General features: G+C 54.0%; 49 protein-coding genes and 1 tRNA gene (2 of these 50 cut by a window edge). 32 read left to right on the top strand and 18 right to left on the bottom strand.

Annotation, left to right across the window (positions count from 1 at the left end):
- Together TLL_RS03660 and TLL_RS03665 are read right to left on the bottom strand one after the other, a co-directional pair.
- Positions 1–919 carry the 5' end (the start) of an NAD(P)H-quinone oxidoreductase subunit 5 gene (locus tag TLL_RS03660; RefSeq protein WP_011056567.1) on the bottom strand. 1,052 nt of this gene lie to the left of the window's left edge, so only the first 919 of its 1,971 coding nucleotides appear in the window; its start codon is at positions 917–919; its stop codon lies beyond the left edge, outside the window.
- 100 nt (positions 920–1,019) lie between these two features.
- Positions 1,020–2,015 carry an IS481-like element ISTel1 family transposase gene (locus TLL_RS03665; protein ID WP_165442176.1) on the bottom strand — a complete coding sequence of 332 codons (996 nt, stop codon included), beginning with the start codon at positions 2,013–2,015 and terminating at the stop codon, positions 1,020–1,022.
- A gap of 370 nt (positions 2,016–2,385) precedes the next feature.
- Between TLL_RS03665 and TLL_RS03670 the strand changes: the two genes are divergently transcribed.
- The 8 genes from TLL_RS03670 (at position 2,386) to TLL_RS03705 (ending at position 6,126) form a co-directional block, all read left to right on the top strand.
- Positions 2,386–3,105 carry a lipid-binding SYLF domain-containing protein gene (locus tag TLL_RS03670; protein WP_231833821.1) on the top strand — a complete coding sequence of 240 codons (720 nt, stop codon included), beginning with the start codon at positions 2,386–2,388 and terminating at the stop codon, positions 3,103–3,105.
- A 61-nt stretch (positions 3,106–3,166) separates the two neighbouring features.
- On the top strand, positions 3,167–3,514 hold the full coding sequence (locus TLL_RS03675; RefSeq protein WP_011056570.1) for a YbaB/EbfC family nucleoid-associated protein: 348 nt from the start codon (positions 3,167–3,169) through the stop codon (positions 3,512–3,514).
- Positions 3,515–3,532: 18 nt separating this feature from the next.
- A complete protein-coding gene (locus TLL_RS03680; RefSeq protein WP_011056571.1) occupies positions 3,533–4,162 on the top strand; it encodes a response regulator in 630 nt (209 codons plus the stop codon).
- 68 nt (positions 4,163–4,230) lie between these two features.
- Positions 4,231–4,560 carry an FHA domain-containing protein gene (locus tag TLL_RS03685; RefSeq protein WP_164920744.1) on the top strand — a complete coding sequence of 110 codons (330 nt, stop codon included), beginning with the start codon at positions 4,231–4,233 and terminating at the stop codon, positions 4,558–4,560.
- A gap of 11 nt (positions 4,561–4,571) precedes the next feature.
- The gene (locus TLL_RS03690; protein ID WP_164920745.1) at positions 4,572–4,733 is read left to right on the top strand and encodes a hypothetical protein; all 162 of its coding nucleotides are present in this window, start codon (positions 4,572–4,574) and stop codon (positions 4,731–4,733) included.
- An 18-nt stretch (positions 4,734–4,751) separates the two neighbouring features.
- Positions 4,752–5,048, top strand: coding sequence for a hypothetical protein (locus tag TLL_RS03695; protein WP_011056574.1), 297 nt, complete (start codon positions 4,752–4,754; stop codon positions 5,046–5,048).
- Positions 5,021–5,470, top strand: a complete 450-nt coding sequence (locus TLL_RS03700) for a WD40 repeat domain-containing protein (protein WP_164920746.1) — start codon at positions 5,021–5,023, stop codon at positions 5,468–5,470. The genes TLL_RS03695 and TLL_RS03700 overlap by 28 nt, the downstream gene beginning before the upstream one ends.
- Before the next feature lie 137 nt (positions 5,471–5,607).
- Positions 5,608–6,126 (top strand): DUF4330 domain-containing protein, encoded by a 519-nt coding sequence (locus tag TLL_RS03705; protein WP_164920747.1) that lies wholly within the window; start codon positions 5,608–5,610, stop codon positions 6,124–6,126.
- Here the strand turns inward: TLL_RS03705 and TLL_RS03710 are convergent.
- Positions 6,113–6,511 (bottom strand): RidA family protein, encoded by a 399-nt coding sequence (locus TLL_RS03710; RefSeq protein ID WP_011056577.1) that lies wholly within the window; start codon positions 6,509–6,511, stop codon positions 6,113–6,115. The two genes, TLL_RS03705 and TLL_RS03710, sit on opposite strands and share 14 nt — an antisense overlap.
- A 361-nt stretch (positions 6,512–6,872) precedes the next feature.
- On the opposite strand from TLL_RS03710, the gene psaA reads away from it, so the two are divergent.
- The 3 genes from psaA to TLL_RS03725 all read left to right on the top strand — a co-directional run bounded on the left by psaA (position 6,873) and on the right by TLL_RS03725 (position 13,492).
- Entirely contained in the window at positions 6,873–9,140 is a 2,268-nt protein-coding gene (psaA, locus tag TLL_RS03715) for a photosystem I core protein PsaA (protein WP_164920748.1), read from the top strand.
- Positions 9,141–9,163: 23 nt separating this feature from the next.
- The gene (psaB, locus tag TLL_RS03720) at positions 9,164–11,389 is read left to right on the top strand and encodes a photosystem I core protein PsaB (RefSeq protein ID WP_011056579.1); all 2,226 of its coding nucleotides are present in this window, start codon (positions 9,164–9,166) and stop codon (positions 11,387–11,389) included.
- Positions 11,390–11,830: 441 nt separating this feature from the next.
- Positions 11,831–13,492 (top strand): mechanosensitive ion channel, encoded by a 1,662-nt coding sequence (locus TLL_RS03725; RefSeq protein WP_011056580.1) that lies wholly within the window; start codon positions 11,831–11,833, stop codon positions 13,490–13,492.
- Between the two features lie 103 nt (positions 13,493–13,595).
- On the opposite strand, the gene ftsH2 is transcribed toward TLL_RS03725, so the two are convergent.
- The 3 genes from ftsH2 to TLL_RS03740 all read right to left on the bottom strand — a co-directional run bounded on the left by ftsH2 (position 13,596) and on the right by TLL_RS03740 (position 18,837).
- Positions 13,596–15,491, bottom strand: coding sequence for an ATP-dependent zinc metalloprotease FtsH2 (gene ftsH2, locus TLL_RS03730; RefSeq protein WP_011056581.1), 1,896 nt, complete (start codon positions 15,489–15,491; stop codon positions 13,596–13,598).
- Positions 15,492–15,552: 61 nt separating this feature from the next.
- Positions 15,553–17,967, bottom strand: a complete 2,415-nt coding sequence (gene recG / locus TLL_RS03735; protein ID WP_011056582.1) for an ATP-dependent DNA helicase RecG — start codon at positions 17,965–17,967, stop codon at positions 15,553–15,555.
- A gap of 15 nt (positions 17,968–17,982) precedes the next feature.
- Positions 17,983–18,837 (bottom strand): hypothetical protein, encoded by an 855-nt coding sequence (locus tag TLL_RS03740; RefSeq protein ID WP_011056583.1) that lies wholly within the window; start codon positions 18,835–18,837, stop codon positions 17,983–17,985.
- A gap of 145 nt (positions 18,838–18,982) precedes the next feature.
- On the opposite strand from TLL_RS03740, the gene TLL_RS03745 reads away from it, so the two are divergent.
- From TLL_RS03745 to TLL_RS03775, 7 genes are all read left to right on the top strand, one after another.
- Positions 18,983–19,804: an undecaprenyl-diphosphate phosphatase gene (locus TLL_RS03745; protein WP_011056584.1), complete on the top strand. Its 822-nt coding sequence runs from the start codon at positions 18,983–18,985 to the stop codon at positions 19,802–19,804.
- A gap of 212 nt (positions 19,805–20,016) precedes the next feature.
- A complete protein-coding gene (locus TLL_RS03750) occupies positions 20,017–20,802 on the top strand; it encodes an RNA polymerase sigma factor SigF (protein WP_011056585.1) in 786 nt (261 codons plus the stop codon).
- A 19-nt stretch (positions 20,803–20,821) separates the two neighbouring features.
- Positions 20,822–21,850 carry a circadian clock protein LdpA gene (gene ldpA / locus TLL_RS03755; protein ID WP_011056586.1) on the top strand — a complete coding sequence of 343 codons (1,029 nt, stop codon included), beginning with the start codon at positions 20,822–20,824 and terminating at the stop codon, positions 21,848–21,850.
- The gene (locus TLL_RS03760; RefSeq protein WP_011056587.1) at positions 21,843–23,546 is read left to right on the top strand and encodes a R3H domain-containing nucleic acid-binding protein; all 1,704 of its coding nucleotides are present in this window, start codon (positions 21,843–21,845) and stop codon (positions 23,544–23,546) included. Before ldpA ends, TLL_RS03760 begins: the two co-directional genes overlap by 8 nt.
- A 248-nt stretch (positions 23,547–23,794) precedes the next feature.
- Entirely contained in the window at positions 23,795–24,826 is a 1,032-nt protein-coding gene (gene hemE / locus TLL_RS03765) for a uroporphyrinogen decarboxylase (RefSeq protein ID WP_011056588.1), read from the top strand.
- On the top strand, positions 24,826–25,773 hold the full coding sequence (locus tag TLL_RS03770; RefSeq protein ID WP_011056589.1) for an NAD-dependent epimerase/dehydratase family protein: 948 nt from the start codon (positions 24,826–24,828) through the stop codon (positions 25,771–25,773). The genes hemE and TLL_RS03770 overlap by 1 nt, the downstream gene beginning before the upstream one ends.
- Before the next feature lie 22 nt (positions 25,774–25,795).
- The gene (locus TLL_RS03775; protein ID WP_164920750.1) at positions 25,796–26,263 is read left to right on the top strand and encodes an EVE domain-containing protein; all 468 of its coding nucleotides are present in this window, start codon (positions 25,796–25,798) and stop codon (positions 26,261–26,263) included.
- Here the strand turns inward: TLL_RS03775 and TLL_RS03780 are convergent.
- The 6 genes from TLL_RS03780 to pxcA all read right to left on the bottom strand — a co-directional run bounded on the left by TLL_RS03780 (position 26,260) and on the right by pxcA (position 32,462).
- Entirely contained in the window at positions 26,260–26,802 is a 543-nt protein-coding gene (locus TLL_RS03780) for a hypothetical protein (protein WP_011056591.1), read from the bottom strand. The genes TLL_RS03775 and TLL_RS03780 overlap by 4 nt on opposite strands.
- A gap of 35 nt (positions 26,803–26,837) precedes the next feature.
- Positions 26,838–27,938 (bottom strand): glycine cleavage system aminomethyltransferase GcvT, encoded by a 1,101-nt coding sequence (gcvT, locus tag TLL_RS03785; protein WP_011056592.1) that lies wholly within the window; start codon positions 27,936–27,938, stop codon positions 26,838–26,840.
- Positions 27,922–29,958: a thioredoxin domain-containing protein gene (locus TLL_RS03790; protein WP_164920751.1), complete on the bottom strand. Its 2,037-nt coding sequence runs from the start codon at positions 29,956–29,958 to the stop codon at positions 27,922–27,924. The genes gcvT and TLL_RS03790 overlap by 17 nt, the downstream gene beginning before the upstream one ends.
- Complete coding sequence (gene folB / locus TLL_RS03795; RefSeq protein WP_011056594.1) at positions 29,942–30,331, bottom strand: dihydroneopterin aldolase; 390 nt, start codon at positions 30,329–30,331, stop codon at positions 29,942–29,944. The genes TLL_RS03790 and folB overlap by 17 nt, the downstream gene beginning before the upstream one ends.
- A gap of 192 nt (positions 30,332–30,523) precedes the next feature.
- Positions 30,524–30,604, bottom strand: a tRNA-Leu gene (locus TLL_RS03800).
- Between the two features lie 472 nt (positions 30,605–31,076).
- Complete coding sequence (gene pxcA / locus TLL_RS03805; protein ID WP_011056595.1) at positions 31,077–32,462, bottom strand: proton extrusion protein PcxA; 1,386 nt, start codon at positions 32,460–32,462, stop codon at positions 31,077–31,079.
- Between the two features lie 78 nt (positions 32,463–32,540).
- On the opposite strand from pxcA, the gene TLL_RS03810 reads away from it, so the two are divergent.
- The 9 genes from TLL_RS03810 (at position 32,541) to TLL_RS03850 (ending at position 42,934) form a co-directional block, all read left to right on the top strand.
- Entirely contained in the window at positions 32,541–34,568 is a 2,028-nt protein-coding gene (locus tag TLL_RS03810; RefSeq protein WP_164920752.1) for a recombinase family protein, read from the top strand.
- A gap of 64 nt (positions 34,569–34,632) precedes the next feature.
- Complete coding sequence (metG, locus tag TLL_RS03815; RefSeq protein ID WP_011056597.1) at positions 34,633–36,222, top strand: methionine--tRNA ligase; 1,590 nt, start codon at positions 34,633–34,635, stop codon at positions 36,220–36,222.
- Positions 36,223–36,287: 65 nt separating this feature from the next.
- The gene (locus TLL_RS03820) at positions 36,288–36,971 is read left to right on the top strand and encodes an NYN domain-containing protein (RefSeq protein WP_011056598.1); all 684 of its coding nucleotides are present in this window, start codon (positions 36,288–36,290) and stop codon (positions 36,969–36,971) included.
- Between the two features lie 41 nt (positions 36,972–37,012).
- Positions 37,013–37,779, top strand: a protein-coding gene (locus tag TLL_RS13485; RefSeq protein ID WP_315862510.1) for an IS5-like element ISTel4 family transposase whose coding sequence is annotated in 2 segments (ribosomal slippage) — positions 37,013–37,364 and positions 37,364–37,779 — 768 coding nt in all. Because the reading frame shifts where the segments join, the coding sequence is not laid out codon by codon here.
- A gap of 28 nt (positions 37,780–37,807) precedes the next feature.
- Positions 37,808–39,037 (top strand): LPS export ABC transporter periplasmic protein LptC, encoded by a 1,230-nt coding sequence (gene lptC / locus TLL_RS03830; RefSeq protein WP_011056599.1) that lies wholly within the window; start codon positions 37,808–37,810, stop codon positions 39,035–39,037.
- Between the two features lie 27 nt (positions 39,038–39,064).
- Positions 39,065–39,658, top strand: coding sequence for a prolyl hydroxylase family protein (locus TLL_RS03835; protein ID WP_011056600.1), 594 nt, complete (start codon positions 39,065–39,067; stop codon positions 39,656–39,658).
- Between the two features lie 31 nt (positions 39,659–39,689).
- Entirely contained in the window at positions 39,690–40,220 is a 531-nt protein-coding gene (locus tag TLL_RS03840; protein ID WP_011056601.1) for a hypothetical protein, read from the top strand.
- A 25-nt stretch (positions 40,221–40,245) separates the two neighbouring features.
- A complete protein-coding gene (locus TLL_RS03845) occupies positions 40,246–40,704 on the top strand; it encodes a hypothetical protein (protein ID WP_011056602.1) in 459 nt (152 codons plus the stop codon).
- Positions 40,705–40,840: 136 nt separating this feature from the next.
- Positions 40,841–42,934: an IMS domain-containing protein gene (locus TLL_RS03850; protein WP_164920754.1), complete on the top strand. Its 2,094-nt coding sequence runs from the start codon at positions 40,841–40,843 to the stop codon at positions 42,932–42,934.
- Here TLL_RS03850 and TLL_RS03855 read toward each other — a convergent pair.
- From TLL_RS03855 to glgA, 5 genes are all read right to left on the bottom strand, one after another.
- On the bottom strand, positions 42,927–43,805 hold the full coding sequence (locus tag TLL_RS03855) for a carbohydrate ABC transporter permease (RefSeq protein WP_011056604.1): 879 nt from the start codon (positions 43,803–43,805) through the stop codon (positions 42,927–42,929). The two genes, TLL_RS03850 and TLL_RS03855, sit on opposite strands and share 8 nt — an antisense overlap.
- Positions 43,802–44,950 carry a glutamine-hydrolyzing carbamoyl-phosphate synthase small subunit gene (carA, locus tag TLL_RS03860; RefSeq protein WP_011056605.1) on the bottom strand — a complete coding sequence of 383 codons (1,149 nt, stop codon included), beginning with the start codon at positions 44,948–44,950 and terminating at the stop codon, positions 43,802–43,804. The genes TLL_RS03855 and carA overlap by 4 nt, the downstream gene beginning before the upstream one ends.
- A 696-nt stretch (positions 44,951–45,646) precedes the next feature.
- On the bottom strand, positions 45,647–46,705 hold the full coding sequence (hrcA, locus tag TLL_RS03865; RefSeq protein WP_011056606.1) for a heat-inducible transcriptional repressor HrcA: 1,059 nt from the start codon (positions 46,703–46,705) through the stop codon (positions 45,647–45,649).
- A 116-nt stretch (positions 46,706–46,821) separates the two neighbouring features.
- Entirely contained in the window at positions 46,822–48,135 is a 1,314-nt protein-coding gene (locus TLL_RS03870; protein WP_011056607.1) for a recombinase family protein, read from the bottom strand.
- Between the two features lie 22 nt (positions 48,136–48,157).
- A complete protein-coding gene (gene glgA, locus TLL_RS03875) occupies positions 48,158–49,582 on the bottom strand; it encodes a glycogen synthase GlgA (RefSeq protein ID WP_011056608.1) in 1,425 nt (474 codons plus the stop codon).
- Between the two features lie 135 nt (positions 49,583–49,717).
- Here glgA and TLL_RS03880 point away from each other — a divergent pair, with 135 nt between their 5' ends.
- The 5 genes from TLL_RS03880 to TLL_RS13490 all read left to right on the top strand — a co-directional run bounded on the left by TLL_RS03880 (position 49,718) and on the right by TLL_RS13490 (position 56,128).
- Complete coding sequence (locus tag TLL_RS03880; RefSeq protein WP_165442178.1) at positions 49,718–51,013, top strand: glutamate-5-semialdehyde dehydrogenase; 1,296 nt, start codon at positions 49,718–49,720, stop codon at positions 51,011–51,013.
- A 359-nt stretch (positions 51,014–51,372) separates the two neighbouring features.
- A complete protein-coding gene (gene ppsA / locus TLL_RS03885; RefSeq protein ID WP_011056610.1) occupies positions 51,373–53,811 on the top strand; it encodes a phosphoenolpyruvate synthase in 2,439 nt (812 codons plus the stop codon).
- Positions 53,812–53,913: 102 nt separating this feature from the next.
- A complete protein-coding gene (gene nblB / locus TLL_RS03890; RefSeq protein WP_011056611.1) occupies positions 53,914–54,594 on the top strand; it encodes a phycobilisome degradation protein NblB in 681 nt (226 codons plus the stop codon).
- Between the two features lie 5 nt (positions 54,595–54,599).
- Positions 54,600–55,703: a cobalt-precorrin-5B (C(1))-methyltransferase CbiD gene (cbiD, locus tag TLL_RS03895; protein ID WP_011056612.1), complete on the top strand. Its 1,104-nt coding sequence runs from the start codon at positions 54,600–54,602 to the stop codon at positions 55,701–55,703.
- Between the two features lie 269 nt (positions 55,704–55,972).
- On the top strand, positions 55,973–56,128 hold the full coding sequence (locus tag TLL_RS13490) for an IS630 transposase-related protein (RefSeq protein WP_164920755.1): 156 nt from the start codon (positions 55,973–55,975) through the stop codon (positions 56,126–56,128).
- 103 nt (positions 56,129–56,231) lie between these two features.
- Here TLL_RS13490 and TLL_RS03905 read toward each other — a convergent pair whose 3' ends face one another.
- Positions 56,232–57,671 carry the 3' portion of a CTP synthase gene (locus TLL_RS03905; protein ID WP_011056613.1) on the bottom strand. Its footprint extends 192 nt past the window's final position, so the window shows 1,440 of its 1,632 coding nt (coding positions 193–1,632); its start codon lies beyond the right edge, outside the window; it ends in the stop codon at positions 56,232–56,234.

Here is a 57,671-nt window from a genome sequence, read left to right on the forward strand (position 1 = left end):
TTGCCCCCATAAACGCCGTAAAGGCACCCGTCCAAGCAATGGTCGTCATGACTTGGGGCAATTGCTCAAACACAGGGAACATCCGCGCAATCAGGAAGACCCCCGCTGCCACCATGGTTGCTGCGTGAATCAAGGCGGAAATGGGTGTCGGACCCTCCATGGCATCCGGTAGCCACACGTGCAGGGGAAATTGGGCAGATTTGGCCACTGGTCCTAGAAAGACCAAGATAGCAAGAATGGCGGCAAGACTAGGGGAAAGTAGCCCCGTATTGACCAGTTCCGTCAGGCGATCGCCCATCCCGGCAAAGTCAAATGTGCCGGTTGCCCAAAACAGACCCACCATTCCCAACAGGAGCCCAAAGTCCCCAACTCGGTTGGTGACAAAGGCTTTTTGTGCAGCTTCTGCGGCGCTTTTGCGGTCATACCAGAAGCCAATTAGCAGGTAGGAACACATCCCCACTAGTTCCCAAAAGATGTAAACCTGCACCAAGTTGGGACTGACCACCAACCCCAGCATTGAGGAACCAAACAAGCTCAAGTAGGCAAAAAAGCGCACGTAGCCCGGATCATGGGCCATGTAGCCATCGCTGTAGAGCATGACTAAAAAGGCCACCGTTGTGACGATGACCAACATCAATGCTGCTAAGGGGTCAATCACGTATCCCATGGCAATGTGGAGATTGCCCGCCGCTGCCCATTCAATCATTTGTGTATAGGGGAGATGGCCTTGGACTTGGCTCCAGAAAAGAGTCAGGGAATGCCCCATGGCGATCGCCATCAACGCCATGATGAAAATGGCACTGGGTCGCCGCAGTTTCGAGGTGGTCTCTGAGAAGGCAATCAAGCCAAAGCCAACAATCAGCGCTCCCAAGAGGGGTAAAACGGGAATCAGCCAAGCGTATTGATACAGGGGTTCCATGCGTGCTACCTAACTTTCCATGAGAGCTGCCTGCCTAGAAAACCAAATAGGTATGAATCGCTAGTGCAAGCAAAACCCTCTACATTCTGCCATATCCCTTTTAGTAAGTGTCAAGACCCGTGACATTATCTACCCTTGAAACGAAGAGGTCTGGTCGCTCAGTTTGCCACCATCGCAGTTTCTCAATGGGAGTCATGTGGCCCAAAACGCGTTGGGGAATGCGGTGATTGTACGCCCAAAGGTATCGCGTGAGCGTCTCTTGCAAGTCGGCTGCCGAGACAAAGCGTTCAGCGCGCAGAATCTCCGCAATGCGGCCGTTGAAGCGTTCCACCATCCCGTTGGTTTGCGGATGGCGGGGTTGGATGAGCCGATGGGTGATGCGCTTTTCACGACAGAGCTGATCAAACGGATGGTGTCCCGTGGGTTGGCGTTCGCCTGCGGAGGAGAAACGGTCGGTAAACTCCTTGCCGTTATCAGTCAGCACCGTACGCACCACGAAAGGAGCGTTGGCAAGGACATTTGCAAGAAAGCGCGTTGCCGATTCTGCGCTCTTCTCCTCGTGGATTGCCAAATAGACCCAGCGCGTTGCCCGATCAATCGCGACAAAGAGGTAGCGGCGCTGCTCCTCATCCGGCATTTGTGGCAGGTATTTGACGTCGATGTGGATGAACCCAGGTGCGTACGCTTTGAACTGCCGCGTGGTGCTTTTGGGACTGCCTTCGAGGCTTTCGCGTTCCTTTTGCAGTATCCTGAGGTTCGAGACTCCGTGGCGACGCAGGCAGCGATCCAGCGCTGAGCGGCTCAGATTGGGGTTGAGGAACGTCCGGGCAAGAACGAGAAGGTCATCAAGAGGCAGCAAAAGGAGCTTACGCACCTCAACGATCACAAGCTCTTGCGCTTCCGTAAGCGTCGTTTGCAGGCGGTGCGGGCGGGTGCTTTTGTCTTCAACGGTTGCGCGCTTACGCCATTTCGCTACCGTGTGCCGGTGGATCCCGTAACGTCTGGCAAGCTCGCGATGACTGATCGAAGCCGGTGCTTGTTGGATTTCACGGCGAATTCGGGGTGTCGTTCGGGCGTTGGCATGAATACGTGGCATGGTGATACTCCATCGTTGAACGCTTTCCGACCTTGGAACAAGCACTCAAGGAGCCGGTACGCTTCGAAGAGTTTAGCACGACTTCTGGGAATATAATGATGCGGGACCTGACAAGTAAGCAACGAGGGGTACTAGCTACAGAAAATTAAAAAACGGATGTTCTCTAGCTTTGCCGCCAGACATAATGACAGCCCTTCCCTGAAGCAGGGGGGACACTAACAAAAATGAAATGTTCTGTTGATGAGCGCTGACAGTGGCTTCGACAGCGTTGTGCCTCTTGCCGCCTTGTGAAAAGAGCTGTAGTCATGGAACAAGCAAGAAAGGCTCGCCCGTCTAAGGATACATTGAGGCAGCGATGAGGGAGACCGCGATGGAATTGCGTTTTGTCATGGGACGCTTGCACCGGCTAGGGTCTGTCATTGGGGGGGCGATCGCCCTGATTTTTATCCCCCATACTACCCTTGGCCAAAATGCCCCTGATTCGCGCATGGTGCAGCGGGTCGAAAACGCCACATTTGTCCTCGGCGAGTTTACATTCAATAGCAGCAATCGCATTCCCCCAACAATTGTCCAGCGTGCCCAAGGGATTGCCATTATTCCCAATGTGGTTCAAGCTGGCTTTATCTTTGGTGGTCGGCGTGGTGCCGGCATTCTGCTTGTGCGCAATGAGAAGAACCAATGGAGTCAGCCTGCTTTTATTACAATGACCGGTGGGAGCTTTGGCCTGCAAATCGGCGCCCAAGCCACGGATGTCGTGCTGGCCTTCATGGATAAATCCGTCGTCATGCGCAGCTTGGCGCAGTCCTTTCGCTTAGGGGGCAATGTCTCCGTGGCCGCAGGCCCCGTGGGTGGAGAAGTTGTCAGTCCTACAGACCCTAGTCCCCAAGTCTTTTCCTACACCCGCAGTGCAGGTCTTTTTGCCGGCGTTGCCCTTGAGGGTGCCAAGATTAGTTTTGACCGTAGCGCCAGTACTCGCTTCTATGGCCGCTCCAACCTGACCCCGATGCAAATTTTCGAGAACTCGCCACCCCTCCCTTCCCCTCCCGTCCTCAATGGTCTCTACAATGCCCTTGCCCGTGCAGCTCGCTGATCCCTCATCAAGACAGTGATAAGATAGCAGTCAATAGTCCGCACTGTATAGAGAGAACACTATGGCACAGGGACAGGGTTTTGGCTTCGGCCTTGGCAAAATGAAAGAGCTGGCCGCCGCTATCCAAAAAGCGCAGCAAGTTCAAGAGGGCGCCAAGAAGCTTCAGGAAGACCTTGAAAGAATGGATATTGAGGGTCAAGCCGCGGGGGGTGCCGTGAAAGTGATTATGAGTGGCACCCAAGAACCCCGCCGCGTTGAGATCAGCCCCGATCTCCTGAGTGAAGGGGCTGAAGTGCTCTCCGACTTGGTGACAGCCGCCATGCGCGATGCGTACCAAAAATCTACTGCCACTATGCGGGAACGGATGGAAGAGTTGACAGGTAGCTTGAACGTTCCGGGTCTTGGTTAATGCACTTCTGCGCCCACCATGGCACCCAAGCTGCGGCTCCTGATTGTTGAAGATGACCCAATGATGCAACTCGGGCTAGGACAAGCCCTAGGAGAGCAGTTTGCTGTGGTGGGTTATGCCGAAGATGGCTATGGCGCCATTGATTTGACACGGCAATTACAGCCGCAAGTGATAGTTATGGACATTGGCCTACCCAGGCTAGATGGGATTGCAGCGACCCAACGGCTGAAGCGAGAATTTCCTGACATTCGTGTGGTGATGCTCACCTCTCACCAATCGGCCCTTGAAGCCGTTGCTGCCCTTTCTAGTGGTGCCGACGCCTACTGTATCAAGGGGGAAAGGATTGAGCGATTACTGATGGCGATCGCGGCGGCCCAAGAGGGAGCCACCTATCTTGATCCCCAGATTGCTCGCCACGTCATCCAGCACCTGCATTCTCCCCAACCGACAATGGACTATCACCTTTCACAGCGGGAACTGGATGTCCTGAAGCTAATGGTGGAAGGTTACAGTAATCCTGAAATTGCCGGCAAACTGTTTTTGAGTCCAAATACGGTCAAGACCCATGTGCGCGGTATTTTGAACAAGTTGGCGGTGGATGACCGGGTGCAGGCGGCAGTTGTTGCCCTCCGTAACGGTTTAGTCTAGGTCTGCCACAAGACTAAAGCAGACCTGTTTGGTAAAGGGGAACCGTCAGTGTGGAGAGCCTGTGTCCTATGGCATCCCCTACCAATGAGGCAACGGTTTTAGCCTCGGATCAAGAATCATCCCCTTTGTGGCAAATGAGTAGGCCTGCTTCTGTGGAGGAGTTGCCGCTCCTACAACCTAAGGTGCGGGTAGGGCGATCGCTCCACAATAAGATTGTGATTTCCTATCCGACCATTTCGCGGCGTCACTTTGAAATTGTTAAGACGGATACAGGTTATCGCATCCGTGATTTGGACAGTAAGCTAGGTCTGGTCTATGGCGATCGCCCCATCAAGGAAAAAGACCTCAAGGACAAGGATATCTTCTACATCGGTGCCAACGTCCAGACCCTCCACTAGGGGTGCAACTAGTGAATTTCCTTATCCCCCTAGGACAAACCCAACTCCAAGAAGATGTCACTGCCTTGGCCGGTCGCGATCGCCATCTGTTGGCTGCTTCAGCTACAGGAGAGCTATATCACATTGATCCAGAGGTGGGTGAGCAGCTCATCCTGCAAACGGCGATCGATTAAACCTTAACAATCCTCGCAGTGTCGAGCGATCGCCAATGGTGGGCAGCGGCCGGGCAGCAGGGACGGGTGCTCATTGGTTCCTTAGCTGGCACAGAAAATCCTCAGGTGCTCCACTACGGTTCCCACTGGATTGATCAACTCGCTTGGCATCCAACCTTGCCGTGGGTTGCCTTTAGTCTTGGTCACCACATCCAGGTTTGGGATGTGGCTCAAGCGGATGTCATTGCCACCCTTGATTTTGAAGCCTCCTCAGTTCTGCTTTGGCTTGGCAACCTACGGGTGACGCTTTGGCCGTTGCGGGTTATGGCGGTGTAGGGCTGTGGTCGACTAAGGATTGGGACGCCGATCCCCAAGAATTAGGATTGATGTCAGCGGTGGGCGGCGTAGCTTGGTCAGCCACAGGGGAGTATTGTGCAGCCGGCAACATGGACCACACCCTTTTTGTCTGGCGTTCGGGCGATCAGTATCTGTGGCAGATGCAGGGCTTTCCCAGTAAAGTTCGGAACCTGCATTGGTTAGAGACCACCAACCAAGCCCCCCAGCTCCTCAGTCAAGAGGGGATTATCCTCTGGCACCTCAGTGAAGATAAAAGTATCTGGCAACCCCAAGTGCTCAATCTGCACCGTCGCACTGTGGGTGCTCTCCCTATTCATCCCCACGGTCAGGGCTTTGTTTCTAGTGGCGATGAGGGATGGCTCTATTATTGGCAGCAGACTCAACCGCAGGAGTTACTTTAAGGCGCCCAAGAATACTTCACAACCATCGCCTGGCCGCCCAAGGGAGCAGGGCACCCAAGGGGAACTCTGGCTTGGGCAAGCCAGTGAGGGAGAACCTGTGTGATAGAATCTTGCTGCGGGTTTAAGCGAGAGTGCCGATGAAACTCATTGATCGCTATGGCCGCCTTTTTGGCAAGGTGAGTCTTTTAGACCTGGGGGCAGGGCTGATTCTCCTGTGTGTCTTAGCGGGGTTATTCCTCCTGCCGGGGCGATCGGGCACCTCCTTGGCACAAATGACCGCTGCACAACCCATTGAAGTAGATGTGCTTGTTCTGGGCCTGAGTACCCCCACTCCCCAAGACCTGATTCCCAAGGGCAGTACCGCCAACTTTATTATTCGTAACCAGCCCTACGGCCAAATCACTGTGAAAAATGTCCAGGTGCTGCCGCGCACGGTTACTGTTTCCCAGCCCGATGGGTCGGTTAAAGCCCTGCCAGATCCCCGCCCAGAGATGGCCTTTAGTAGCAACCTGCTCTTGACCCTCGAAGGCCGAGGCCAAATTACTAACAATGGCCCTGTACTAGGGAATACTGCCATCAAGGTAGGGACGCCCGTAGAACTAGAGGGCAAAGAATATAACTTCCGCGCTTCAGTGATTGCTGTTAGACCGTTGTAGGACAGTAGGCAATGCAGTCAATTTCAACCTTGACCCCCTTCGGTAGCCGTGATACCTCCACACAGGCACGGGCAGGCGCGGCCTCAGCATCCATGTACTGAGCATAGATTTCATTCATGGCTCCGAAGTCATTGAGGTCGGCGAGATACACGGTTGTTTTCACCACCTGTGACCAATCGCTGCCAGCGGCCTTGAGAACAGCCCTGAGGTTCTCCATTACTTGGCGGGTTTGCTCCTTGACATCTTCGCCACCGACAATCTCGCCCGTTTTTGGATCAAGGGCAATTTGACCCGCAAGAAAGACCCATTCCCCTTGCCGCACCGCTTGACTATAGGGACCAACGGGCATAGGCGCATCAGTGGTATAAATAATCACTTTTGTCATAAAACTTAAAAACTTAAAAGAATTACATCCAGGGCGCGATCGCCCCAAGTCCTCATTCTACAGGGGATTGAGCCACATCTACCCGTGTCGAATCAATGGATATGATAGCCCCTATATTATGCATTTATACCCCCACAATCATGTCAAGAATTCAAGCATCTTAAATAATGTTAATTATCGGCAAAGTCTGTGCTCCCCTTCTATAATGCTGAATTGAGCATTCGCCTCCTGAACGGTCTTTATTCTTCCATTGTGGGTCTTTAGATTCACGATTCTTCACAATCATTGATCTAAAGATCTTTCTAGATTCTCGAGGTGAGTGCCCTCGTTCCTTCCTTGCCTAAGAGAGAGGAGAGACTCGATGACCATCAGTCCACCGGAGCGAGAGCCAAAGGTCAGAGTCGTGGTTGATAATGACCCGGTGCCCACATCTTTTGAAAAATGGGCAAAACCCGGGCATTTTGACCGCACGTTGGCCAGAGGACCCCAAACCACCACATGGATTTGGAACCTCCATGCTCTTGCCCACGATTTTGATACACACACGAGCGACCTTGAAGATATCTCCCGCAAAATCTTCAGTGCACACTTCGGCCATCTGGCTGTGGTGTTCATCTGGCTGAGTGGGATGTACTTCCACGGTGCAAAATTCTCAAACTATGAGGCTTGGCTGGCCGATCCCACCGGTATCAAGCCCAGTGCTCAAGTGGTCTGGCCCATTGTGGGTCAGGGCATTCTCAATGGTGATGTCGGCGGTGGTTTCCACGGCATCCAAATCACCTCGGGGCTATTCCAACTGTGGCGTGCCTCTGGGATCACCAATGAGTTCCAGCTTTACTGCACCGCAATCGGTGGCTTGGTCATGGCTGGCTTAATGCTCTTTGCAGGCTGGTTCCACTATCACAAGCGCGCTCCTAAGCTGGAATGGTTCCAAAACGTGGAATCGATGCTCAACCACCACCTTGCCGGTTTACTTGGCTTGGGATCTTTGGCTTGGGCAGGTCACCAGATCCACGTCTCACTACCCATCAACAAACTTTTGGATGCAGGGGTCGCTGCTAAGGATATTCCCTTGCCCCACGAGTTTATCCTTAACCCCAGCTTGATGGCCGAGCTATATCCCAAAGTGGATTGGGGTTTCTTTAGTGGTGTTATTCCCTTTTTCACCTTTAATTGGGCTGCCTACTCGGATTTCCTCACCTTTAACGGTGGCTTGAATCCTGTTACCGGTGGCCTGTGGCTGTCGGATACGGCTCACCACCATCTGGCGATCGCCGTCCTCTTCATCATTGCTGGTCATATGTACCGCACCAATTGGGGGATCGGCCACAGCCTAAAAGAAATCCTTGAAGCCCACAAAGGCCCCTTCACAGGTGCTGGCCATAAAGGTCTCTATGAAGTGCTGACCACCTCTTGGCATGCCCAACTGGCGATCAACCTTGCCATGATGGGCTCCCTGAGCATTATTGTGGCACAGCACATGTATGCAATGCCCCCCTATCCCTACTTGGCCACCGACTATCCAACTCAACTGTCGCTGTTTACCCACCACATGTGGATTGGTGGCTTCCTGGTCGTGGGGGGTGCTGCCCATGGTGCCATCTTCATGGTGCGTGACTACGATCCGGCCATGAATCAGAACAACGTTTTGGATCGGGTTCTGCGCCATCGCGATGCCATCATTTCTCACCTGAACTGGGTGTGCATCTTCTTGGGCTTCCACAGCTTCGGTCTGTACGTCCACAACGACACGATGCGGGCCTTCGGTCGTCCCCAAGATATGTTCTCCGATACGGGGATTCAGCTTCAGCCCGTGTTTGCCCAATGGGTGCAAAATTTACATACCCTAGCCCCCGGTGGTACTGCTCCCAATGCAGCAGCGACGGCTAGTGTCGCCTTTGGGGGTGATGTGGTTGCTGTCGGTGGCAAAGTGGCCATGATGCCCATTGTCTTGGGAACTGCCGACTTCATGGTGCATCATATTCACGCTTTCACCATTCATGTGACAGTGCTGATTCTGCTGAAGGGCGTACTCTTTGCCCGCAGCTCTCGCCTGATTCCCGATAAAGCCAACTTAGGCTTCCGCTTCCCCTGCGATGGTCCCGGTCGTGGCGGCACCTGCCAAGTCTCCGGTTGGGATCACGTCTTCTTGGGTCTGTTCTGGATGTACAACTGCATCTCCGTTGTGATTTTCCACTTTAGCTGGAAGATGCAGTCGGATGTCTGGGGTACTGTTGCCCCCGATGGTACGGTATCTCACATCACGGGCGGTAACTTTGCCCAAAGTGCCATCACCATTAATGGCTGGCTACGGGATTTCCTGTGGGCACAAGCTTCTCAGGTGATTGGCTCCTATGGTTCAGCCCTATCCGCCTATGGTTTGTTGTTCTTGGGTGCTCACTTCATTTGGGCCTTCAGCCTCATGTTCCTCTTCAGTGGCCGCGGCTACTGGCAAGAGCTAATTGAGTCCATTGTTTGGGCCCACAACAAACTAAAAGTTGCACCGGCCATTCAGCCCCGTGCCTTGAGTATCATTCAAGGCCGTGCCGTCGGTGTAGCCCATTACCTCCTAGGGGGGATTGCCACTACCTGGGCATTCTTCCTAGCTCGGATTATTTCTGTAGGATAGGGGCGAGGAGGAGATAACCAACTATGGCAACTAAATTTCCGAAGTTTAGCCAAGACCTCGCACAGGATCCGACCACACGCCGGATTTGGTACGCCATCGCCATGGCCCATGACTTTGAAAGCCACGATGGCATGACCGAGGAGAATCTTTACCAAAAGATTTTTGCCTCCCACTTTGGGCATCTGGCCATCATCTTCCTGTGGGTGTCTGGTAGCCTATTCCACGTTGCATGGCAGGGGAACTTTGAGCAATGGGTTCAAGACCCTGTCAACACCCGTCCCATCGCCCATGCGATCTGGGATCCCCAATTTGGTAAAGCGGCCGTGGACGCCTTCACCCAAGCGGGGGCTTCTAACCCTGTGGACATTGCCTACTCTGGTGTCTATCACTGGTGGTACACCATCGGTATGCGCACCAACGGCGACCTGTATCAAGGTGCCATCTTCCTGCTGATTCTGGCGTCGCTGGCTCTCTTTGCTGGCTGGCTGCACTTGCAACCCAAATTCCGTCCTAGCCTCTCTTGGTTTAAAAATGCTGAATCGCGGTTGAACCACCACTTGGCAGGTCTATTTGGGGTTAGCTCCTTAGCTTGGGCAGGCCACCTGATTCACGTAGCCATTCCTGAGTCCCGTGGTCAGCATGTGGGCTGGGATAATTTCCTGAGCACCATGCCCCACCCTGCCGGTCTGGCACCTTTCTTTACGGGGAACTGGGGCGTCTATGCCCAAAACCCTGACACGGCTAGCCACGTCTTTGGCACGGCACAGGGTGCTGGCACTGCGATTCTCACCTTCCTGGGTGGATTCCATCCCCAAACAGAGTCCCTGTGGCTCACGGATATGGCTCACCACCACCTTGCTATTGCTGTGCTCTTTATCGTGGCAGGTCACATGTACCGCACCCAGTTTGGGATTGGCCACAGTATCAAAGAGATGATGGATGCCAAGGATTTCTTTGGCACCAAGGTGGAAGGTCCCTTCAACATGCCTCACCAAGGCATCTATGAAACCTACAACAACTCACTGCACTTCCAACTGGGCTGGCACTTGGCCTGCTTGGGCGTGATCACTTCCTTGGTGGCACAACACATGTACTCGCTGCCACCCTATGCCTTCATTGCCCAAGACCATACCACGATGGCTGCCCTTTACACCCATCACCAGTACATTGCTGGCTTCTTGATGGTGGGTGCCTTTGCCCATGGTGCTATCTTCTTGGTGCGTGACTACGATCCAGCCCAAAATAAAGGTAATGTGTTGGATCGGGTGCTGCAACACAAAGAGGCGATCATTTCCCACTTGAGCTGGGTGTCGCTCTTCTTGGGCTTCCACACCTTGGGTCTCTATGTCCACAACGATGTGGTGGTGGCCTTTGGTACTCCTGAGAAGCAAATCCTGATTGAGCCGGTGTTTGCCCAGTTCATTCAAGCAGCCCACGGAAAACTACTCTATGGGTTTGATACATTGCTGTCGAATCCCGATAGCATTGCCAGCACTGCTTGGCCGAACTATGGCAACGTCTGGCTACCCGGTTGGCTCGATGCCATCAACAGTGGCACGAACTCTCTGTTTTTGACAATTGGTCCTGGGGACTTCTTGGTGCACCACGCCATTGCCCTAGGTCTGCACACCACCACCCTGATTTTGGTCAAGGGTGCATTGGATGCCCGTGGCTCCAAACTGATGCCAGATAAGAAAGACTTCGGCTATGCTTTCCCCTGCGATGGCCCTGGCCGCGGCGGTACCTGCGATATTTCCGCATGGGATGCCTTCTATCTGGCTATGTTCTGGATGCTGAACACCATTGGCTGGGTGACTTTCTACTGGCACTGGAAACACCTCGGTGTCTGGGAAGGCAACGTGGCGCAGTTCAATGAAAGCTCCACCTACCTCATGGGTTGGCTACGGGATTACCTGTGGTTGAATTCATCCCAGCTCATTAATGGCTACAACCCCTTCGGCACCAATAACTTGTCAGTGTGGGCATGGATGTTCCTGTTTGGTCACCTTGTGTGGGCCACTGGCTTCATGTTCCTGATTAGCTGGCGGGGCTACTGGCAAGAGCTAATTGAAACCCTGGTGTGGGCACACGAGCGGACTCCCTTGGCCAACTTGGTGCGCTGGAAAGACAAACCTGTGGCGCTGTCGATTGTTCAGGCCCGTTTGGTCGGTTTGGCACACTTCAGCGTTGGCTATATCTTGACCTATGCTGCCTTCCTAATTGCTTCAACGGCAGCCAAGTTCGGTTGATCGACTTGCGTTAAGTTCTCTTGAGTCCCCCGCCCCCTGGTGGGGGATTTTTTTTCCGATGGCAAAACTGCCTGACTAATTAGGTATGCAAATCCCTTGAGAGACGATAATAAGTGGTTGATTCACAAACAACTCTCCTATCGTGACCTTTAGGCTGTGGCAACAGGCGTGATAAATTCGTTGATCGGATGCGCAACAAAACTGCTTGGGAGACGATTAAATAGGCTGTCACCTTCGCAAGATCAATACAGTTGACTGTAATTTTGTATCCCTTTGTATCTCTTTGTTTAGAAGGGGTTTAGAAGGTTGCTGTGTTGCCCTAAAGGTTATGAACTTGCAACCCCTCTCAATAATTCTAAGAACTGATAACCTATTTTTAACACGCTCACTTTATTGCTGAGCTATGATAGGGTTGAATTGTTCTGTCTGGAGAAAGTAGTAATGCAGGATAGATTCATATTCTCTATTTCTACATTTCCGTACAAAAACTATATTGAACAGTTATTAGCACAAGAAGATGTTGGCGAATTTCCCCAGGTTGTGGGCGAAAATTCAGCCAGTTTCACCTTGGGTCTCAATAATTTGGGTGCACTTTTAGTGCAGGTGGTGATTGCAGTTGCGTTGTTGTTCGTTGGCTGGATTGTTGCAACTGTTTTAGCAAGGGTCACACAATCAATTTTGAAACGGGTGCGCCTCGATGAATGGTTGACCCAGTTTTTGGGGGGGAATGAATCACTACAAGGCCTATCACCAACAGCAATTTTGTCAGGAGCTGTTTTTTGGATTATCTTTCTGCTGGGAGTGGTGGCCTTCTTGGATGCCCTGCGACTCACAACCGTTTCCCAGCCCCTCAATGCTTTTCTGAATCAAATTTTTAGTTTCCTGCCAAAACTAGGGGTAGCTATTCTGCTTTTGGATCTGGCTTGGGTCGTAGCAACGATATCAAAAATGCTCGTGACTCAGTCTGCCCGCTCTCTCAATTTGGATCGCTCACTACCGCTGGAATCTCGCGAAGAGGGCGCTCCCACAATGTCTGTGGCTGAGATGTTGGGAAATACCCTCTACTGGTTTGTGTTCCTCTTCTTCCTGCCCTTGATTTTAGGGGTGCTGAATCTAGAGGGCTCCCTGCAGCCGGTGCAAAATCTCTTGAACGATATTCTAGGGACATTGCCCTTTATCTTTAAGGCAGTGATCATTGCTGTTGTTGGCTGGTTTGTTGCGCGAATTATCCGCAGTTTGGTTATTAACTTGATGACAGCCATGGGAATTCAGCGCATTGGTCAGCGTTTGGGTCTAGGACAAGCCAGTCTGGGTGAATCCTTAGCAACGGTTATTGGTACAATCGTCTATGTCCTCATTTTGATCCCGACGGCGATCGCCAGCCTTGAGGCTCTGCAAATTCAAGCAATTACGGCACCGGCAACGGCGATGCTTAATGAGGTGCTGACGGCATTGCCAAGAATTTTTACAGCCGCAGTTATTCTCATCTTGGCCTATGTCATCGGTCGCTTTGTGGCGGAGGCGGTGCAGAATTTCCTGCAAACCATTGGGTTTGATCAACTGTTGGTCTGGTTGGGTATCGAACCATCCCCTGCAACGGCTACAGAACCTCAAGGCAGTTCCCTTGGGGAGCGTCCTCCTCATTGGCGCCAACCCTCTGAAGTGGTTGGCATTGTTACTTTAGTGGGGGTGATTCTCTTTGGGGCGATCGCTGCCGTGGAGGTGCTCGATATCCCTGCCCTGAGCGCCTTTGTGAGTGCCCTTGTGGTCATTCTCGGTCGGGTACTGGTGGGTATCCTCATCTTGGCAGTGGGTCTATACTTTGCCAATTTGACGTTTCGGATTCTTGCCGGTTCGGGAACCTCCCAAGCCCGTTTTCTCGCTCAAGCGGCTCGGATTGCCATCATGACCTTTGTGGGCGCCATGGCCCTCCAACACATGGGCGTTGCCACCAGTATTGTTAACCTTGCCTTTGGCCTTCTCTTTGGCTCAATTGCAGTGGCGATCGCCCTAGCCTTTGGATTGGGATGTCGCGGGATTGCCGCAGCTCAAGTGGAAGAGTGGATTGCCTTGCTCAAGGGTAGGAATTCAACTCCAGAGTGAGCCATTCTCCTCGCGGGCTTCCCTGAAGTTAGGTTGAGGTGCCCTAGTCGATAAAAAATCCCCCAGGGTAACTGGGGGAGCAGGGATAGAGCTCATGTTTGCCCTACAGTTGGGGCACAAATCGCTCTTTATCGGGAACTACGGTGTACTCAGCAACAATCTGACGGAACTCTTCACCATCAATCGTTTCTTTTTCCACCAATAGATCCACCAAACGGTCAATGACGACGCGGTTTTCGCGAATGATCTTAATGGCCAGTTCGTAGCTGTGCTGCACCAGTTCCCGCACTTGGGCATCAATGCGAGCGGCAATTTCCTCGGAGTATTCAGTTCGAGACACCAAATCCCGCCCTAAGAACACTTCGCCATTTTGGGTTTCTAAAGACAGTGGCCCAAGGTCGGACATCCCAAAGCGGGTCACCATTTGCCGTGCCATTGCCGTCACCTGTTGCAGATCATTGCCTGCGCCAGTGGTGACTTCAGCATCGCCAAAGACAACGTATTCAGCTGCCCGACCGCCAAGAGCACCGGCCATCCGCGCCATGAGTTGCGATCGCGAGATCAGCCCTGAATCCTCTGAGGGCATGAACCAAGTAAGACCACGGGCTTGACCACGGGGCACCAAGGTTACTTTTTGCACCGGATCGTGATCCTTGAGCAGTGTACCGACAATAGCATGGCCCACTTCATGGTAGGCAATAAGGCGTTTGCTCTTGCCATCAATCAGGGGTGTGCCCTCCATACCAGCAACCACCCGATCCACGGCATCGTCAATTTCCAGCATCGTGATCGCCGGCTTGCGACGACGGGCCGTGAGAATTGCTGCTTCATTGAGGAGGTTGGCCAAATCCGCCCCGGTAAAACCGGGAGTACGGCGAGCAATGGCTTCTAAGGACACTTCGGGCGCCAGTTTTTTGTTGCGGGCGTGCACCTTGAGAATTGCCAAACGTCCCTTAATATCAGGGGCATCGACAATGACTTGACGGTCAAAGCGACCGGGACGCAACAGTGCTGCATCAAGAACATCGGGACGGTTTGTTGCAGCAATAACAATGATGCCTGTGTTCCCCTCAAAGCCATCCATTTCTGTGAGGAGTTGGTTGAGGGTTTGCTCCCGCTCATCGTTGCCACCGCCAATCCCGGCACCCCGCTGGCGACCCACGGCATCAATTTCATCGATAAAGATCAAGCAGGGGGCATTTTCTTTCGCTTTGCGGAAGAGATCGCGGACGCGGGAAGCGCCGACGCCAACAAACATCTCGACAAATTCTGAACCCGAGATGGAAAAGAAGGGGACGCCTGCCTCACCCGCGATCGCCTTGGCGAGCATCGTTTTGCCAGTGCCCGGAGGGCCCACCAGCAGAACCCCCTTGGGAATGCGAGCACCGACTGCTGTAAATTTCTCCGGCTTCTTCAGGAAGGTGACCACCTCTTGCAGTTCTTCCTTGGCTTCATCGACACCAGCGACATCGTCAAACATCACGCCGGTTTTGGCCTCCATTTGGAAGCGGGCACGAGATTTGCCGAAGTTGATCGCTTGGCCCGGTCCCCCTGGTACATTGCTGGAGCGGCGGAAGAGGAAAAAGAGTCCCCCCAAAAGCAAGATGGGAAAGAGTAAATTACCCAAGAGACCCCACAGGGCACCATCATTGCGAGCCGGATGCACATCAATTTCTACGTGCTGCTCGCGCAGTTTACTAATGACTTCCGGCGCTGTCCCCGGCATATCTACCCGTACCCGCAGGGGGCGACCGTTAATCAATTCTGGATCAGAGACATCCACAATGGCGGTGCGACCATTATCGAAAATGTCGACTTTACTAATGCGGCCCGCATCCAAATAGCTGAGGAATCGCCCATAGCTCATGCGCGTACTGGCGGTATTCAGGGGAGGCTGGCTTTGATTGAGCATAAAGTTGCTCACCCCCTGCCACAGGAGAATCCCAATGAGCAGTAGGGGGATTGACCAAAGGAGAACAGTTTTCCAAGAGACTTTCATTGGCGGCGCTTTTTATCAGGTTCTTAACTAAATTTAACATATTCCTCCTGAAGGCGGGAGTTTAGTTCATCATCGTCTCGAGGAGGCGATCGCGCCGTTGCTGGAGCACTGCTTGCAGCAGAGGATAGTTCCGTAACTCAGGATCCTGTGCGATCAGTTCACTCGCCGCCGATCGTGCCGCTTCTAGGCAATCTTGATCCTCAACAAGGCTAGCCAGAGCAAAGTCTGGTAATCCCGATTGCCGTGTCCCCAACACCTCCCCTGGACCCCGCAGCCGCAGATCCATCTCCGCAATAAAAAATCCATCCTGAGACTGAGCCAGCACATTCAGCCGTTGCTTGGCAGCATCATTGCGAGCACTATTGAGCAGCAGAAGACAATAGGACTGTTGGGCACCCCGCCCCACCCGTCCCCGCAGTTGATGGAGTTGCGATAGGCCAAAGCGTTCAGCATGTTCAATGAGCATCACCGTAGCATTGGGGACATCTACTCCCACCTCCACCACCGTGGTAGCCACAAGAATATCCAATTCCCCCTGGGCAAAGGCTTGAATCGTTGCATCCTTCTCACTAGATGCCATGCGACCGTGGAGGAGTCCCACCCGAAAATTGGGAAAAATCTCCGTTTGTAATCGCTGGTGCTCGGCAATGGCCGATTTCAAATCCAGTTTTTCCGATTCCTCAACCAAAGGCAGGATAATGTAGGCCTGACGCCCTTGGGCAACTTCACGGCGGATTAAATCGTAGGCACAGCAGCGATCGCCCCGTCCCAGGATGGTTGTTTGAATCGGCCGCCGACCGGGGGGCAACTCATCAATTTGACTAACCTCTAAATCTCCATGGAGAGTCAAAGCAAGAGTGCGGGGAATCGGTGTTGCCGTCATGGTCAGCACATGGGGCAGGACTCCCTTGGCCTGTAGCTTCGCCCGTTGCGCTACCCCAAAGCGGTGCTGTTCATCAATCACCACTAGACCGAGCCGCTGAAACCTCACCCCCTCTTGGATCAGAGCATGGGTCCCCACCAGCACCGGCAATTCCCCCGTTGCCAATTGATCGAGAATCTGGCGTCGCTTGGCCGTGCGTACAGACCCCGTGAGCAGTTCCACCGGCACATGGAGGGGGGTGAGCCACTCAAAGAGCTTGCGATAGTGCTGTTCTGCCAGAACCTCCGTGGGCGCCATCAGTGCCCCTTGGTAGCCGGACTGCACTGCCGCCAATAGGGCAATCACGGCCACAACGGTTTTCCCTGACCCCACATCCCCTTGGAGAAGACGATTCATGGGAATCGGCCGCTCTAAATCCGCCAAAATTTCCGCCACCACCCGCTGCTGTGCCCCTGTGAGCTGAAAGGGCAACCGTTGGTAAAACTGTTCAATGAGTTCCCCTTGGGGCTTGAGGGGGACACTGACCTGCTGTTGCTGCTGTCGCCGCCGTTGGAGTAACCCCAATTGCAGATAAAAGAATTCATCAAAAATCAGCCGCCGCCGTGCCAGACTCAGTTGAGTTTGATCTGGCGGAAAGTGAATGTAACGCAGCGCCGTGTCTAGGGGAATGAGTTGGTGATGCTGGCATAGCGCCTGCGGCAGCGGATCAGGATAGCCCTGCACCAAGGGTAGAACGCGAGCGACCGCACGGCGAATCACATCGGGAGATACCCCCTCCGTCAGGGGATAGATGGGCACAATCCGGCCAATGGTGAGGGAGTCTATTTCTGCCCCAGGATGCTCCAGCACTTCCAACTCTGGCTCCTCAAGGGTGAGGCCGTACTTCGTCTGCTTCACGAGGCCAGAGGCGGCCACAAGGGTCTGGGGGGCATAGAGGCGCTTTTGCTGTTCTTGCCATCCCCGTTGGGCATAGCGGGCACCGGCATAGAAACGAGTCAGGCGAATTTGGCCGGTGCGATCTTGAAGAATAATTTCTAGGATGGTTAGCTTGGCATTGCGGGGACTGGTAAAACACTTGCAGCGGCGGACTTGACCCACAAGGGTGACGGTCTCCCCAGCTTGGAGTTGCCGAATCGGGACTTGGCGGGCATAGTCAATGTGATCGCGAGGAAAGTAATAAATGAGATCCGCAACCGTATAAAGTCCGAGTTTTGCCAATTGGGCCGCAGTGCGATCGCCGACGACGCAGCGGAGCTGTTCGCCAATCCCATGCAGGGTTTTGAGCCCTTGATCGAGGGGACGGGGTCTTGGGGCTGAACGGGTCAGTTGTTGGTGGACATCGTGGAGCAGTTGGCGGGTTGTGACCACGAGGTGTTGGCGTTGGCTAGGGGACAGATCGTCGTAGCGGGCGTAGGCGGCCGCTGTTTCCTGCCAGCGATCGCGCACCTGAGGAGGCAGTTGTTGCAGAGGTGCTTGGGTTAACGCTTGGTGTAAATACTCATTGAACCGATAGGTATTGCCCTGAAGGTTACAAAAACCCCGCTCCGTTTCAATGGCAAGGGCGCGTTGTAGGCGTGGCCAGTCAAGGGACACAGGCGGCCTCCTTACCTAAGGTTCACCATCCATTGCTTCGGGAACACTCGCGGTCCCATTTGCAGCGTCATTGGCTTTCCACGTTTGCCACCATGCTCGACTGGCCTTGAGAACCAAATATTGCCGCTGCTTTTTATGGAGTTGCTTTTGCAACGTGGCCAGCCGCGCTTCCAGTTGGCGAATTTGACTGCGTTGATTGGCGAGGGGGGGGTGCTGAAACTCCAGTTCCTCAAGTTTCAAGTAAATGGCTGCCATGGGGTGGTGGCTGGCGGATTCCCTTGGGGACTCACTCGCATCTTGCTCCTGTTGGCCTTCCTCTTGCAGTTTCTGCTCATCTAACATCATGGTCAACAGGTGGGGAATCCGCCCTAGGGGACGATTTTCCGCCTGACTGGCAATCTCTAAAATTACCGCAATTGGGGCAGGCGGTAAGATAGCCGCCCGTTGCAGCAGATGGTTAATCTTGAGGGAACTTTGATAAAGGACTTGGCTCAATTGCTGCGGTAGGGAGAGGGATTCCTGTGCCTTCGTTGACTCTGCGTCTTCTTCCCCATTCCCCGCCTCTTGGGCTGGAGTTCGCTCGTCTTGGCGGCGCGGCTGTAGGCCGAGGATAGTATTTTCCAGGGCGATCGCCAGTTCAACAATCTGACGCTGCAGTTCCTGCTGCTCTGGAGCCTCAAGGGTCAAAAATTGCTCTGGAAAGACTTGGGTACACACCTGATAACTAACGGTGATCAACTGCTGACGGGCAATGGGGGCAAGCATCTCCAAGTAAACATCATAAAGCTGACGCATTTCCGCCAATGCGGTCAATAGCATCCCCTGCAACCCTAAAATTTCCTGCTCAACGGCTTCCAAGTTACCCGACATACAGGCCTAAACTGGCAAAACGGCAAAACAGTGCTGCTGCGTTTAACGAAGACTGTTTCTACAATCTATTACAAAATCTTGGCGAGGATAGCTTGTTGACCGACTCATGGCAAGATCATGGGGTTGCAAAGGTTGAGACACAAACGTGGATATTATTCTCTGGCTACAAGCAGTCATCCTCGGTTTGGTGCAAGGCATGACAGAGTTTTTACCCATTAGCAGTACCGCTCACCTGATTCTCTTTAGTGACCTGTTGGGCTGGAAAAGCATCTGGCATAAAACGGCCCTAGATGCAATGCAGTTTGGTAGTGTAATTGCGGTTTTGGGATACTTTTGGCAGGATATTCACCAAATTGTCCAAGGGTCTTGGCAGGCATGGCAGCGGCGGGATTGGCAGCGGGAAGAGTGGAAGCTATTGCTTGGTATTACGGTAGGTACGATTCCCGCATTAGCCGCAGGACTCCTTCTAAAATTGGCCAAAGTAGAGTTGGATCGGCCTCAGATCATTGCCACGATGGCGATCGCCATGGCGATTCTTTTGGGACTGGCAGAACAATGGGGTTCCCGTAAACGCACCTATCAAGACATTGGCATTTTAGATGGCTTTCTAGTGGGGTGTGGCCAGATGATTGCCCTGCTGCCGGGAGCTTCACGTTCAGGCTCCACCCTAGCCGCAGCTCTAGCTTTGGGACTAGAGCGGCCAACAGCGGCGCGCTTTTCCTTTCTGTTGGGCATTCCTACCCTGACGATCGCCACCCTTGTCCAAGCTAAAGATGTCTTTGATGAGGGGACGCTGTTGATTCCCCTTGTGATAGCGACACTCTCAAGTATGGTTTTTTCCTATCTGGCGATCGCTTGGCTATTGCAATTTCTCCAACGCCATTCCACTTGGGTCTTTATCTGGTACCGCATTGGCTTGGGCAGTGCATTGTGGGGGGCGATCGCCCTCGGTAGTCTGCAAAGCTAAGGGACAAGTTTAGCAAATTAGCAAAATTTAACCTTATCTGTGGTCAAGATCACAGGGAAATGAGGGATATCTGAGCATACTAGGTGTGGGATAGTGAAAGTAGGGAAGCTGCCCAGGGGGCGATCCCTATCCAAGTCAGTCCAGCCAGTCAGATGCACCTGCCTCTGCTGATTTTGTTTTGGCCACAGTAGGGAAACCCAAGGGTCTATTCTATGTCCAGCACGACAGCCAATACTGACCTAAAGCATTCCACCCTTTCGCTGTTGCAGGCATACCGAGACAACCCTGCCCCCGAATTGCGGAATCGCCTTGTTGAGTTGAACATAGGATTGGTACGCAAGGAAGCCCATCGCTGGGTACAGTGCACCCAAGAAAGCTTTGACGACCTCATGCAAGTGGGCACTCTGGGTCTGATTCGCGCCATTGAACGCTTTGACCCAACTAAGGGAGTGGCCTTTAGTTCCTTCGCGATTCCCTATATTCGGGGTGAGATTCAACACTACCTGCGGGACAAGAGTCCCCAAATTCGCCTCCCCCGACGTTGGCAAACATTGCAAAGCCAAGGAAAGCGAGTCATTCAGGAATTACGCCAACAACTGGAGCGCCCCCCCACCGATAGCGAAATTGCCCAAGCCCTCGATGTCCCCCTTGAGGAATGGCAAGCGGCAAAATTTGCCAGCTACCACACCACCCCTGTCAGCCTTGATGCTCCCACCTTTGAGGGGGAGGAAGAGTCCGTTGCCCTCGGTGACATCCTGCCCGATCAACGGTACCAAAGTTTTCAACTGGCCGAGGAAGACCGTATTCGTTTGCAGCAGTGTCTGCGCAAATTGGAAGCTCGCACCTGTCAAATTCTGGAATTTGTCTTTTTGCGTGATTTGAGTCAAAAAGAAACCGCTGAACTTTTGGGCCTCAGTGCCGTCACGGTCTCTCGGCAGATTAAAAAAGGCCTCCAAGCCCTACAGCAGATGATGCGTCACGACGACGCTGAATCCTGAAAATGCATAAAATATATCCATGGCTGATTTTGCTGCCCCCCTAGCGGCTTTAGCGGCACATCGTTGGTTCAAACTCATTAACGGTGCCAGTTTCCAAGATGTTGCCCAAATTTATAACCTGACGTTGGCCTATGCCCTTGCAGGGGCTGATTGTATCGATGTGGCCGCCGACCCTGCGGTGATTTACGCAGCCAACGAGGCCCTGACCGTTGCCGCCAGCCTTGGTGCCACTCGCCCCCTACTGATGGTGAGCATTAACGATGGGGCGGACCCCCATTTTCGGAAGGCCAGATTTGATCCAAGTCGCTGTCCGCCAGGGTGCGATCGCCCCTGTGAACGCATTTGTCCTGCGGAGGCGATTCGTTTTCATGAACAGGTGCAAGGGGTGGTGCGCGATCGCTGTTATGGCTGTGGCCGCTGTTTACCCCTGTGTCCCTGGGGGTTGATTAGCACCGATGAGCAACCCGCAGTATTTGAAGACATCACGCCCCTGATTAGGGCTGGCACAATCCAAGCCCTCGAAATCCACACCCAACCCCAACGTTACCGTGCCTTTGAGGAGCTTTGGCAGCGAGTGCACCCTTGGGTACCCTATTTGCAAGTGCTGGCCATCAGTTGTCCCCAAGGGGAGAGGATAATTGACTATTTGCGTTGGATCAATAGGCAGATTCAACCTTTGGCCTGTGCTCTCATTTGGCAGGCAGATGGCCGTCCCATGAGTGGCGATATTGGCGATGGCACAACGCGAGCCACCATTCAATTTGGTCAGGCGATTTTGGGGGCAAACTTACCCGGATTTGTGCAGTTGGCGGGCGGCACAAATGGTCATACGGTTGCTAAACTCAGGGCAATGGGACTATTAGCCCCAGGGGGAATTGCTGGTGTTGCCTATGGTAGTTATGCCCGCAAACGCCTTGCCCCTTTCCACGCGATCGCCGACCAACCCTGGCAAACTGTTCCTGCTGTCCTTGCAGCGGCTGTCGCTGAAGCAGCCAGCCTTGTTTCTCCGTTGAAATCTGTCCCGTCACTCTCTGTGCCCTATGGTTGAATTGACTGCTGGACAACGCCAAGTCACTGACGATCTCGATCAGTTATTAGCCATCCTACCGCCGCCCCTTGGACAGTCCCTCACCGATCATCCGCAGCGGGAAGAACTCCTAGAAATTGTGCTAGATTTGGGACGATTGCCGGAAGCGCGGTTTATCCACAGCACCCAATACCTTGCCGAGACCCCCGTCAGCCGTGAGATGTTGCAATATGCCGTGGATCGGGTGGGCGAGTTTAGTGGTGACAATCGCGCTGGGATTGAGCGTACGCTGCACCGTATTAGTGCCCTGCGCAATCGCCAAGGAACAATTATTGGCTTGACCTGCCGGGTGGGGCGAGCGGTCTTTGGCACCATTGGCATGATTCGCGACTTAGTTGAAAGTGGCCAGTCCATTTTGCTCTTGGGGCGTCCGGGGGTCGGTAAAACAACGGCTCTACGGGAAATTGCCCGCGTCCTGGCAGATGAGTTGCACAAGCGGGTGGTGATTATTGACACCTCCAATGAAATTGCTGGCGACGGTGATATTCCCCATCCGGCCATTGGCAAAGCACGGCGAATGCAGGTGGCACGGCCAGAACTGCAGCATCAGGTGATGATTGAGGCGGTGGAAAACCACATGCCCCAAGTGATTGTCATTGATGAGATTGGCACAGAACTAGAGGCCTTAGCGGCACGCACCATTGCTGAGCGAGGCGTACAACTGATTGGGACTGCCCACGGCAACCAAATTGAGAACCTGATGAAAAACCCCACCCTCGCGGATTTGGTGGGGGGCATTCAATCGGTCACCCTTGGCGATGAGGAAGCACGGCGGCGGGGCACCCAAAAGAGTGTTCTTGAACGCAAAGCACCACCCACCTTTCAAATGGCCGTGGAAATGCTAGAGCGCGATCGCTGGGTTGTGCATCTCGATGTGGCCGCCAGTGTGGATCTCCTGTTGCGGGGTCGCCAGCCAGTTCCCGAAATTCGTAGCATTGCTGCCGATGGCTCAGTGGTGATTAGTCGCCCTGAACCTGCCCCCCAGCGATTGGAAGTCAAATCTGTGCCTGAGCGTCCCTCCTGGCGTGAGAGTGGCCAGATGTTACCCGTCGTTGATGCCAACAAAGAACCCCTGCGGGCGAATTTTGCCCAATTACTCGAAGCGACATTGGATGCCCCCACGGTCGGTCCAAATGGTGAAGAGCTCCCCCTCCACGTCTTTCCCTACGCCGTCAGCCGCCATCATTTGGAGCAAGCAGTTCGCACCCTGAACCTGCCCATTATTGTCACTAAGGACATTGATCAAGCGGATGTGATTTTGACGCTCCGCTCCCATCTTAAGGGGGAAAGCAAACTGCGTCACCTTGCCCATATTCACCATCTCCCCATCCATGCCATCAAAGCCAACAGTATGGCGCAAATTGTTCGGGGACTACGGCATCTGCTGGGCATTGAAGATCCCAGCCCCGCAGAATCGGCTGATCTGTCCCTCTTTAGTCCAACGGGGAGTGATGATGAATTAGAAGCCCTTGAAGAGGCGCGCTTAGCGGTGGAAGAAATTGTTATTCCCAAGGGGCAAGCGGTGGAGCTACTGCCGCGATCGGCCAAGATTCGGCGGATGCAACACGAGTTGATTGAGCACTACCAGTTGACCTCCTGTAGCTTTGGTGAGGAGCCAAACCGGCGGCTGCGGATTTACCCCAATCTCTCTCGTTGATTAGGTGGGGGAAGTAACTCACTCCTGCAAAAAGACCCCTAGGGGGTCAGCATTTTTCAAGGATGGGCAATCGGCTCCGCCGCATGTCAAGCAAGGGAATTCTCTTCTTAGGGTGTGGGAGCGATCGCCCCCTAGGGTATGATTGTAGGGTTAAACTCTGTGAATCGCAGGCAACACCTGAGTGCAATAGGGCTTGCTGAGCGACTCCTGCAGAGCGATGGAAAACGATTGGAATTACACATTTTAGGATGACCACCCCTTTACTCCTACGTGCTGCCCGTGGTGAAAGCGTTGAGCGTCCCCCCATTTGGCTGATGCGGCAAGCTGGGCGCTACATGAAGGTCTATCGTGACCTGCGCGATCGCTACCCCTCGTTTCGCCAGCGATCGGAAATTCCTGAACTGGCTATTGAAATTTCGCTGCAACCGTTTCGCGCCTTTGCTCCCGACGGTGTGATTCTCTTTTCGGACATTCTCACCCCCTTGCCTGGGATCGGCATTCCCTTTGACATTGTTGAAAGTAAAGGACCGATCATTGATCCGCCCATCCGCACCCTAGAGCAGGTGCAACACCTCCATCCCCTGGAGCCAGAGGCGGCTTGTCCCTTTATTCGTCCAATTCTGGCGACACTGCGCCAAGAAGTGGGCGATCGCGCCGCAGTACTGGGGTTTGCCGGTGCCCCCTGGACCCTTGCCGCCTATGCCATTGAGGGCAAAAGCTCTAAGGACTACATCCAAATTAAAACCATGGCCTACCGCGAGCCAGACCTGCTCCACAAATTCCTAAACCATTTGGCCACGGCCATTGCTGACTACCTCTGCTATCAAATTGACTGTGGCGCCCAAGTGGTGCAACTTTTTGACTCCTGGGCAGGTCAACTCAGCCGTCAGGACTACGACACCTTTGCGTTTCCCTACCAAAAGCAGGTGATCCAGCAGGTCAAAGCGGTCTATCCTGATGTGCCCATCATCCTCTACATCAATGGCAGTGCTGCAATTGTGGATCGCATGGCAGCAACGGGAGTAGACATTGTCAGCCTCGACTGGACCGTTGATCTTGGCACCATTCGTCAGCAGTTTCCCCCAAGTGTTGGCCTGCAGGGAAATTTAGACCCTGTGATCCTCTTTGCGCCGCAGCCAGTCCTCAAAGAGCGGTCTTTGGCCATCATTGAGGCGGGCCGCAAGGGAAAATATATCTTTAACCTGGGCCATGGCGTTCTTCAAGGTACCCCTGAGGAAAATGTGGCCTTTCTCTTTGACTGGGTGAAGTCCCTCGCCTAATGCGAATTCTCATCACCGGTGCCAATGGCTGCATTGGTCAATACATTTCTGAGGCCCTGATCCAACAGACGGATCATGAGTTGTTTTTACTGGTGCGGGATCCGTCACGCTTATATATTGATCCTCGCCAGCGATCGGGGGTGAATGTGGTTCAGGCAGATTTGATGGATCTAGCGCCGTTGGAACCGCTACTACCCACCTTTGATGTGGCCATCCTGACGGCAACCGCCTGGGGGGGGAGTAATGTCTTTGCCATTAACTACGAGCAAACCTGCCAGCTCCTCAGACAACTGGATCCGCAACGCTGCCAGCGGGTATTTTATTTTTCAACAGCCAGTATTCTCAATCATCAGATGCAACCCCTGCCGGAGGCTGGTACCCTAGGCACGGACTATATTCGCTCAAAGTATGCCTGCCTTCAGGCCATTGAGGAATTGCCTGTGGCCGATCGCCTGATTGAACTTTTTCCAACGATGGTTTTTGGCGGTGGCCCCGATGGCAAGCGTCCCTCCTTTATCACCGCAGGCATGGGGGAAGTCCTCAAGTGGTTGTGGCTGGCTCGCTTTTTCCGCGCCGATGCCAGTTTTCACTTTATCCATGCCCGTGATATTGCCCAAGTGGTTCTTTACCTATTGCAGCATCCGGAGTATCCGGTACCGCGCCGCGTCGCTCTGGGTAACCCGCCAATCACTGTCAATGAGATGCTGGCGCAGTTGTGTGCCGCTGCCAAGCTCCGCGTCTATGGCCAAATCCCCTTGACCTTGCCAGTGATCAACTTCCTTGTGCGCGTGTTTCGCGTGCAGATGTCCCCTTGGGATTATTTCTGCTTGAACTACCGCAACTTTACCTATGAGACGCTTCTCAATCCTCAGGCCTTGGGGCTAACTCCCTACTGTGGGACGGTGGCGGATTTGCTACGCTGTAGTATGGGCACAGCAGACCTCTAAACCGCTAGTTAGAGACTCTTTGATGGCAGGCATTTGGTTACTGAAGTCGGAACCTAGCGTTTTTTCCTGGGAGGATTTGAAGGCAGCTCCACAACAAACCACCTGTTGGGAAGGGGTGCGCAACTACCAAGCCCGCAATTTTATGCGCGATCACATGCAGGTGGGCGATCGCGTGCTTTTCTACCACAGTAATGCCAACCCACCGGCAATCATGGGCATTGCTGAAGTTGTCAGGCCCGCCTATCCCGATCACTTTGCTTGGAACCCCGACAGTCCCTACTTTGACCCCAAAAGCACCCCTGACAATCCCCGCTGGTTGATGGTGGATATCCAGTATCGCCGTGACTTTTTGCCCCCACTTCCGCTGTCGGAACTGCGGCAAACCCGCGGCCTTGAAGGGATGCTGCTGCTGCAAAAGGGCTGCCGTCTTTCGGTCCAACCGGTTACTGAATCGGAGTGGCAAATTATTCTCAGCTTGCGATCGCCCTAGGGTTGACGAGACAGAGGGCGCAGATAGGGTAAATTTTTGGCGTGGCGATCGCTGGAATACTGGAAACCAAAATCCGCATACTCGGCAGTATTCACCAGTCGCCGAAAGGCAGATAAGCCAATCCGCCGTTTGCCATCGAGGCTGCTCACCTTGGAGTGGGGATTGTTGAGGTCTCCCCCTAGGCGTTGAAAAGCCTCTTCGGGAGTCAGCCACTCTCTGTTGGGATCACCGCTGGGAATTTTCTCCTCAAGGTGTTGCAGCTTTCTCACCAAGCTCTCCCAGAGATTGCGGCGAGGCTGTTGCTGCTGAGAACGGGAGCTCAGCGATCGCCACAATAGCTGCAGTCGCACCCCCAAATACTGGAAAAAACGTTTGATCAACCGCGCGAGCTGATTCAATAGCAGCGGTAACCCCGTTGGCGGTGGTGGGGAGGATCGCTCAACGACAACCGTACTCCAGCCGCAGGCACTACACACTTGGCGACCAGAGGACAAGGGTTTCCCTAAACGGGCGCCACAGCGTGGGCAAGTTTCCAGCATGATTCCAGTATGAATGACGTTTTACCGCGGATAGATCAAATTTTAGCCGTTGACCGCGGCCGGCGATAAAAGGGTCGAGGCACCACCACCGCTGGCACCCAGCGATCGCGCACCTGCACCGCCAGTTCACGACCTATGTGGGCAAACTCTGGAAAGACATAGCCAAGGGCGATCGCCTTCCCCAACGTGGGAGATAGGGTGCCACTGGTAACCTCCCCCACGGCCTGGGCTCCTGCGTAGATTGGGTAGCCGTGGCGAGCAATGCCTTTGCCCAGTAGTTCTAACCCCACCAATTGCCGCTCAATGCCCTGCTGCTTTTGAGCTAAAAGGGCAGCACGACCCACAAAATCGGGCTTTTGCCAATCAATTAACCCATCGAGACCCGCCTCTAGGGGGGTAGTTTGCTCATCCATATCCTGGCCGTAGAGGAGCATGGCGGCCTCCAACCGCAGCGTATCGCGCGCCCCCAACCCACAGGGAGTCACACCTGCCGCCAACAGGGTTTGCCACAACTGTTGCCCCAGTTCGGCGGGGACAAGAATTTCCCAACCATCTTCACCTGTGTAGCCGGTGCGCGCTATCCAAGCAGGCTGTCCCAGTAGGTTCACTGGAGCATGGCGATAGGTCTTGATCTCCCCTAGGGGGCGATCGCACAAGGGAGACAGCGTTGCCGTCGCCGCCGGCCCTTGGAGAGCAATCAACACCTGGCTCGCCGACTCATCAATCACCTCAATACTGGCGGGTAAATACTTTTGAAACCATGCCCAGTCCTTGGCAGTGGTAGCCGCATTCACAATACAGCGGACTTGGCCATCACCCATGTAGAGAATGACATCATCGACAATGCCCCCGGCCTCGTTCAGGAGAACGGTGTATTTTGCTTGGCCGGGCTGTAGCTGGCTCAGATTCGTGGGCACTAAGGTTTGCAGCGCCCCTAGTACTCCCTCTCCCCGCAGCACCAACTTGCCCATGTGGGAAATATCAAACATCCCCACCTGCTGCCGTACGGCTTGGTGTTCCTGCAAAATACTGCTGTACTGGAGGGGCATCTCCCAATCGCCAAAGGGGGTAAACCGTGCTCCCTGATGTAGAGGATAGAGGGGGGTACGTTGCAATGCTTCAGCCATAGAGATCATCCAGTTGTTGTTGTAGTTGGGCGGGGGTTAGTGCCGGTTCACGGCAGCACAGGCCTTCACAAACCAAGGCCACAGGCTCTAGGTCATCGCGAACTTTGAGCACGGCGGTGGGTAAATAGCGATCCCAGAGGGGGGCTAGCTGATCGGAGCGAACTTGGACACAGAGAGGGCGTAGATACCACTGCAACGCCGCCAAGAGGCTTGGACAGCTTTGGGGGGCCTCCTGCATGAGTCGGCTAAAAAAGCGCAGTCCCTTTTCTGCCTGTTCGAGGTAGGTAGGATTTTCTGTGAGCAAAAAGAGTTGAACCAAGTTGGCGATCGCCACCCCGTTGGCAGAAGGTGTGGCATTATCTAATCCTTCTCGCTGACGGACAATTAAATCAGGTCGCTCTGGTGCATTGTAGTAGCCGCCATCTTTTGCCCCCAATTCCTGATCAAATAGGGTTTGATACTGAGTGGCCAACGCCAACCACGGCTGGGCTGTCTCCCCCACGGCTAAACTCGCTTGATGCAGGGCAAGGAGGGCTTGGATCCAGTAGGCATAATCCTCGGCCTGAGCCACCTCCGCCACAGTGCCTCCATAGTTGAGGCGGTAGAGTTTGCCCTGCCGATATTGCTGCTCGTGGAGCCATTGGGCCGCTTTGGCCGCTCGCTGCCAGTAGGTGCGCTCCCGCCAGACTTGGGCTGCCGTTGCCAAGCCAGTAATCATCAGGCTATTCCAAGCCAAAATCATTTTTGTATCGGTGACGGGGGGAATCCGTCCTGGCCAGGCCCGTCCTTTGGCAGTGGCATTATCGGTGGCCACGGGAAAGGGCTGATCCATGGGCGTATCGGCACCGTAGCGGCGGGCAAAGAGTTTGCGCAGAATCGGCGCCAGCACCTGAGGATCCTCTGGGAGGCGCACCTGCTTGAGCACAATTTTGCCCTCAAAGTTGCCCCCGGCAGAGATGTCAAAATAGCTCTGGAGTTGGGTGAATTCGGTGGGGCTGAGGGTGGCCTCCAGCTCAGCATAGGACCAGCAGTAAAAGGCGCCCTCCTCTGGCTCTGAATCCGTAGGGCTGAGAAAGCTATCGGCATCCTGCGCTGCATAGAAGTAGCCCTCAGGGGCGGTCATTTCGCGATCGAGCCATTGAATGGTTTGGGCAATTGCCGCGGGAATCTGGGGAGAGCGATCGCCCTGCTGCCACAGCCGCGCTAAATAGGTCACAATCTGGCCATTGTCGTAGAGCATTTTTTCAAAGTGGGGCACTGTCCACTGAGGATCCACGGTGTAGCGATGCCAGCCGCCGCCAACGTGGTCATAGATGCCCCCCTGCAGAAGGTGCTGTCCCCGCAGCCGACACAGGTGCAACAGTTCTGGGGGATTGGGACTAAAAGCCAGCCCCTGTAGGAGCATTTGGGCATAGGGCATCATGGGGAAGCAGGTGCCTTGGGGGCGATCGCGCAAAATTGGCGTTACTTCGCGAATTCCTGCCCTTAGGAGTTCTTCCGTCAGGGGGATGGCCTCTCCCATCTCGGTGGAGGGTGCCAGATATTGCCATAGGGTGGCCTGGTGGGCAGCCAGCTTCTCTTTTTCTTGGTCGTAGAAGCGACGCACCGCCTGCAACACCTGCAAAAATCCTGGGCGGCCATAGCGCGGCTGCACCGGAAAGTAGGTTCCCCCATAAAAGGGACGCCGATCCTCAGGGGTGAGAAAGATATTCAGCGGCCAGCCCCCTTGCCCCGTCATCAGTTGCAACGCCTGCATATAGATGCTGTCAATATCGGGCCGCTCCTCGCGATCCACCTTAATCGGCAGGAAATAGGTATTGAGATAGGCGGCAATCTCCAGATCCGAGAAGGCTTCCCCCTCCATCACAGTGCACCAGTGGCAGCTGGAATAGCCAATGGACAGAAAAATCACCCGATCCTCAGCGGCTGCTTTGGCCAGGGCTTCATCACACCACGGCCACCAGTCAATGGGGTTTTCGGCATGCTTGCGCAAATAGAGGCTTTGGCACTGGCTAAGGCGATTCGGCATGGGGGCGTACCATTTCGACACTAATTTGACCCGTAAAGTTGGGCACTGGCGGGGCAAGTTTCGTCACACGCACAGCAGCCCGCTGCACTTGGGGCGGTGCCAGGCAAAGGTTCATAATGGCTGCCGCTAGGGTCTCGATTAACTGAAACCGTTGCTGCTGCATTAACTGCTCAATGGCTTGCAAAAGGGGGCGATAGTCAAGGGTGTCCTCCAGACGATCGCTGGCGGCAGCAGTTGTCATATCAAACCACAGTCTAATATCAATCTCAAACCACTGGCCCAGAATTTGTTCCTCTGGGAGAGCGCCGGTATAGCCGTAGTAACGCATTCCCGAGAGGTGTAGACAGTCAGTTGTGGACTTGCTCAAGGACATGCATCCATAACAAGGCAGGAAAAAGTCTTCTGGGCGGATGGATGTTGTGCCCCTTGCCCTTTTTCACTGTATCGCCAAAATGCTGCTGATGGCCAGTTTCCCCTCAGGGACCTTGTCCTCACTGCAGCTTGGATTTGCAATGCTACGGGGGCGATCGCCCCCCTCCTGGATGCTCTTCTGGGGAAAAGGGAATGCGGATGGCGAGACTCGAACTCGCAAGGCAAAGCCACACGCCCCTCAAACGTGCGCGTATACCAATTCCGCCACATCCGCGTAGCTTTGTCATTATAGCGCAGATGGCTAAATTTCTGAAAGGGGTCTCTGGCCTCTCGAGAGCAGAACATTGAGGAGCGTCTCTCCTCCTCTCTAAACTCTCTAAAATCCCGTGCTCGCTGATCTAGGCAGCACTGCCATAAATACAGCAGCAGTCTCCCCTTCAACAGGATTCGCGACTATGGGGAGTTAGGGCTAACCCGTGGTGGCTATCGTCTCTTTGCTCCCCTGAGTTTTATCAAACGTTCCTACCCTTGGTCTGACGCTGAGGGATATCAAAGCCTTTCTTGAGTTATACCATCTGCGGTGAGAGTTCCGGTGACCCCATCAAGCACACGTTAGAGGAGAAATGGGCCACCCGTTACACATTCTTCAACAGGAATGACAAGGCCTCCTATCTGGCGGGCGATCGCCCCCACAACCCCGACCGGCCACGATCTGTTCCATTCCCTAGCCAGTGATGCGCTCCTAGCTACTCGTTCATATTCTTGTAGGTGGCCACTGCCGAAGGGGAAATCTGGTTGAGATAACGGAAAATCCAATACTTAAACACTGTATCCAGCATCACTGGAAAGGTGGCGATGAACATATTGATAAAGTCCTCATTGCGAGGAAAGCCAAAGTGCTCGAGGGTATTATTCACCAGCACCTCCCAGCCGTGGGGAGAGTGGAAGCCGACAAAGACATCCGTAAATAGAATAATCATAAAGGCCTTGGCGCTGTCACTGAGGCCATAGACCACCTCATCCAAAAAGGTCTTAACAATCGCCAGTTGCCGTTGACCCGTAAACACCAGTGCCAAAAAGACCGTAAAACCCAAGGCATCGGAGAGGATGTTTTTTAGAGGTTCAATCAGTTCCTTTTGGTATTCTGTGGAGAGCTCGATCGCCTTTTCGCGGATGCGGTTTTGAATCTCCTCGGGGGCAATCGGCACATTACTCACAAGGCTTTCAAAGCGAATTTTGTTCTCAAAGCGGGCCAGTTCATCAAGGATGTTATCCTCCAGTTGGGAGTTAATGATCCGTTCAATTTGCCCCACCGCCTTAAAGTGGTTAACCAGGGGGCTGACGATGAGCGCCTTGGAAATTTGCTGGGTCAACAGGGGCAAAATCACCAGCAACAGCATAAAACGAACCGCCAGGCGGGTCCGCAGCTTTGAGGTGCGAAAATCACGAACGACTTCAGCTTCAGTGGCCTCATCGGAATTGAGTTCACGGCGAAAGCGATCGGCGGTGCGCAAAATCGAGCGGGGAATAAAGCTGCTGCTATCCAGTTTGGAATCACTAGTGAGATCATCACTGATATATTCCGAGAGATAAAGAGAATCCTCCGCGATTTTGTCCAGGGCGGCCGCCTGCTGGCGTTGTTGGGGGTCTTGGCGACTGAGGCTGGGGCGGGCTAGGGCATCGAGTTCCTTTTCCCGCTGCCGTTTATAGCGATTGAGGGTGGCATCAATGACCCGCAGCTTTTCATAAACGCTGGGTTCCGCCGTCGTGCTACTGACGGTAGCCGTGACCGTATAGGTTTCCGTTGCACCATTGATACCCTCGTTGACAGGAGTGGGGGGGCTTTGGAAAGGAGCAAGGGGCAAAATTTGACGGCTGGCCCGAAACTCCATCATCCGCATACGAATGGTTTTCAGCAGTTGTTTTAGCTCTGTCTCAAAATAGCTAGAGACTTCTCCCACGGGCAGATTGAGGGGACTAATGGGTTGACCGTCAAAGTGTTCCAGTTCAATCGCGCGAATTTTCAGAGCGGCTTCATAGGCTTCCTGTAGGGCGCGCTTAGGAGTTGTGAGATACCACTGTTGTGCACCCCTGATCCAGTTTCTAAGGCCAATAAAGGGATTGCTGGACATTGCTGTTGTTCTCAATGGCTACCGCAAAAGCAGTCAATCGATAGGCGATAGGATAGATAGAATCGTAGCAAATTGACTTTGGGCGCTTGGTTGGCAGTGTTGCAGTGGATCAGTGGCGGTAGTCGCAGCGGCAAAACCTATGCACTGGTGAGGGAATTTGCCCAATGGGTTCAACAGAACACCTCAGTGATTCCCCGCGAGCGATCGCTCCTCTTTTTGACGGATACAGTGGAAGGCCGCCAAGCCATCCAAAGGGAAATTCAGTCGCAGTTGGGCAGTGGCTATCGGCCCTATATCGCCACGCCAGTGGGCTTCATGCAGCAGGAGGTGGAACTTTTTTGGCCGCTGCTGGTCGAGGCCAATGCTGTTCATCCTCACCCCCCCTTACATCTCAAACCAGAAACAGAGTTGATGTGGGCACAGCGGCTGTGGCAGCCTTGGCTGGAGAACAACACCTTTGCTGCCCTGGGTGAGAATTGTGAACCCCTCCGCTGCGCCGATCGCGCCACTCGCCACCTTCTGGATATTTTTCAACTCTGTGCTTTTGCCCGCCTCCGCCTGGATGATCTACCCCAACTCATTGGGGATCATCAGCTTGAGATGCCTTCAGAAACTGTGGGGGCGATCGTCACCGCCCTAAAACAGTGGCAAAGGTGGTGTACTGACCACAGCCTTCTCACCTATGGCATTACCACCGATTTATTTGGCCGCGTTCTCCTTGACCATCCCCGTTACCAAGCTTCCTTGGGGCAGCGGTTTCAGTGTCTCCTGGCCGACAACACCCATAACTATCCCGCGGTGATGGCAGACTTGATCACCCGCTTGAACCAACAGGGGATCAAGATTGTCCTTAGCCACCAACCCATTAGCGCCGTCCGTCTGGGGCTTGGCGCCGATCCCGATGCCTTTCTCCCTCTGCAAAACCAAGCTACGGTGACGGAGTTAAGCCACTGTCCAGAAACGATTTTCGGTAAAACTAATCTACGGGTCGCCATTCAAGAACGCCTGGGCACGCCCCAATTGACGCTGCCTCAAACCATTACCGCGATTCAAACCACTTCGCGGATGCAATTGTTACAGGAAGTTGTGGAAACGATTGCCACTGCCGTGGAGCAGGGGGTAGTGCAGCCAGCAGAGATTGCCATTCTTGCCCCCGGTGTAGATAGTATTGCCCGCTATGTCCTCAGTAGTGAACTCGAAAAACGGGGGGTTCCCCTTGTGATCCTGAATGAGCAACGCCCCTTGATTCAATCCCCCCATGTGCGTGCCCTTTTGACGCTGTTGCTGTTCGTTTATCCACGAACAGGAATCATCCCAGAGGCAACGGCGGTTGCGGAGATGCTAACGGTTTTGCTGCCGCGAGAGATTGACGCCGTGCGGGCAGGCCTGCTCTCTTGCTATTGTTTTCAGCCGGGGCTGGAGCAAGCTGAGCTGCTACCGTACACCCACTATAGCCACTGGGATCGCTTTGGCTATCGTGCCACGGCAGCCTATGAGACGTTGCGACAGTGGCTGAGTACACTAGATGCCAGCCAGATGCCGGTGTATCTCCTGGAGGCGGCAATTCAACGCTATCTCTGGCCGCAACACCTAACAGCCAGTGAGTTGGCCCCCCTGCGATCGCTCCTTGAGGGCACGGCTGCCTACTGGCAAATTTATGATCACCTCCCAGGGCAGCGAGCCACACCAACAGCTGAGCGGCTGCGGGAATGGATTTACCTGCTGCGGCGGGGAACGGTGACCGCAGATCCAGCGCCTCCCCTGCGGCAGCCCCAAGGGGTCTTACTGGCGACAACGTTTCAATATCGCAGCGCTCAACTCGCCCATCCCTGGCATTTTTGGTTAGATGCTGGTAGTCCACGTTGGCAGGATGGCGGCTTGCAATGTCTCTGGCAGGCACCCATGTTTTTGCGGCAGGGGTCGGCGAGTCCCAGGGCACGGGTCTGGCAATTGGAGTCAGAACGTTTGGAGCATTTACTGGTGGATTTATGTGCGCGGGTGAGCGATCGCCTATTCCTTTGCCACAGTGACTTGGCAGCCAATGGCAGGGAGCAGGAAGGCCCCCTGAGTCCTTGGGTGGATCTGGCGGTGGGCGATCGCCCGTAGGCGGTTCCTAATGGCACTATGATAAATAACGCAATTTCCTCGACTTCCTAGGGAGAAACACTGCTTGTCACCGCACTTTTCACTGACGACCCCCCTGTACTACGTCAATGCCCTTCCCCACATTGGCAGTGCCTACACGACTATTGCTGCCGATGTTCTTGCTCGCTTTTATCGTTTGCAGGGCTATCAGGTGCGGTTCATTACCGGTACCGATGAGCATGGCCAAAAAATTGAGCGCACAGCACAACAACGGGGTCTCAGTCCCCAAGCCCACTGCGATGAAATTGCCGCTGGTTTCCAAGCCCTCTGGCAACAACTGAATATCCACTACGATCGCTTTAGCCGCACCACCAGTCCTCGCCACCACGCCATTGTCAACGAGTTTTTCCAGCGGGTTTGGGACAACGGCGACATTTATCTAGGTCAGCAGCAGGGTTGGTACTGTGTCGAGTGTGAAGAATTCAAGGAAGAACGGGAACTGCTTGAGGGTCGGCGCTGCCCAATCCATGTGAATCGGACGGTGGAATGGCGAGACGAGCGCAACTACTTTTTCCGCCTCTCGAAATATCAGCAGGCGCTCCTAGACCACTACGCTGAACATCCTGACTTTGTTCAGCCCCCCAGCCGTCGCAATGAGGTGCTGAGTTTTATTGAGCGAGGGCTTCAGGACTTTTCCATTTCGCGGGTGAATCTGGCTTGGGGGTTTCCCGTGCCCACGGATCCGGAGCAGACCCTCTACGTCTGGTTTGATGCCCTCTTGGGCTATGTCACTGCTCTCTTGGAACCAGAAGATGAGCCGACCTTGGCCAATGCCCTCAAAACCTGGTGGCCCATTAACCTGCACATTATTGGTAAGGATATTCTCCGCTTCCATGGAATCTCTTGGCCAGCAATGTTGATGTCGGCGGGCTTGCCCCTACCAGAACAAATTTTTGTCCATGGCTTTCTAACCAAGGATGGTCAAAAAATGGGCAAAAGTCTGGGGAATACCCTTGATCCCTTTGCCTTGGTGGCGCAATACGGTGCCGATGCAGTGCGCTACTACTTCATGAAAGAAGTGGAGTTTGGCCGCGATGGCGACTTTAGTGAGACCCGCTTTGTGACTATTCTCAATGCGGATCTGGCCAATGATCTGGGGAATTTGCTCAATCGCACCCTAAAAATGGCTTGGAAATACACCGATGGGAAGGTACCCAATGTCCAAGGGGCAGCGATTCCGCGAGAGCATCCACTGCGGCAACTGGCAGAGCACCTCAGCCAAACCTATGGCCAAGGGTATCGGCAACTAGCCTTCCATGAGGTCTGTCAACAGGCCCTGACCCTGGCCAGGGCAGGGAATAAGTTCCTTGATGAAGAGGCACCGTGGAAACGCTATAGGGCAGGAGAAACCGCAGCGGTGGCGGAGATTCTGTACTGTGTATTGGAGTCAGTGCGCCTTGTGGCCTATGTGCTTGCCCCGATTATCCCCCAACTGAGTGAGGCCATCTATGGGCAGTTGGGCTATAGTATTAGATTTAACGGATCAATTGCCCCAGACCTTTTGGGCGATCGCCAAGCCCAGTGGGGTGTTTTACCTGCGTCACAACCTCTGGCCAATCCAGAGCCGATTTTCCAAAAACTGTTGCTGCCTGCAACTGTCGCCGATTCCCCTTGACGCGCGATACCCTAGAGGTATGACTTCATATTTCGATAACACACTTTTTTTGAGATGATTTCTGCATGGTTACACCTTCGTCTTCAGTTATTTACACGCCAGAACAGGTGTTACAAAACCGTGGGCGCGTTGCCATCTTTATTGATGGCTCCAACCTATTCTATGCAGCGCTGCAACTGGGCATTGAAATTGACTATTCAAAACTCCTCTGCCACTTGACCCAAGGCTCCCGTCTCTTTCGCTCCTTCTTCTACACGGGGGTTGACCCCACCAATGAAAAACAGCAGGGGTTTCTGCTGTGGATGCGCCGCAACGGCTATCGTGTCGTCTCCAAGGAACTCGTCCAACTGCCGGACGGCTCTAAAAAGGCGAACCTTGACGTCGAAATTGCCGTGGATATGATGGCCCTGGTGGGTTGCTATGATACTGCCATCTTGGTCAGCGGTGATGGGGACTTGGCCTATGCCGTGGATGCGGTGAGTTACCGAGGGGCAAGGGTCGAGGTGGTGAGCCTGCGATCGATGACCAGCGATAGCCTAATTAACGTTGCCGATCGCTACATCGATCTAGAGAGCATTCGCGAAGAAATCCAAAAAGCACCCCGACCAACCTACACCTACCGTCCTATGACTGGTAGCTTGACGCCACCTCCCATTGTTACTCCCCATTGGGAGCAAGCCGAAAGGAAGGAGGAAGCTGCCGGCAATGAGTCACCCGATAGCCTAGATAGTGCCGTCACGAGTTTATGAGATACTGAGCGTGTGTCTGGACTGTATTATAGGACCGTGCCATGAGGACACCTGACTACCGTCGCCACGATATTTCCGACCGGGTTTGGGAGCGGTTGGAACCGCATCTACCTGGACGCCGAGGGAGCTGGGGGGGTGTGGCGAAAGACAACCGGCAGTTCATCAATGCGGTGTTCTGGATACTGCGCACCGGCGCCCCTTGGCGGGATTTACCCCCGGAGTACGGAGATTGGAAGAACGTGCATCGAAGGTTCTGCCGCTGGCGAGACAAAGGCGTGTGGGAAAAGGTCCTTGAGCAGTTGATCGACGAGCCCGATTACGAATGGTTGATCATCGATGCTACTCATGTCAAAGTCCACCCTCATGCCACAGGGGCCAAAGGCGGCAACCAAGACATGGGCCGTACAAAAGGGGGCTCAATACCAAGATACATCTGGCCGTGGATGCGCATGGTATGCCGCTGCGAATGGTTATCACAGCAGGTACCACTGCGGATTGTCGCCAAGCTGCAACCTTGATCGAAGGAATCGATGCAAAGTACCTGTTGGCGGACAAAGGCTACGACAGTGATGCCCTCATCGCCCAAGCCAAAGAGCATGGGATGCAGCCTGTCATCCCTTCGCGCAGACATCGCAGACAGCGACGTGAATGCGACAAGCAGTTGTATCGGCTTCGTCATCTGGTTGAGAATGCTTTTTTGCATCTCAAGCGTTGGCGAGGTATTGCCACGCGATACGCCAAAAATACGGCTTCTTTCCTTGCTGCTGTGCACATCCGTTGTATCGCCATTTGGGCATCAATCTCGTGACGACAGTATCTAGAGAACCTAGACAACAATGCCTCTGCCTAGACCCCTCTTCCTCCTTTGCCTTGTACTCGCCTTGGCAGGCTGTGGCTGGGTGGATCAATGGGTGGGGGAGGAGTCATCTCCAGAACCAGAAATCACGGGTGATGTCAAGCTGCAACATCTGACCCTGCGGCAAACCAACGCTAAAGGCCAACTCCTCTGGTTGTTGCAGGCGGCCGGGGCGCGCTATCGCGATGACGATCGCCAGCAATTGGAGATTCAAAATCTAACCGGGGAATTAAAGGCAGAGGGTAAAACCACCTACAAGGTGCAGGCCAAGGCAGTCAATGTGCGGCAGCGGGAGGGCCAACTTTGGGTTGAAGGTCGCACCACCGTCACTGATCTGCAGCAAAAGGGGACGATTATTGCCGATCAATTGGTTTGGCAGGGCGATCGCGGGGTACTCATTGCCCAGAAAAACCTGCAGGCCCGCTATCCCCAAGTGACCGTGACGGCTAAGCGCCTCGAAGCCGATAGCCAACGTCAAGAACTGCGGGCCCTCGATACCGTTCAGGTGAGCGCGGCCGCCAAGGAGGCCAAGGATTTGCGGCTCAAGACAGAAAGTTTAGTGTGGCAGCAGCAGACCAATCGACTGTTGGCAGGGGTGATCGGTCAAGGGGGGGTCACAGTCGTCGCTGTGGCGGGCGATCGCCAAGGGCAGCGGCTGCAAGCCCAAAGGGCCATCTGGTCAATTAGCGATCAACGAGTCACGCTGGAGGGGGATGTCCGAGTGCAGCTTCCTAACCCTGCTCTACGCATTGCAGGAGAAACGGTGCACTGGTTAATTCCCCAACAGCAATTGGTGAGCGATCGCCCCCTGCGGGTCAGCTATCCCAGCCAAGGCATTGAAGGGCAGGCCAATCGTGGTGTCTTCCTGATTGCTGAAAAGCGCGCCATCTTTGACAATGTCCAAATCAATAGCCAACCGCAACAGTCACAACTGCGTGCCCAACGCCTCAATTGGTGGATTCCCCAACAGCGGCTAGAAGCTCGCGGTCAGGTGGACATCCAGCGCCCTAATGCCCAACTACGCACAGCTCAACTGATTTGGCGGATTCCCCAGCAGGAAGTTGAAGCCCAAGGGGGAGTCTTTTACCGCCAGAGCAATCCCCACATTCAAGTTCAGGGCCAGCGGGCAAAAGGGTGGCTTGATCGCCAAGAGGTGATAGTGAGTGGCAATGTTCAGAGCAAAGTGCCGTTGCTAGTGCGCCTTCCCTAGACTGAATCCTAGAAATAACCAGTCCCTATGAGTACCGCACCACTGCAAATTCTTGACTTGGGGGGTGACATTCTCCTTTTCCAGCGTTTAATTCCGGTTCATCACTGTCAGCAGGTGATTGCTACAGCTGAGAAGGTGGGGTTTGAGGATGCGCAAATTCTCATGGGGACAGTCGATCGCTCAGTGCGCGGCGGCAGTTTGCTCCGCTTTGATCCCCAAGACCCCCAACAGGCAATGGTGCGGCAGATGCTTCTCCAGGCCACGCAAACAATTCAAATCGTCCTCTACCAGCACTATGGAATTCGCTTTCCTGAAATTGAAAACTTCTCGGTCCTGCGCTATCGGGTGGGGGAGGGCTATCGCCGCCACGTGGACAACCTATTGCTGGGCAGTCGGCAAATGGAACTAGCCCAGGGAATCCCGACCCGGGATGTGAGTCTTGTCGGCTATCTCAATGAGGACTTCCAAGGGGGAGAAACCTATTTTGATCGCCAAGGGGTAAAGATCACCCCCCGAACCGGGGATATTGTTGTCTTTCCCGCCTACTACACCCATCCCCATGCCGCCTTGCCCGTGGTTCAGGGGACGAAATATGCCTTTGCCACTTGGTTATTCTATTGATGCATGATGATGACCCCTTGAGGCACCGACAATGACTGAACCCCTCTGCTTCAAAACCTCGCCCCTGATTTCTGGAACACTCACTGCCCTCTATGGTGCACTCACGCTTCCCCTACCCTTTTTGGCGACCCAGACGGCGGCTCCCGTTTCACCCCGGCTGCTTTGGGGGGCGATCGCCCTCGGGGGTGTGTTCCTCTGGGGGGCGCTGAGTCAACGGGTAGAACTCGATGCTGTGGGAATCCGCCTCACCTATCCCCGTTGGGTTCCCCCCTTCCTGCGGCGGCAGTGGCAACTCACTTGGTCAGACATCCAAGGGCTTCAACCCCGTAGTACCAGCCAAGGGGGCTTGGTCTATTATCTGGTGACTGCCACAGGTCAGGGCTATCTTTTGCCCATGCGCGTGGCGGGGTTTGCCCAAATGATGCGTGCCATTGAAGCCCATACGGGATTGCCCACAGACATCATTAAGCCCCTGGCTCAACCTTGGATGTATGGTATTTTGGCTCTCTTGACGCTGCTCCTGGGAGCTGTTGATCTGTGGATTTTGACCACTGTGGGATAATGGGGACGTATTGATGTGCTGAGCAATGACCATGGGTGCAAATCGGTTTGTGGGATATCTGCGGCGAGGCGTGGTGTGTCTGCTCCTGAGTGTCCTGTGCTGGTCAAGTCTTGCCACACTGCCGGCGATCGCTGGTATTCAAGTGCGGCTCTTTGACCTGAATTACCACAAATGTCCGCCAGAAATTGGTGAAGGTTCAGTCACACCCGGGGGTACCACCCTCAAGGCCAACTGCTACCTGATTACTGGTAAAGCAGAGAATAAATCCGGCAAAACGGTAGTAGATGCCGATGTCTTTGGCCGCATCTACGATGCCAATGGTAATCCAGTGTTGCAAAACCGCACTCGGGTCGGTGCAATTGATGTCATTCCACCCGGCATTAGCGAGTTTGAAATTCGCATTAGTGTACCCTACAACCAACCAGAGCCTTTGCACTTAGAACAATTTAAGGCCTCTGGCTTTACAGCAAAAGTACGCGGTTAAGCCACCCCGTCTCTCCTCAGAGTTGCACTGAGGGACAGAAATTGTGATACCCTAAAACGCTTGATACTCCCTTTTGGGGGGAACACTATTCCCTGTTATTTCTAAACGTTGAGTCACTGCTGGCAAAGGCTCTCTGTTGCTATTGGCTGCACGTGAGTGTGCTGTCATCGTTGATAGACGGGTTCATCCTATAAAGGTTTGGGTTCAGGTGCGCATTCCCCTCGATTATTACCAAGTGTTGGGTGTGCCTATTCAGGCAACGCCGGAGCAAATTGAGCAGGCCTTTCGGGACCGGCTGTTGCAGCTCCCTACCCATCAGCACTCCCCCACCACAGTTGCCACCCGTCGCGAACTCATTGAGCAGGCCTATGCAGTTTTGCGAGAACCGGAGCAGCGCGATGCCTACGATCGCCACTGCCGTACCGTTGATCCCGATGATTTGATTGCCCAGTTGGATCCCGATGCCACCACTCCCCACATTGAAATTAGTGATGAGCAATTGTCGGGGGCACTCCTACTGCTGTATGAACTAGGAAATTATGCCCAAGTTGTCAACCTGGGAGACGCCTTTCTTAAAAAGGATGTTTTTGAGCGCAATCGCCCCTACACTTCCCCTGCCGCCGTTGCCGACATTACCCTCACTGTGGCTTTGGCCTATCTGGAATTGGGACGGGAGGAATGGCAGCGGCAGTCCTATGAATCAGCCGCCTCTCAGCTAGAAGCCGGTCTCCAGGTACTTCAGCGGGTAAATTTGTTTCCCGAGCTCCAGGAGCAGTTTCAGACGGAACTGAATCGGCTGCGTCCCTACCGCATTCTGGAATTACTGGCACTGCCTTTGTCCGATAGTGCGAATCGGCAGCGGGGTATTTTATTGCTGCGGCAAATGCTGAGTGAGCGCGGGGGCATTGAGGGGCGCGGTGACGATCGCTCAGGACTAACAGTTGAGGATTTTCTGAAATTTATTTTGCAACTGCGCAGCCATCTTACCGTGGCAGAACAACAGGAACTCTTTGAACGGGAATCGCGGCGTCCCTCAGCGGTGGCCACCTACCTTGCGGTACATGCCTTGGTAGCACGGGGAGTGCATGAACTGCAGCCGAGCTATATTTGTCGGGCCAAGGATTTATTGCAGCAGCTGCTCCCCCATCAAGACGTCTATCTTGAACTTGCCAGTTGCTTGCTGCTTTTGGGACAGCCCACCGAGGCCTTGGCAGCTCTTGACCACAGCCAAGATCAACCGACTCTGGACTTTATCCGCCGTCATGCCGGTGAGGCTGGCGATCGACTGCCGGGGCTTTATTACTACACCACACAATGGCTCACGGAGGAAATTTATCCTGCATTTCGGGACTTGGGGGAAACACCCGTGGCCTTGGAGGCTTACTTTGCTGATGCCAATGTCCAAACCTATCTAGAGGCTCTCAGTGAGGACTCCATTGCCCCTGAACCCCCTGCGACCACTGCCTCTGCGCTCCCTGAAGTGATCAGACCAACGGTGGCCGTGCCCCCTCCCCTCTCCTTCACAGCGGAAACGTTACCGTTGCAGGATCAGAGTCGGCTGGGTCAGGGCCTTTCGGCATCGGCTTTTACCCCTTCTGCAACTGCAACGGGGACATCGATGCCCCAACCATCGCCTCGCAAACGGCGCAGCCCTCGAAACCGTTGCGCCCAAAAACGTCAGACTTGGTTTTGGATGGGTGCAGGAGTGGTTCTTGTGGGTTTAGGGGCGTTGGCAAAAGTCTATTGGCCCGCCAAAACCGCTGAAGCCCCCCCGCCGCCGGTGACACCGGCACCAACTCCTGTGGCAACGCCGACCCCAACGCCACAACCGACGACCTTAGCCATCACTTTAACACCAGAGATGGCGCGCGATCGCCTCCACACTTGGCAGCAAATTAAAGCCCAAGCCCTTGGGCGACCATTTGAGGTGGACAAACTAACAACGATTTTGGCGGAGCCAGAACTCAGCCGCTGGCGATCGCGGGCACAGGGCTTAAAGTCCGAGGGCAGCTATTGGGTTTATACCCTAAAGAACTTAGAAGTGAAGGAAGTCCGCCTCCAAAGGAGCGATCGTGTGGAGGTGTTGGCAGAAGTCAACGAGGATGCCCGTTTCTATGAACAGGGAACCCTGCGCACTGATATTTCCTATAGCGATCCCTACCGGGTCATTTATACCTTTATCCGTCGCGGCAATCAATGGTTGATTCAAGGCATGCAGGTGGTTAGTTAAGGGGCATTTCCACCTGGCGACCAAGCTTGAGATTTAAGAGGGACAAAGACAGGATAAACAGGAATAAAATCAGCCCCATCGTACAGGCGTAGTTCACCTCTAAGCGCTGAAAGGCATTCTCGTAGATGTAATAAACAATGGTTTTGGAGCTATTGAGGGGACCCCCCTGGGTCATGACATAGACTTCTTCAAAGACCTTGGTGGCAGAAATTGCTGAGATAATACTCACCAACAGAATATAGGGGCGCATCAGTGGCAGCGTAATATCCCAATGCTGTTGCCAGCCGTCACTGCCATCGATCGCCGCCGCTTCGTACAGTTCACCGCTAATCCCCTGAAGTCCCGCTAGATAGATCACCATGTAGTAGCCCAAGCCTTTCCAGACGGTAACAGCCATGACACTAAAGAGAGCGAGGCGCGGACTCGTCAGCCAAGGAATGGGGGTATCCCGCAGATGCAGACCCTGTACCAGTTGATTTAAGAGGCCATTGGGGGCATAGAGCCAGCGCCAGGCAATCCCCGCCACCACCATTGAGATAATTACGGGGCTGTAGTAGGCCGCACGAAACCAGTGGATGCCCCGCAGGGGTTGATTGACGAGAATTGCCAGCAGTAGGGGAGCGATCGCCAGAATTGGCACCACCACCACTAGATAGAGAAAAGTATTGCCCAAGGTTTTCCAGAAGACGCCATCGCGCCACAACTGCGCAAAATTGGCCCCTCCTACCCACACGGGGGGGCTCAGGAGATCGGTTTCATAGCGGGTGAAACTGAGGAAAAAAGCCTGTAGGGCTGGCCAAAAGACCGTCAGTGTGAGCAACCCCAAGGCAGGGGCAAGAAAGAGATAGGGGGTGAGCGATCGCCCTTTCATTGGCGGCGGGGATGTTGTTGACGATAGGCACGCATTTGCGCTACAAACTCGCCAAAGAGATAATCGGCATCATGGGGGCCAGGGCTGGCCTCCGGGTGGTACTGCACCGAGAAAATTGGCAATGTTTGGTGCTTCAAACCCGCAACGGTTTTGTCATTGAGGTTAAAGTGAGTAATCTCTACGGGAGTTTGGGCAAGGGATTCTGCGGTGATAGCAAAGCCGTGGTTTTGGCTGGTAATTTCCACTTCCTGTGTCAGGCCAGCGGGCTGGTTCAACCCCCGGTGACCAAACTTCAGCTTGAAGGTTTCTGCTCCCAAGGAGAGTCCCAACAACTGATGCCCTAAACAAATGCCAAACATGGGCCGCTGCGCCCCTAGTAATTTGCGCGTGGTTTCAATGCCTTCCTGAACTGCCGCCGGGTCGCCCGGGCCATTGGAAAGGAAAATGCCATCGGGGTCATAGCTGAGAATCGTTTCCGCTGGCGTATCCGCCGGCACAACAATCACACGGCAGCCATAGCTGGCCAAGCGACGGAGAATGTTGCGCTTCACGCCAAAATCAATGGCCACAACCGTCAAGGGTGGCTCTTCGGTAGCGGTTTGCGGACGAAATTCCCAGGCGGCGGGCGTTGGCTCTGTCCATTCATAGGGGGTGCGGGTGGTCACCACTTTCGCTAGGTTTTGTCCCTGCATACTGGGGGCGGCAAGGACTTTTTGCAGCAGTTCAACGGGGTCAAGGATTTCTGTGGAAATGCCGCCATTCATGGCACCGACGGTGCGAATTTTGCGGGTGAGGGCGCGGGTGTCAATCCCATAAATCGCAGGAATTCGATGGGCTTTGAGGTAATCAGGTAACGATTGTTGCGATCGCCAGTTACTGGGAATATCACAGATATTGCGAGCAACAGCACCGCGCACTTGGGGGCGATCGGATTCATCGTCTTCGGGGGTGGTTCCCGTATTGCCCAACTCAGGGTAGGTGAATGTCACAATTTGACCATAATAACTAGGGTCGGTAAGCACCTCTTGATAACCCGTCATGCCGGTATTAAAGACCACCTCCCCAATGGCTGTCCCCGGTGCCCCAAAGGAAAAACCGCGAAAGACTGAACCATCGGCGAGAACCAGCAAGGCGGGTGTCGGCATTTCAATCGCTCCAAGTGTTTTGGCAATACTCCCACTAGTCTATTGTGTATGATAGAGCCACAAGTAGATTGCGTTGGTTACGTGGCAATCACTTCACAGTTTTAGTAGCATGCTCTCTCTCCTCACTCTAGGGAGTAGGGACCTCTGGTGCCTAGAGATTAAGCTTTGGAGCTTCCCCAATAGATAGCTATAGGGCAGTAAAAATTACAAGCAATGGACCTAAGGCCCTAAGGACCCGAAGCAAGGAGCCGATGAACGCACAACGAGAGACCCGGCAAAAAGTGGTAACTCTGAAAAATCTCCTTGTCATCAGATGCCGTTGGCACAAATTCCAGTGCTCATACCCCAAGCTTGCATCCACTGGTATTTTCAGGCAGACTGGCCCTCACTGAAGGCATCCTCTGCCCTGATATCGTGTGGACTTTGTTGCTTTTTGGCACAATAAGCGATTGACGATTCTAGGGGGCGACATGGGCCACTACGCCGCAAAGATTGATCAGCGGTAGCATGCACAGAAGCCAACTACATCCAAGCGACTTAAGGAGGATAGAAAGCTGCGAGGGCTGGGAAGTATTGCGAGTCAGTACCTGGAAATGGCGTACGACAACCCGGACAGCTCTGCCATACTATCAAACTTGCCAAAATATTTTCTTCTTGAAAAAGAAAAGCTTATTGTGACCGCAGCCGTAGGTTTTGTTACCTGCGGCAACTCACCTGCTCTGTCAAATAGTCTGCCGCTGTGGCCACTAGGGGAATAATCCGTGCATAGGGCATCCGCGTCGGCCCTAGAATGCCAATACTGCCTACGGGAGAGTCCCCATAGCAGTAGCAGGAATAGACCAAGGTACAGCATTGCATCGGTGCTAGGGTATTTTCACTGCCAATGCGGATTTGCACTTGGGAGGGGGCTTGGCTATCGGTAGTGATCAAGGGAGCTAGTTGATCCTGTTGGTCTTCGAGAAGATGCAGCAGCATTTGTACCTGCTCCACTTGGGAAAATTCTGGCTGCTGGAGGAGATCCGCAAGGCCACTGATGACAAAGGCGGTGCCCTGGTGGCTGTAGCGATCCCTCAACTGCCGCAGTAGGGCCTGAAGCTGCTGGCTGTAGGTTTGAAACTCCAAATCCAGTTTTTGCCAGTCAATGGCACTGAGTTCCACCAGCGATCGCCCCTGCAACTGATGATTGAGAAAGTTGGTCAGTACCTGTAGGGTACGCTCCCGTAGCTCAGGGTCTTCTTCCCCCTGCTCCAATTGAATGAGCGCTGATTGGGTTTCGTAGGTATCGAGAACCAGAATGACCATCACCTGCTGCGAATCCAAAGCGACCAGTTGAATCACCCGAATTTGTCGCTCCAAAGCATTAGGCAGCGTAATGAGCGTAATGTAGCCACTGAGATCCGAAAGTAACTGCGCTGCTTGCCGCAAGATCACCTCAAGACGTTGTTGTCTCCAAATAAATCGCTCACTCAAGAGACTCTCAGCTTTGCGAGCTATATCGGGAATAGGCTGGATCAGTTCATCCACATAAACGCGATAGCCAGAATCGGAGGGCACTCGCCCTGCGGAGGTGTGGGGCTGGTAAAGCAGGCCGCTTTTCTCGAGGAGCAGCATCGTATTGCGCACGGTGGCTGGGCTGACGTTGAGGTTGTATTCGGTGGCGATCGCCTTTGAGGCGACGGGTTCCGCCGTAGCAATGTAATGGTTAATCGTAGCGCCCAGAATTTGCTTTTGGCGATCGCTGAGTTCAATCGTCATAAGTCCTTATACCTGCGATTTCTTATGGCTGTTTTTTATTTATCTATACCTATAACCTAATCTATAAGCCACCCTGCCCATTTCAGCTCTTCAGCCCAACGGGGCACTGGAAATGGTTAAGGGGCACTGCCAATAGCAGATTCCCAAATAAATTGTAAATGGACAGACCAAGGCTGTGGGGGGCGGCTGGTGACCTGTATGGCCTGTAAAAACTCCCGTAGATAAAAGCGTTGCTCTGCGGCTGAGAGTTGGTACCAAAATTGAGGCTGACTGAGGGTAACCGCGAGTTGCAAGAGGTTGCTAGGGGGCAGTTGTGCCTGCTGTGCCTCAATTCGTGCCCGCTCCCCAGCCAGTTTATAGCGGCGCAGTTGAGCTGTTTCCGCATCCAAGAGACCTTGGCCTTCTAGTGCAGTCAGTTGTTGCAGTTGCTTGTCAATAGCTGCAATTTCGGCGGTGAGGGTTGACGACGGTAGGCAAAGTTGAGCGATCGCCGGCGGCAGGCGTTCGCCAATTTGATCAATGACAGCAGCTAGGGCAGCGTTGTAGGGAATGCTGCGACACTTTGGGGAAAGGGGACAGTGGAGGGGACGCAAATAGGCATATTGGCTGGGTTGGCGATAGGGCTGCACCTGAGTCCGACCAAAGCGTTGCTGACATTGGCGACAAATCACCAATCCCGCCAGAGGATGGGGAGCACTGGCACTACGACGGGGCAGAGAGCGTTGGCGCCGCAACAGCCGATCCACCTGAGCCGCTTCATCGGGCGTAATCAGGGGGGCATGGGTTTGGGGAATTACCGTTTTTCCTTGGTAGTAAAGATGGCCGCGATAGACGGGGTGGGTCAGCCAGCGCCGACCTGTGGCTACGCTAATCCGCTTGTGGTGAGTGTGGGCAATAAAGCGCACCGCTGCACTGAGGGAGCCATAGAGGAGAAAATGCTCAACAAAATCCTTGACGACAACGGCTGCCGCTCGATCAATCACATAGTGCTCTTTGCCTCGGCGATAGCCATAGGGGGCACGACCCGGCGGCGGACGGTGCTTGAGACGATGACGAGCGTGGTTGTGGCAGAGGGTTTGCCGGTGGAGTTGCTGCTTCACCTGATCCCAGAGGGACAAGAGTTGATCACCAGCGGGGGGGCGATCGCTAACGTAGCCTTCAGCGAGGGCAATCACAGTCATCCCTGCTGTCTCTAGTTGCCGCAGGCGATCGCTCACTTCCATCACCGTTTGGCCAAGGGCACTTAATTGCTGCAAGAGCCAATACCCAGGCACTAGCCGCTGCAACCAGTACCGCAACTGTGGGCGGGAGGCCTCCACATCCAGTACCCAGTGGTCAATCTCCTGTCCCCACACTTGGGGATCGGGTAGGGGCTGCCAGAGGGGGTCAATGTACTCGTAGGCAATAATCACCACACATTGCCTAGCCACGATATAGTCACGATGTTAATGACTAGGTCACTGCCGGTACCAGCGTTGGACTAGGATTGGGCATGGTTTCCGGCGGCAAGCCATAGATGGAATTATAAAGAGCATTGTAGGCGAGTGCCGATTTTGTCCAGCTAAAGTCCTCGCGCATACCCCGCTGCTGGAGGGCATGCCACTCCCGTTTGTAGCGATACCCTTCCCATGCCCGCACTAGACAGGTGTAAAAGTCAAGGGGCTCATAGCGGTCAAAGCAGTAGCCCGTTCCGGTTTGCTGCTCAGGGTTGTGGTGGGAGACGGTATCCACAAGGCCACCGGTGCGGCGGACAATCGGCACACAACCATAGCGCAGCGCAATCATCTGGGAAATGCCACAGGGTTCAAAGCGACTCGGCATAATGAAGGCGTCGGCACCGCCATAGATGCGGCGCGACAGGACATCACTGTAGAGCAACTGCACACTACAGCGCCCCGGAAACCGTGAGGCAATTTGCCACATCTGGGTTTCGTAGTAGCGATCGCCCGTCCCTAAGAGGACAAACTGACTATCGGTATAGGCAAGAAAGCGATCTAAAATTTGAATCAATAGATCCAGCCCCTTTTGCTCCACCAGGCGGCTGACCATCCCCACCAAGAAAGCGCCGGAGTTCACCTCGAGTCCTAATTCTTCCTGGAGAGCAATTTTGTTGGCCCTACGCCGCTCTAGGGTATCTGCGGTGTAGTTTTGGGCAAGGGCGCGATCGCTACTGGGATCAAAAAGCTCAGTATCAATACCATTGAGAATGCCAGAGAGTTTGCCACTAATAAACGATAGCAATCCCTCCAATTTTTCGCCATATTCAGGGGTTTTAATCTGTTCGGCGTAGGTGGGCGAAACGGTATTGACGCGATCGGCATACTGCAACGCTGCCGCCATTGTATTATGGCCCTGCATGTACCACGGACACCAAGTAATTTGCTCTAGGCGCCACCGCCAAGGTCCTTGATAGGCCAAGTTATGGATCGTAAACACGGTGGTAATGTCGGGATCCTGATGCATCCAGACGGGGATCATGCCCGTGTGCCAATCGTGGCAATGGATAATTTGGGGTTTCCAGTAGTTCCAAGCAAATTCTGCTGCCCCATTGGCAAAAAAGGTGAACCGCCAGTCCTCATCCTCACCGTAGTAGATGCGGCGGGGATTAAAGCAGGGATGGCCAAAAAGGTAAAGGGGAACATCCGACCCCGGCAACACGGTTTCATAGACATGGAATGTCTGAAACATGGCATGGCCAATCCAGATGGGGTCCTTGGGAATCTCCACCTTATCGGGCAAGAAGCCATAATAGGGCATAAAAATGCGCACATCATGTCCCATGCGGCGTAACACCTTGGGCAGAGAGCCAACCACATCTCCCATGCCTCCCACTTTCGCCAGTGGTGCCGCCTCAGCAGCAACAAATAGAATTCGCATGATCCTCCTGAACCTGTTTTTTGGCCAATTCTAGGGCAATGCAATTGCCGTTAACCTACCACAAGTGCGGGACAATTTGGCGTACGATCGCCCTTAAGGATTTCTCCTGATGTGTCTTTGGAATTGACAACCCCTATGACCAATTCTCCCCTCGTGCAACGGGTCAAAGAAGTTCATGAGCAGGCGCGTCTGCTGGCCACGCTCGATGCGGCTGCCCGCAATGGGGCCCTGGAACAGGTGGCCTGTGCCCTTGAGGAGGCGCGGGAGGAGATTCTGGCGGCCAATGCTGCCGATTGTGAGCAAGCCAAGGCCAATCAGCTCAATGCCTCGCTCTATGCTCGCCTGGAATTGAGTCCCAGTAAACTAGCGGCGGCGATCGCTGGCGTACGTCAAGTGGCTGCTCTCCCGGATCCCCTTGGCCAGCGTCAACTCCATCGAGAATTGGATACGGGGCTCATTCTCAGTCGCGTCACCTGTCCCCTTGGGGTGCTAGGGGTGATTTTTGAGGCGCGCCCTGATGCAGTCGTGCAGATAGCTTCCTTGGCGATTAAATCAGGGAATGGCGCCATTCTCAAGGGAGGACAGGAGGCCAGTCGCTCTTGCCAAACGATTATGCAGACGATTCATAGGGGCCTAGAGAAGTCGGCAGTGCCCGCGGGGGCGATCGCCCTCCTGACGCAGCGATCGGAAATCAGCGAACTGCTGCAATTGGATCAGTGGGTTGATCTCATCATTCCGCGAGGTTCCAATGAATTTGTGCGTTATATCCAGAACAATACGCGGATTCCCGTGCTGGGCCACGCCGATGGTCTTTGTCATCTCTATGTGGATCGGGCAGCGGATCTTGAAAAGGCGATCGCCATTACCCTCGACGCCAAAACCCAGTATCCTGCCGCCTGTAACGCTATTGAGACCCTCCTTGTTCACCGCGATATTGCCGAGGCATTTTTACCCAAAGTGGCTGCTGCCTTGCAACAGGCAGGCGTTGAGCTACGGGGGGACGCGATCGCCTGCGACCTCGTACCCATGAGCCTTGCCAGTGAAGCCGACTGGGCCACAGAATATTGCGATTTGATCCTCGCCATCAAAGTCGTGCCCGATCTCGATGCCGCCCTGGATCACATTGCCACCTACGGCTCCGGTCACACGGAAGCCATTGTCACTGAGGATGCCGCCGCCGCCGCTCGTTTTCTCCAAGAAGTGGATGCGGCGGGTGTCTTTCACAATTGTTCCACCCGCTTTGCCGATGGCTTCCGCTACGGCTTTGGTGCCGAAGTCGGTATCAGTACCCACAAATTACCGCCCCGAGGACCCGTGGGGCTAGAGGGATTAGTGACCTACAAATATCAACTGGTGGGAAACGGCCACATTGTGGCCACCTATAGCGGTGCCAATGCCAGGCCCTTTACCCATCGCGATTTGGACTGCTAACGAATTTAAGGGATTGTTAAGCCACAGACAAAGCCAATTTTTCTGTTTCAGAATGGAGATATAGGGCAACAGGGATTTCCCTACCGTGCAGATGACACCCTCTGTAAAGGTTGTCTATCAAGGTCTATCAAGTGACCGGTGGCAATGTATTGCCTACTTTACTCAGTATCTGAGCAGCCTCTCTTTGTCAACGGATGATTAGGACTTGGGAATTGCGTGCAGTTAGGTAATTGAGAGATTCACGATAGCAAGGGGAGCCAAAACCCCTCAAAACTTTAACCGCTCAAGCACTGCTGTTGCATCCCCATAGAACAGCAAAGGGCACCATCAATGCAACTTAAATCTTTAGGAGCATAACAATGACTCAATCTATTCCTAGACCAACCAGTGAAATAACAAATCGGGAAACAGCATTTGTTTTAGAACTCAATGCCTTGAGCTGCAAAGACCTGCCACTGGTGGGGGGCAAGAACTCTTCCTTGGGGGAAATGCTCCAACAACTCACTCCCAAAGGTATTAATGTCCCCGATGGTTTTGCAACAACCGCCTATGCCTATCGTTACTTTATTCAAGCGGGAAATCTTGAGACGCAACTGCGGCGGCTCCTCGAAGGCCTTGATGTTGAGGATGTAACAGAACTCCACCGCGTGGGTCAGACGATTCGCTCGCTAATTTTACATACTCCGTTTCCCCCGGAATTGACGGATGCGATTGCTGCCGCCTACCAAAAAATGTGCGATCGCTATGGTCCGAATACGGACGTGGCGGTTCGCTCCAGTGCTACCGCTGAAGATCTGCCCGATGCGAGCTTTGCCGGTCAGCAGGAAACCTACCTCAATGTCCATGGCCTCAAGGGCGTTCTCGATGCCTGTCATCGCTGCTTTGCGTCGCTGTTTACGGATCGGGCAATCTCCTACCGCCAGATCAAGGGCTTTGATCACTTCAATGTGGCGTTGTCCGTGGGAGTGCAAAAAATGGTGCGCTCTGACTTGGCCTGCTCTGGGGTGATGTTCTCCATTGACACAGAAACAGGCTTTAAGGACACGGCTCTCATTACTGCCGCCTATGGCCTTGGTGAAAACGTTGTCCAGGGTGCCGTCAACCCCGATGAATACTTAGTTTTCAAGCCAACCTTGAAGGCGGGCTATAGACCCATTTTGAAAAAAGCCCTCGGCACCAAAGAAATTCGCATGGTCTATGACCTCGGTGGAACAAAGCTGACCCGCAATGAACCGGTACCTGAGAGGCTGCGGAAACAATTTGCCCTAACCGATGAGGAAATCCTCACCCTAGGTCGCTGGGCTTGCCTCATTGAGGAGCACTACTCTGACCTGCGGGGTGCTTATACACCCATGGACATTGAGTGGGCAAAAGATGGCATGACAGGTGAACTCTTTATCGTCCAAGCCCGCCCCGAAACAGTCCAGTCCCAAAAAGCCACGAACATCCTGCGTACCTATCATCTTGAAGAAAAAGGGACGCTCCTCGCCACAGGTCGAGCAGTCGGTGAAATGATTGGCCAAGGCCGTGCCCGCGTCATCCTCAATGTCAGGAATATCGATCAGTTCCAAGCTGGGGAAGTATTAGTGACCCACCGCACAGATCCTGACTGGGAACCGATCATGAAAAAAGCCAGTGCCATTGTCACCGATCAGGGGGGACGCACTTGCCATGCAGCAATCATTGCCCGCGAGCTGGGGATTCCTGCCATTGTTGGTTGTGGTGATGCCACAGAAACAATCCCCAATGGTGCAGAGGTGACGGTCTCCTGTGCAGAAGGGGAAGAGGGGCATGTCTATCAGGGATTGCTGCCCTTCCATGTGGCGGAAGTCCCTCTCGAAAAGCTGCCGCGTACCCGCACCCAAATCCTGATGAACGTGGGCAACCCTGAGGAGGCCTTTAGTTTGGCGGCGATTCCCAATGATGGTGTTGGCCTGGCACGCATGGAGTTTATTATTGCCAACCACATTCAGGCCCATCCCTTGGCGCTGCTGCACTACGATGAACTGAAGGATGAGGCAGCAAAGCGGCAAATTGCTGAGTTGACCCAGAACTACAGCGATAAGGGGGAATACTTCGTTGATAAGTTAGCCCAGGGCATTGGGGCGATCGCCGCTGCTTTTTATCCCAAGCCCGTAGTGGTGCGCATGTCCGACTTCAAGAGCAATGAGTACGCCAATCTCATTGGTGGTCGTCAGTTTGAACCCCATGAAGAAAACCCGATGATTGGCTGGCGGGGGGCCTCTCGTTACTATGACCCCAACTATGCCGAAGGCTTTGCCCTGGAATGCCGCGCCATGAAGAAAGTCCGCGATGAGATGGGTCTGACGAACGTGATCCTGATGATTCCCTTCTGTCGCACCCCAGATGAAGGGCGGCGAGTGCTGGCGCAGATGGCTAAACATGGGCTGAAGCAGGGGGAAAATGGTCTGCAAGTCTATGTGATGTGCGAACTCCCCAGTAACGTGGTGTTGGCGGATGCCTTTGCCGAGGTCTTTGATGGCTTCTCCATTGGCTCGAATGACCTCACTCAACTCACCCTTGGCTTGGATCGCGATTCGGCCTTGGTGGCCCACTTGTTTGATGAACGCAATGAGGCGGTCAAACGCATGGTGGCGCAAGCCATTCAAACCGCAAAGGCCAAGGGACGCAAAATTGGCATCTGTGGTCAAGCCCCCAGTGACTATCCTGAGTTCGCCCAATTCTTGGTGGCGCAAGGGATTGACTCCATTAGCCTCAATCCCGACTCCGTTCTAAAGACCATGCTGCAAATTGCGGAGGCTGAAAAGGAAGCCTAGAACGCACAACCCAGTAGCAACTCCTAAGTGGAGGGCAGGGCATCGAAGCTGCGATCGCTCTGCCCTTTTCTGTGGGTAAGCGAGTAGGATAAAAGAAATTGGGTGGAGAATGTGGGTGTGGATCCAGCGGCAATTCAGGAACTTATTACCTCGGAGGATGTGGGCGATCGCCTGCGCGGCATCAATCAACTGCGCAGCCTGGATCCCCAGGATGCCTTTAGGCTGATTCAACCCCTCAGCCAAGATGAAAATTCCCGTGTCCGTTATGCTGCCGTCAGTCAAATCGCCAGCCTCGGGCACACTAACCTCAATCAAGCCCATGACCTGTTGCGCGATCGCCTGCTCCATGACAGCGAAACCGATGTCCGTGCTGCCGCAGCGGATGCCATGGCTGCTTTGCAAGTTCCCTTTGCCCTCGAAGATTTAGAAACCGCCTACCACAGTACCAACGATTGGCTGTTGCAGTTTAGTATCATTGCCGCCCTGGGTGCCCTCGGCAACCCCGCTGCTGTTGGCCTGCTCACGGAAGCCCTCAAGAGTCCCCAGGAATTGGTAAAATTGGCGGCGATTGGTTCGTTGGGTGAACTCAAACAACCAGAAAGCATTGAGTACTTGCGGCCATTTGTGGCGTATCCTGATTGGCAAGTCCGCCATCGGCTGGCGATCGCCCTTGGCCAAATTGGTACCCCAGAGGTTCGCCCCCTTCTTGAACAATTGGCCACTGACTCTGCGGCAGCAGTTGCTGAAGCGGCTCGCGCCAGTTTGGCTCACTTAGCTCCTTAACACCCATGGGTTATACGCTACCGGTTTTTGCAACGGCGGCGGCTGTTGCGGCATTGCGCTGTCTCACAGAAGGTGCCTGTCCTCAACAGGTGACCCTTGCCCTCCTACGCCCCAATCGCTGTGAAACCCTACCCATTGCCCAAGGAGCCTGCTTAGATGCCCAACAGGCCTTGGCCATAACCTACAGTGAACCCAGTGACGCCCTTGATCTTACCCGCTATACCCCCATCTGGGCTTGGGTGCGCTGGCAAGACCCTGTAACGGCTCCCAAAATTCAGATTGAGGGGGGCTTTGGGGTGGGGCGCGATCGCGCCACGGGCAAGGCAGCAATCTATCGCTATGCCCGTTTGTTGTTGACCACCAATCTGTTGCTCTACTGTCCGAAAGAGCGGGCGATCGCTGTCACCATTGTCCTACCCCAAGGACGGGACTTGGCAGAGCGCACCTCAAATGCTGCTTTTGGGATTGTTGAGGGACTTTCCCTCCTAGGGACAACCGGCATTGCCCAACCCCTCACTGCCCCGGAGCAACTGGACCGCTATCGCGAAGACTTAGCCGAGAAAGCCGCTCAATCCTCCACTCTTGTCTTTTGCATTGGTGAGAATGGCCTGCAAGTGGCGCAACAACTCCAGATTCCCCCTTCCCGCTGCGTGAAAACTGCCAATTGGCTCGGTCCAATGCTGGTGGCAGCGGCCCACTACGAGGTTCAACAGTTGCTTCTCTTGGGTTACCACGGCAAATTAATTAAACTTGCGGCGGGCATTTTCCATACCCATCACCACCTGGCGGATGCTCGCCAAGAAATTCTCACCGCCTTTTGTGCCCTTGCCGGTTTAGACCTAGAGATGCTGCATCAGGTGTGGCAAGCGCCAACGGTTGAGGCTGCCCTCAAATTTTTGGAAAGAATGGTTCCCCACGTCTTGCCTGAGATTCTCAGCCACATTGCCCACCGCATTGATCAACGGGCCACTGCCTATATCCATGCCCATTGTGCCGCTCCTATCGGACGGTCATTGCAAGTCGGCTGTGCCTTGTTTGGGCGCGATCGCCAAATTGTCGCCACCAGTGGGGCAGGAAACATCATTTTGAGAGAAATCAGCATACGGTAGGTTCTTGAGATGGGAGGGAAAATAACTATTTCGAAAGCGAGTGACACATTGCAAAGAGAAACAGATGACCCCTAACGCCTCCTCAATATCCCTAAAGAAGCTGAGCGATAGCTTCACTGACGAAAGGGAGTTGTCTGCTCCCTCAAGCAAGGTGGCAAAACCAATGAGGCCACTCAAATCTGTCAGGTGAATCTGTCAGGTGAATTGCGCCACCCTCCATCGCTGGCTGAAGCGAGACCGCTGAGTGCCCAGGTGGTCCCCCGTCGTCCTTGGAAACTGGATGGGAGGCCCTAGCGGCAGACGTCGCCCCACACCCCGATAACCGTTTCATCAACCATGCCCAGGGATTTGGGGTAGAAATTTCCACGATGAGTTACGCCCTCGACCAGAGGGGCATCACTGGAAAAAATGGAGGAGTTTCATGAGGTGATTCGCAATTATTCTGCTGCTAGTGGGCTGGATACTCTCTCATTCTTTGTGGCGATAGCTAGCTTTGTTGCGATCGCCCGTACTCAGGGCTGCCAACCTCTAGAAGCTGGGGACTAACTGTGGATGATCACGATTAGAATTTTTAGCGGCGGCGGCCAGCAAGCCGTAAAAGAGAGGATGGGGTGCATTGGGACGGGAACGAAACTCGGGGTGAAACTGCACTGCAATAAAGAAGGGGTGCGCTGGATACTCAATAATTTCTACCAAGCGGCCATCGGGAGAGGTGCCCGTAATTTGATAGCCCGTTTCCAAAAAGAGGTTGCGATAGGCATTGTTAAACTCATAGCGATGGCGGTGGCGCTCGTAGATGACGGTTTCGCCGTAGAGTTTTTCCGCCAATGAATGGGGGGCTAGGCGGCAGGCATACAGCCCCAAGCGCATTGTTCCCCCCAAATCGACAATATCCTGCTGTTCCGGCAATAGGTGAATCACTGGGTGGGGCGTATTGGCATCGAACTCAGCACTGTTGGCATTTTCTAAACCGGCAATATGGCGTGCCCACTCAATGACGGCACACTGCATTCCCAAGCACAGCCCCAAAAAGGGGATTCCCTGCTCACGGGCATATTGAATGGCAGCAATTTTCCCTTCGACCCCCCGAATGCCAAAGCCTCCCGGCACAACGATGGCTCCAACGTTGCTGAGGGCAGTTTCAACACCATTTTCAACCAGTTCTTCGGAGTTGACCCAGCGGATACGCAGCTCTTGGTCTAGGGCGATCGCTGAATGGCGCAGGGCTTCTACCACCGAAAGATAGGCATCACTGAGGCGTACGTATTTACCGACGATCGCCACCTCCAGCGGCCTATGGGAACCGTAGAGCCGCTCCACAAGGGCTTGCCACTGACTGAGATCCGGCTGCCGTTGTTCCAGGTTCAACAGATTGAGAACTTGGGTCGCAAGGCCTTCGCGCTCAAGCAGCAGGGGCACTTCATAGATGCTTTTTGCATCCGGCGAGGGAATGACGCATTCCACAGGGACATCACAGAATTGGGAGAGCTTTTCCTTAATGCCCGGTACCAGGGGGCGATCGCAACGGCAGATGAGAATATCCGGCTGAATACCAATGGAGCGCAACTCCTTCACTGAGTGCTGGGTGGGTTTTGTTTTCATTTCCCCTGCCGAGGGAATCCAAGGCACCAAAGTCACATGCATAAACAGCACATGGTGCCGCCCCACCTCTGTGCGAAACTGGCGGATGGCCTCTAGAAAGGGTAGCGACTCAATATCGCCAACGGTTCCCCCAATTTCAATAATCACCACATCGGGGTTTTTGTCCTTAGCCACCCGTAAAATACGTTCTTTAATCTCATTCGTAATGTGGGGGATCACCTGCACTGTTCCCCCCATATAGTCACCGCGTCGCTCTTTGTTAATCACTGCTTGGTAAATGGATCCCGTCGTGACGCTATTGAGGCGGGACATGGGTGTATCGGTAAAACGCTCGTAGTGCCCCAAGTCCAAATCCGTTTCCGCCCC

Origin of the sequence: Thermosynechococcus vestitus BP-1 (assembly GCF_000011345.1) — a bacterium.
GTDB classification, from domain to species: Bacteria; Cyanobacteriota; Cyanobacteriia; order Thermosynechococcales; family Thermosynechococcaceae; genus Thermosynechococcus; species Thermosynechococcus vestitus.

Excerpts from the sequence above, each read along its gene's own strand:
- TLL_RS03845 (WP_011056602.1), top strand. The coding sequence starts at position 40,246 with ATGACCATGGGTGCAAATCGGTTTGTGGGATATCTGCGGCGAGGCGTG.
- ftsH2 (WP_011056581.1), bottom strand. The coding sequence starts at position 15,491 with ATGAAAGTCTCTTGGAAAACTGTTCTCCTTTGGTCAATCCCCCTACTG.
- ldpA (WP_011056586.1), top strand. The coding sequence starts at position 20,822 with ATGGCTGATTTTGCTGCCCCCCTAGCGGCTTTAGCGGCACATCGTTGG.
- psaB (WP_011056579.1), top strand. The coding sequence starts at position 9,164 with ATGGCAACTAAATTTCCGAAGTTTAGCCAAGACCTCGCACAGGATCCG.
- TLL_RS03740 (WP_011056583.1), bottom strand. The coding sequence starts at position 18,837 with ATGTCGGGTAACTTGGAAGCCGTTGAGCAGGAAATTTTAGGGTTGCAG.
- TLL_RS03775 (WP_164920750.1), top strand. The coding sequence starts at position 25,796 with ATGGCAGGCATTTGGTTACTGAAGTCGGAACCTAGCGTTTTTTCCTGG.
- TLL_RS03710 (WP_011056577.1), bottom strand. The coding sequence starts at position 6,511 with ATGACAAAAGTGATTATTTATACCACTGATGCGCCTATGCCCGTTGGT.
- TLL_RS03855 (WP_011056604.1), bottom strand. The coding sequence starts at position 43,805 with ATGAAAGGGCGATCGCTCACCCCCTATCTCTTTCTTGCCCCTGCCTTG.
- gcvT (WP_011056592.1), bottom strand. The coding sequence starts at position 27,938 with ATGATCTCTATGGCTGAAGCATTGCAACGTACCCCCCTCTATCCTCTA.
- TLL_RS03770 (WP_011056589.1), top strand. The coding sequence starts at position 24,826 with ATGCGAATTCTCATCACCGGTGCCAATGGCTGCATTGGTCAATACATT.
- TLL_RS03685 (WP_164920744.1), top strand. The coding sequence starts at position 4,231 with ATGGCATCCCCTACCAATGAGGCAACGGTTTTAGCCTCGGATCAAGAA.
- TLL_RS03835 (WP_011056600.1), top strand. The coding sequence starts at position 39,065 with ATGAGTACCGCACCACTGCAAATTCTTGACTTGGGGGGTGACATTCTC.
- TLL_RS03780 (WP_011056591.1), bottom strand. The coding sequence starts at position 26,802 with ATGCTGGAAACTTGCCCACGCTGTGGCGCCCGTTTAGGGAAACCCTTG.
- TLL_RS03820 (WP_011056598.1), top strand. The coding sequence starts at position 36,288 with ATGGTTACACCTTCGTCTTCAGTTATTTACACGCCAGAACAGGTGTTA.
- TLL_RS03675 (WP_011056570.1), top strand. The coding sequence starts at position 3,167 with ATGGCACAGGGACAGGGTTTTGGCTTCGGCCTTGGCAAAATGAAAGAG.
- psaA (WP_164920748.1), top strand. The coding sequence starts at position 6,873 with ATGACCATCAGTCCACCGGAGCGAGAGCCAAAGGTCAGAGTCGTGGTT.
- TLL_RS03670 (WP_231833821.1), top strand. The coding sequence starts at position 2,386 with ATGGAATTGCGTTTTGTCATGGGACGCTTGCACCGGCTAGGGTCTGTC.
- ppsA (WP_011056610.1), top strand. The coding sequence starts at position 51,373 with ATGACTCAATCTATTCCTAGACCAACCAGTGAAATAACAAATCGGGAA.
- TLL_RS03725 (WP_011056580.1), top strand. The coding sequence starts at position 11,831 with ATGCAGGATAGATTCATATTCTCTATTTCTACATTTCCGTACAAAAAC.
- carA (WP_011056605.1), bottom strand. The coding sequence starts at position 44,950 with ATGCCGACACCCGCCTTGCTGGTTCTCGCCGATGGTTCAGTCTTTCGC.
- lptC (WP_011056599.1), top strand. The coding sequence starts at position 37,808 with ATGCCTCTGCCTAGACCCCTCTTCCTCCTTTGCCTTGTACTCGCCTTG.
- TLL_RS03665 (WP_165442176.1), bottom strand. The coding sequence starts at position 2,015 with ATGCCACGTATTCATGCCAACGCCCGAACGACACCCCGAATTCGCCGT.
- hemE (WP_011056588.1), top strand. The coding sequence starts at position 23,795 with ATGACCACCCCTTTACTCCTACGTGCTGCCCGTGGTGAAAGCGTTGAG.
- pxcA (WP_011056595.1), bottom strand. The coding sequence starts at position 32,462 with ATGTCCAGCAATCCCTTTATTGGCCTTAGAAACTGGATCAGGGGTGCA.
- glgA (WP_011056608.1), bottom strand. The coding sequence starts at position 49,582 with ATGCGAATTCTATTTGTTGCTGCTGAGGCGGCACCACTGGCGAAAGTG.
- cbiD (WP_011056612.1), top strand. The coding sequence starts at position 54,600 with ATGGGTTATACGCTACCGGTTTTTGCAACGGCGGCGGCTGTTGCGGCA.
- TLL_RS03750 (WP_011056585.1), top strand. The coding sequence starts at position 20,017 with ATGTCCAGCACGACAGCCAATACTGACCTAAAGCATTCCACCCTTTCG.
- TLL_RS03760 (WP_011056587.1), top strand. The coding sequence starts at position 21,843 with ATGGTTGAATTGACTGCTGGACAACGCCAAGTCACTGACGATCTCGAT.
- TLL_RS03790 (WP_164920751.1), bottom strand. The coding sequence starts at position 29,958 with ATGCCGAATCGCCTTAGCCAGTGCCAAAGCCTCTATTTGCGCAAGCAT.
- TLL_RS03705 (WP_164920747.1), top strand. The coding sequence starts at position 5,608 with ATGAAACTCATTGATCGCTATGGCCGCCTTTTTGGCAAGGTGAGTCTT.
- hrcA (WP_011056606.1), bottom strand. The coding sequence starts at position 46,705 with ATGACGATTGAACTCAGCGATCGCCAAAAGCAAATTCTGGGCGCTACG.
- TLL_RS03680 (WP_011056571.1), top strand. The coding sequence starts at position 3,533 with ATGGCACCCAAGCTGCGGCTCCTGATTGTTGAAGATGACCCAATGATG.
- TLL_RS03880 (WP_165442178.1), top strand. The coding sequence starts at position 49,718 with ATGACCAATTCTCCCCTCGTGCAACGGGTCAAAGAAGTTCATGAGCAG.
- TLL_RS03840 (WP_011056601.1), top strand. The coding sequence starts at position 39,690 with ATGACTGAACCCCTCTGCTTCAAAACCTCGCCCCTGATTTCTGGAACA.
- folB (WP_011056594.1), bottom strand. The coding sequence starts at position 30,331 with ATGTCCTTGAGCAAGTCCACAACTGACTGTCTACACCTCTCGGGAATG.